At 59.4% G+C, this 55,939-nt stretch carries 53 protein-coding genes, 2 tRNA genes and 2 pseudogenes (1 of these 57 cut by a window edge); 22 read left to right on the forward strand and 35 right to left on the reverse strand.

What is annotated here, in order from left to right; translation table 11 throughout:
- Window positions 1-214 precede the first annotated feature (214 nt).
- Genes CKW17_RS27090 through CKW17_RS27100 form a run of 3 tightly spaced genes read left to right on the forward strand, consistent with a single transcriptional unit; the run spans window position 215 to window position 3,780 of the window.
- Window positions 215-874, forward strand: coding sequence for a paraquat-inducible protein A (locus CKW17_RS27090; protein WP_095122929.1), 660 nt, complete (start codon window positions 215-217; stop codon window positions 872-874).
- Window positions 861-1,484 (forward strand): paraquat-inducible protein A, encoded by a 624-nt coding sequence (locus CKW17_RS27095; protein WP_095050584.1) that lies wholly within the window; start codon window positions 861-863, stop codon window positions 1,482-1,484. The genes CKW17_RS27090 and CKW17_RS27095 overlap by 14 nt, the downstream gene beginning before the upstream one ends.
- On the forward strand, window positions 1,477-3,780 hold the full coding sequence (locus CKW17_RS27100) for a PqiB family protein (protein ID WP_095122931.1): 2,304 nt from the start codon (window positions 1,477-1,479) through the stop codon (window positions 3,778-3,780). Before CKW17_RS27095 ends, CKW17_RS27100 begins: the two co-directional genes overlap by 8 nt.
- Window positions 3,781-3,963: 183 nt before the next feature.
- Here the strand turns inward: CKW17_RS27100 and mksF are convergent, their stop codons facing one another.
- The 3 genes from mksF to mksB are packed head-to-tail and all read right to left on the reverse strand — an operon-like array spanning window position 3,964 to window position 8,769.
- Window positions 3,964-6,804 (reverse strand): Mks condensin complex protein MksF, encoded by a 2,841-nt coding sequence (mksF, locus tag CKW17_RS27105; protein ID WP_095122933.1) that lies wholly within the window; start codon window positions 6,802-6,804, stop codon window positions 3,964-3,966.
- On the reverse strand, window positions 6,801-7,502 hold the full coding sequence (gene mksE / locus CKW17_RS27110; protein ID WP_007912968.1) for an Mks condensin complex protein MksE: 702 nt from the start codon (window positions 7,500-7,502) through the stop codon (window positions 6,801-6,803). Before mksE ends, mksF begins: the two co-directional genes overlap by 4 nt.
- Window positions 7,492-8,769, reverse strand: a complete 1,278-nt coding sequence (mksB, locus tag CKW17_RS27115) for an Mks condensin complex protein MksB (RefSeq protein WP_176470127.1) — start codon at window positions 8,767-8,769, stop codon at window positions 7,492-7,494. The genes mksE and mksB overlap by 11 nt, the downstream gene beginning before the upstream one ends.
- A gap of 244 nt (window positions 8,770-9,013) precedes the next feature.
- Between mksB and CKW17_RS27120 the strand changes: the two genes are divergently transcribed.
- Both CKW17_RS27120 and rimI read left to right on the forward strand, forming a co-directional pair.
- Complete coding sequence (locus CKW17_RS27120) at window positions 9,014-9,760, forward strand: energy transducer TonB (RefSeq protein ID WP_095122937.1); 747 nt, start codon at window positions 9,014-9,016, stop codon at window positions 9,758-9,760.
- Entirely contained in the window at window positions 9,753-10,205 is a 453-nt protein-coding gene (rimI, locus tag CKW17_RS27125; protein ID WP_007912963.1) for a ribosomal protein S18-alanine N-acetyltransferase, read from the forward strand. The genes CKW17_RS27120 and rimI overlap by 8 nt, the downstream gene beginning before the upstream one ends.
- Before the next feature lie 130 nt (window positions 10,206-10,335).
- Here rimI and CKW17_RS27130 read toward each other — a convergent pair whose 3' ends face one another.
- Entirely contained in the window at window positions 10,336-10,740 is a 405-nt protein-coding gene (locus tag CKW17_RS27130) for a serine kinase/phosphatase (protein ID WP_095122939.1), read from the reverse strand.
- 141 nt (window positions 10,741-10,881) lie between these two features.
- Between CKW17_RS27130 and can the strand changes: the two genes are divergently transcribed.
- A complete protein-coding gene (can, locus tag CKW17_RS27135) occupies window positions 10,882-11,526 on the forward strand; it encodes a carbonate dehydratase (RefSeq protein ID WP_064120416.1) in 645 nt (214 codons plus the stop codon).
- A gap of 20 nt (window positions 11,527-11,546) precedes the next feature.
- Here can and CKW17_RS27140 read toward each other — a convergent pair whose 3' ends face one another.
- The 5 genes from CKW17_RS27140 to CKW17_RS27160 form a co-directional block, all read right to left on the reverse strand.
- Window positions 11,547-12,071 carry an SET domain-containing protein-lysine N-methyltransferase gene (locus CKW17_RS27140; protein WP_095122941.1) on the reverse strand — a complete coding sequence of 175 codons (525 nt, stop codon included), beginning with the start codon at window positions 12,069-12,071 and terminating at the stop codon, window positions 11,547-11,549.
- A 180-nt stretch (window positions 12,072-12,251) separates the two neighbouring features.
- On the reverse strand, window positions 12,252-13,424 hold the full coding sequence (locus CKW17_RS27145) for a hypothetical protein (RefSeq protein ID WP_095122943.1): 1,173 nt from the start codon (window positions 13,422-13,424) through the stop codon (window positions 12,252-12,254).
- Between the two features lie 120 nt (window positions 13,425-13,544).
- On the reverse strand, window positions 13,545-15,245 hold the full coding sequence (gene acpA, locus CKW17_RS27150) for an acid phosphatase (protein WP_095122945.1): 1,701 nt from the start codon (window positions 15,243-15,245) through the stop codon (window positions 13,545-13,547).
- Window positions 15,246-15,366: 121 nt separating this feature from the next.
- Window positions 15,367-15,687: a hypothetical protein gene (locus CKW17_RS27155; RefSeq protein WP_095122947.1), complete on the reverse strand. Its 321-nt coding sequence runs from the start codon at window positions 15,685-15,687 to the stop codon at window positions 15,367-15,369.
- 124 nt (window positions 15,688-15,811) lie between these two features.
- Complete coding sequence (locus CKW17_RS27160; protein ID WP_095122949.1) at window positions 15,812-17,230, reverse strand: short-chain fatty acid transporter; 1,419 nt, start codon at window positions 17,228-17,230, stop codon at window positions 15,812-15,814.
- 332 nt (window positions 17,231-17,562) lie between these two features.
- Between CKW17_RS27160 and CKW17_RS27165 the strand changes: the two genes are divergently transcribed.
- The 5 genes and pseudogenes from CKW17_RS27165 (at window position 17,563) to CKW17_RS27180 (ending at window position 21,797) form a co-directional block, all read left to right on the forward strand.
- Window positions 17,563-18,876, forward strand: coding sequence for an MFS transporter (locus CKW17_RS27165; protein ID WP_095122951.1), 1,314 nt, complete (start codon window positions 17,563-17,565; stop codon window positions 18,874-18,876).
- A 205-nt stretch (window positions 18,877-19,081) separates the two neighbouring features.
- Window positions 19,082-19,720 (forward strand): annotated as a pseudogene (locus tag CKW17_RS30900) (PAS domain-containing protein); the annotation flags it as partial.
- A gap of 150 nt (window positions 19,721-19,870) precedes the next feature.
- A pseudogene (locus CKW17_RS30905) lies at window positions 19,871-20,308 on the forward strand (methyl-accepting chemotaxis protein); the annotation flags it as partial.
- A gap of 182 nt (window positions 20,309-20,490) precedes the next feature.
- Window positions 20,491-21,090 (forward strand): flavin reductase family protein, encoded by a 600-nt coding sequence (locus CKW17_RS27175; RefSeq protein ID WP_095122955.1) that lies wholly within the window; start codon window positions 20,491-20,493, stop codon window positions 21,088-21,090.
- A 74-nt stretch (window positions 21,091-21,164) separates the two neighbouring features.
- A complete protein-coding gene (locus tag CKW17_RS27180) occupies window positions 21,165-21,797 on the forward strand; it encodes a LysE family translocator (RefSeq protein ID WP_095122957.1) in 633 nt (210 codons plus the stop codon).
- 41 nt (window positions 21,798-21,838) lie between these two features.
- Here the strand turns inward: CKW17_RS27180 and CKW17_RS27185 are convergent, their stop codons facing one another.
- The 3 genes from CKW17_RS27185 to ggt form a co-directional block, all read right to left on the reverse strand.
- Window positions 21,839-22,210, reverse strand: coding sequence for a type II toxin-antitoxin system HigA family antitoxin (locus CKW17_RS27185; RefSeq protein ID WP_064387655.1), 372 nt, complete (start codon window positions 22,208-22,210; stop codon window positions 21,839-21,841).
- Window positions 22,211-22,213: 3 nt separating this feature from the next.
- Window positions 22,214-22,516, reverse strand: a complete 303-nt coding sequence (locus CKW17_RS27190; RefSeq protein ID WP_095122959.1) for a type II toxin-antitoxin system HigB family toxin — start codon at window positions 22,514-22,516, stop codon at window positions 22,214-22,216.
- A 249-nt stretch (window positions 22,517-22,765) separates the two neighbouring features.
- Window positions 22,766-24,598, reverse strand: a complete 1,833-nt coding sequence (ggt, locus tag CKW17_RS27195) for a gamma-glutamyltransferase (RefSeq protein ID WP_095122961.1) — start codon at window positions 24,596-24,598, stop codon at window positions 22,766-22,768.
- Window positions 24,599-24,865: 267 nt separating this feature from the next.
- Here ggt and CKW17_RS27200 point away from each other — a divergent pair, with 267 nt between their 5' ends.
- Together CKW17_RS27200 and CKW17_RS27205 are read left to right on the forward strand one after the other, a co-directional pair.
- A complete protein-coding gene (locus tag CKW17_RS27200) occupies window positions 24,866-25,966 on the forward strand; it encodes a DUF2817 domain-containing protein (RefSeq protein ID WP_095122963.1) in 1,101 nt (366 codons plus the stop codon).
- Between the two features lie 102 nt (window positions 25,967-26,068).
- Window positions 26,069-26,554, forward strand: coding sequence for a helix-turn-helix domain-containing protein (locus CKW17_RS27205; protein ID WP_095122965.1), 486 nt, complete (start codon window positions 26,069-26,071; stop codon window positions 26,552-26,554).
- 68 nt (window positions 26,555-26,622) lie between these two features.
- On the opposite strand, the gene CKW17_RS27210 is transcribed toward CKW17_RS27205, so the two are convergent.
- Window positions 26,623-26,699, reverse strand: a tRNA-Met gene (locus tag CKW17_RS27210).
- 115 nt (window positions 26,700-26,814) lie between these two features.
- Window positions 26,815-28,872: a methyl-accepting chemotaxis protein gene (locus CKW17_RS27215; RefSeq protein WP_095122966.1), complete on the reverse strand. Its 2,058-nt coding sequence runs from the start codon at window positions 28,870-28,872 to the stop codon at window positions 26,815-26,817.
- 333 nt (window positions 28,873-29,205) lie between these two features.
- On the opposite strand from CKW17_RS27215, the gene CKW17_RS27220 reads away from it, so the two are divergent.
- Entirely contained in the window at window positions 29,206-30,423 is a 1,218-nt protein-coding gene (locus tag CKW17_RS27220) for an MFS transporter (protein WP_095122968.1), read from the forward strand.
- A 142-nt stretch (window positions 30,424-30,565) separates the two neighbouring features.
- Here the strand turns inward: CKW17_RS27220 and ychF are convergent, their stop codons facing one another.
- From ychF to CKW17_RS27260, 8 genes are all read right to left on the reverse strand, one after another.
- Complete coding sequence (gene ychF / locus CKW17_RS27225; protein WP_034156038.1) at window positions 30,566-31,666, reverse strand: redox-regulated ATPase YchF; 1,101 nt, start codon at window positions 31,664-31,666, stop codon at window positions 30,566-30,568.
- 22 nt (window positions 31,667-31,688) lie between these two features.
- Window positions 31,689-32,273, reverse strand: a complete 585-nt coding sequence (gene pth, locus CKW17_RS27230) for an aminoacyl-tRNA hydrolase (protein WP_008079560.1) — start codon at window positions 32,271-32,273, stop codon at window positions 31,689-31,691.
- Window positions 32,274-32,444: 171 nt separating this feature from the next.
- Window positions 32,445-33,047 (reverse strand): 50S ribosomal protein L25/general stress protein Ctc, encoded by a 603-nt coding sequence (locus CKW17_RS27235; RefSeq protein ID WP_034156037.1) that lies wholly within the window; start codon window positions 33,045-33,047, stop codon window positions 32,445-32,447.
- 142 nt (window positions 33,048-33,189) lie between these two features.
- Window positions 33,190-34,131: a ribose-phosphate pyrophosphokinase gene (locus CKW17_RS27240; RefSeq protein WP_003171603.1), complete on the reverse strand. Its 942-nt coding sequence runs from the start codon at window positions 34,129-34,131 to the stop codon at window positions 33,190-33,192.
- A 45-nt stretch (window positions 34,132-34,176) separates the two neighbouring features.
- Window positions 34,177-34,251 (reverse strand) — tRNA-Gln (locus CKW17_RS27245).
- A 36-nt stretch (window positions 34,252-34,287) separates the two neighbouring features.
- A complete protein-coding gene (ispE, locus tag CKW17_RS27250) occupies window positions 34,288-35,139 on the reverse strand; it encodes a 4-(cytidine 5'-diphospho)-2-C-methyl-D-erythritol kinase (RefSeq protein WP_095122969.1) in 852 nt (283 codons plus the stop codon).
- A 3-nt stretch (window positions 35,140-35,142) separates the two neighbouring features.
- Entirely contained in the window at window positions 35,143-35,760 is a 618-nt protein-coding gene (gene lolB / locus CKW17_RS27255; protein ID WP_095122971.1) for a lipoprotein insertase outer membrane protein LolB, read from the reverse strand.
- A 3-nt stretch (window positions 35,761-35,763) separates the two neighbouring features.
- A complete protein-coding gene (locus CKW17_RS27260; RefSeq protein ID WP_095122972.1) occupies window positions 35,764-37,488 on the reverse strand; it encodes a tetratricopeptide repeat protein in 1,725 nt (574 codons plus the stop codon).
- 182 nt (window positions 37,489-37,670) lie between these two features.
- Here CKW17_RS27260 and hemA point away from each other — a divergent pair, with 182 nt between their 5' ends.
- From hemA to CKW17_RS27290, 6 genes are all read left to right on the forward strand, one after another.
- A complete protein-coding gene (gene hemA / locus CKW17_RS27265; RefSeq protein ID WP_095122974.1) occupies window positions 37,671-38,957 on the forward strand; it encodes a glutamyl-tRNA reductase in 1,287 nt (428 codons plus the stop codon).
- Entirely contained in the window at window positions 38,954-40,036 is a 1,083-nt protein-coding gene (gene prfA, locus CKW17_RS27270; RefSeq protein ID WP_077574521.1) for a peptide chain release factor 1, read from the forward strand. The genes hemA and prfA overlap by 4 nt, the downstream gene beginning before the upstream one ends.
- Window positions 40,037-40,867, forward strand: coding sequence for a peptide chain release factor N(5)-glutamine methyltransferase (prmC, locus tag CKW17_RS27275; RefSeq protein ID WP_095122976.1), 831 nt, complete (start codon window positions 40,037-40,039; stop codon window positions 40,865-40,867).
- Complete coding sequence (locus tag CKW17_RS27280; protein WP_095122977.1) at window positions 40,861-41,616, forward strand: molybdopterin-synthase adenylyltransferase MoeB; 756 nt, start codon at window positions 40,861-40,863, stop codon at window positions 41,614-41,616. The genes prmC and CKW17_RS27280 overlap by 7 nt, the downstream gene beginning before the upstream one ends.
- Window positions 41,609-42,400 carry a glutamate racemase gene (gene murI / locus CKW17_RS27285; protein WP_095122979.1) on the forward strand — a complete coding sequence of 264 codons (792 nt, stop codon included), beginning with the start codon at window positions 41,609-41,611 and terminating at the stop codon, window positions 42,398-42,400. The genes CKW17_RS27280 and murI overlap by 8 nt, the downstream gene beginning before the upstream one ends.
- Before the next feature lie 112 nt (window positions 42,401-42,512).
- Window positions 42,513-43,031 carry an acyloxyacyl hydrolase gene (locus tag CKW17_RS27290; RefSeq protein WP_095122981.1) on the forward strand — a complete coding sequence of 173 codons (519 nt, stop codon included), beginning with the start codon at window positions 42,513-42,515 and terminating at the stop codon, window positions 43,029-43,031.
- A 129-nt stretch (window positions 43,032-43,160) separates the two neighbouring features.
- Here CKW17_RS27290 and CKW17_RS27295 read toward each other — a convergent pair whose 3' ends face one another.
- The 12 genes from CKW17_RS27295 to CKW17_RS27350 form a co-directional block, all read right to left on the reverse strand.
- The gene (locus CKW17_RS27295) at window positions 43,161-43,466 is read right to left on the reverse strand and encodes a YkgJ family cysteine cluster protein (protein ID WP_007912865.1); all 306 of its coding nucleotides are present in this window, start codon (window positions 43,464-43,466) and stop codon (window positions 43,161-43,163) included.
- 53 nt (window positions 43,467-43,519) lie between these two features.
- The gene (locus CKW17_RS27300; protein ID WP_095122983.1) at window positions 43,520-44,011 is read right to left on the reverse strand and encodes a DUF2878 domain-containing protein; all 492 of its coding nucleotides are present in this window, start codon (window positions 44,009-44,011) and stop codon (window positions 43,520-43,522) included.
- Entirely contained in the window at window positions 44,004-45,269 is a 1,266-nt protein-coding gene (locus CKW17_RS27305; RefSeq protein WP_095122985.1) for a cyclopropane-fatty-acyl-phospholipid synthase family protein, read from the reverse strand. The genes CKW17_RS27300 and CKW17_RS27305 overlap by 8 nt, the downstream gene beginning before the upstream one ends.
- On the reverse strand, window positions 45,256-46,071 hold the full coding sequence (locus tag CKW17_RS27310) for a DUF1365 domain-containing protein (protein WP_095122987.1): 816 nt from the start codon (window positions 46,069-46,071) through the stop codon (window positions 45,256-45,258). Before CKW17_RS27310 ends, CKW17_RS27305 begins: the two co-directional genes overlap by 14 nt.
- A complete protein-coding gene (locus CKW17_RS27315) occupies window positions 46,068-47,315 on the reverse strand; it encodes an NAD(P)/FAD-dependent oxidoreductase (RefSeq protein WP_095122989.1) in 1,248 nt (415 codons plus the stop codon). The genes CKW17_RS27310 and CKW17_RS27315 overlap by 4 nt, the downstream gene beginning before the upstream one ends.
- Window positions 47,312-48,094: an SDR family oxidoreductase gene (locus tag CKW17_RS27320; RefSeq protein WP_095122991.1), complete on the reverse strand. Its 783-nt coding sequence runs from the start codon at window positions 48,092-48,094 to the stop codon at window positions 47,312-47,314. The genes CKW17_RS27315 and CKW17_RS27320 overlap by 4 nt, the downstream gene beginning before the upstream one ends.
- Complete coding sequence (locus tag CKW17_RS27325; protein WP_016987206.1) at window positions 48,091-48,513, reverse strand: nuclear transport factor 2 family protein; 423 nt, start codon at window positions 48,511-48,513, stop codon at window positions 48,091-48,093. The genes CKW17_RS27320 and CKW17_RS27325 overlap by 4 nt, the downstream gene beginning before the upstream one ends.
- Window positions 48,506-49,951 carry a deoxyribodipyrimidine photo-lyase gene (gene phrB, locus CKW17_RS27330; RefSeq protein ID WP_176470128.1) on the reverse strand — a complete coding sequence of 482 codons (1,446 nt, stop codon included), beginning with the start codon at window positions 49,949-49,951 and terminating at the stop codon, window positions 48,506-48,508. The genes CKW17_RS27325 and phrB overlap by 8 nt, the downstream gene beginning before the upstream one ends.
- A gap of 20 nt (window positions 49,952-49,971) precedes the next feature.
- Window positions 49,972-50,913: a MerR family transcriptional regulator gene (locus tag CKW17_RS27335; RefSeq protein WP_095122995.1), complete on the reverse strand. Its 942-nt coding sequence runs from the start codon at window positions 50,911-50,913 to the stop codon at window positions 49,972-49,974.
- Window positions 50,913-51,875, reverse strand: a complete 963-nt coding sequence (locus CKW17_RS27340; RefSeq protein ID WP_095122997.1) for a DUF523 and DUF1722 domain-containing protein — start codon at window positions 51,873-51,875, stop codon at window positions 50,913-50,915. Before CKW17_RS27340 ends, CKW17_RS27335 begins: the two co-directional genes overlap by 1 nt.
- Before the next feature lie 212 nt (window positions 51,876-52,087).
- Window positions 52,088-52,303: a TIGR02450 family Trp-rich protein gene (locus CKW17_RS27345; RefSeq protein WP_095122999.1), complete on the reverse strand. Its 216-nt coding sequence runs from the start codon at window positions 52,301-52,303 to the stop codon at window positions 52,088-52,090.
- Window positions 52,300-53,286 carry an NAD(P)/FAD-dependent oxidoreductase gene (locus CKW17_RS27350; RefSeq protein WP_095123001.1) on the reverse strand — a complete coding sequence of 329 codons (987 nt, stop codon included), beginning with the start codon at window positions 53,284-53,286 and terminating at the stop codon, window positions 52,300-52,302. The genes CKW17_RS27345 and CKW17_RS27350 overlap by 4 nt, the downstream gene beginning before the upstream one ends.
- 197 nt (window positions 53,287-53,483) lie before the next feature.
- Between CKW17_RS27350 and CKW17_RS27355 the strand changes: the two genes are divergently transcribed.
- Together CKW17_RS27355 and hemH are read left to right on the forward strand one after the other, a co-directional pair.
- On the forward strand, window positions 53,484-54,386 hold the full coding sequence (locus CKW17_RS27355; RefSeq protein ID WP_095123003.1) for a TIGR01777 family oxidoreductase: 903 nt from the start codon (window positions 53,484-53,486) through the stop codon (window positions 54,384-54,386).
- Between the two features lie 13 nt (window positions 54,387-54,399).
- Window positions 54,400-55,425 (forward strand): ferrochelatase, encoded by a 1,026-nt coding sequence (gene hemH, locus CKW17_RS27360; RefSeq protein ID WP_095123005.1) that lies wholly within the window; start codon window positions 54,400-54,402, stop codon window positions 55,423-55,425.
- Window positions 55,426-55,541: 116 nt separating this feature from the next.
- On the opposite strand, the gene CKW17_RS27365 is transcribed toward hemH, so the two are convergent.
- Window positions 55,542-55,939: the 3' end of a uracil-xanthine permease family protein gene (locus CKW17_RS27365; protein WP_077574503.1), read on the reverse strand. The gene runs 877 nt beyond the window's last position; only the last 398 of its 1,275 coding nucleotides appear in the window; its start codon lies beyond the right edge, outside the window — the gene reads right to left on this strand; it ends in the stop codon at window positions 55,542-55,544.

Raw genomic sequence — 55,939 nt, forward strand, 5'->3', positions numbered from 1 at the left:
AGTGAAACGATGCATCGCCGATGGTAGTGTGGGGTTTCCCCATGTGAGAGTAGGTCATCGTCAAGATTAAATTCCGAAACCCCAATTGCGAAAGCAGTTGGGGTTTTGTTTTGCCTGTGGAAAAGTTTTTGTTCGCGATAGCGAACAAATTTGCACAGTTATTTTCGAATCAGAACACTAGAATAGCCCCACCTTATTCGGAGCCAGAGCCTTTATGTCAGAGTCGGTTGACGCCCCAGGGCTGTCAGATTTACCGCTGGAAGACTTGGTGGCCTGTCACGAGTGCGACCTGCTGATGCGCAAGCCCACACTTGCCCATGGCGAGAAAGCGCTCTGCCCACGCTGCGGTTACGAGTTGTATGCCCACCGCCATAACGTGGTGCAGCGCAGCCTTGCCTTGGTGATTGCAGCATTGCTGCTGTACATCCCGGCAAACTTTTTGCCCATCATGCAGCTCAATATCCTCGGACAGTCTTCGCAGGATACGGTCTGGAGCGGCGTGCTTGGCTTGTTCAATACGGACATGCAGGGCGTTTCGATCGTCGTATTCCTGTGCAGCATGGCCATTCCGCTGTTGAAGTTGCTGTGCCAGTTGTTCGTCTTGCTAACGATCCGCTTCGATGTCGGTCGCAGTTACGGTTTGCTGCTTTACCGTATTTATCACCACCTCAAAGACTGGGGAATGCTTGAGGTCTACCTCATGGGCGTACTGGTGGCGATCGTCAAACTGGCGGACATGGCAGCCATCACCGCTGGCCTTGGCCTCGCGTGTTTTATTGGATTGTTGTTGGTACAGGTATGGCTGGAGGTGGTGATGTCACCGCATCAGATCTGGCAGGCGTTATCAGGGGAAGATGCTCATGCGGGCGATTGATGCGGGCATTCTGGTCTGTACCGAATGTCATGAGTTGAACAGGCAGGAAGCGGACACCGACGAGCAAACCTGCACCCGCTGTGGTGCATTGGTCCACGCTCGCAGGCCGAACAGCCTCACCCGCACCTGGGCACTGCTGATCACGGCAGCGATTATCTATATTCCGGCCAATGTCTTGCCGATCATGACTGTCAGTTCTTTGGGGCAGGGTGATCCGAGCACGATCATGTCCGGGGTGATCCAATTGGTGCAGCACGGCATGATTCCGATTGCTGCGGTGGTGTTTATTGCCAGCATTCTGGTGCCGACCTTCAAACTTGTCGGTATCGCGCTGCTGCTGTTTTCAGTACAACGACGTCAGCCGTTGTCCGCTCGTCAGCGCATCTGGATGTACCGCTTCATCGAGTTCATCGGCCGCTGGTCGATGCTCGATATTTTTGTGATCGCCATTCTCGTGGCGGTCGTCAACTTCGGCCGGCTTGCCAGTGTCGAAGCCAATCTTGGCGCCATCGCCTTCGCCAGTGTGGTGATCCTGACGATGCTCGCTGCAGTAACTTTCGATCCCCGACTGATTTGGGATAACACGGAGTCGGACGACGACCATGACTGATTTGCCCGTAGCGAAAACCCGACCGGCCTCGAACTGGTCTGCCATTTGGGTACTGCCTCTGATCGCGCTGATCATCGGTGGCTGGCTCGGCTGGCGTGCCTATTCCGAAACCGGTATCGAAGTTCAGATCCGTTTTGAAAGTGGCGAAGGCATCCAGGCCAACAAGACCGAGGTCATGTACAAAGGCATGCCGGTCGGTAAGGTCAAGGCGCTCAAGCTCGACGATGAAGGCAACTCAAAAGGTGTGATCGCCACCGTTGAGATGAACAAGGACGTTGAGCAATACCTCAAGACCAGCACGCGCTTCTGGCTGGTCAAACCGAGCGTGACCCTGGCCGGTATCACCGGTCTGGAAACCCTGGTTTCCGGTAACTACGTGGCCATCAGCCCTGGCGAAGGCGAGCCTGTGCGCAAGTTCAAGGCGCTGGCCGAAGAGCCGCCGTTGTCGGACGCCAAGCCCGGTCTGCACCTGACCATCAAGGCTGATCGTCTCGGATCACTGAACCGTGGCAGCCCCGTGTTCTACAAGCAGATCAAAGTCGGCCAGATCAAAAGCTACCTGCTCTCGGAAGACCAGAGTACCGTCGAGCTCAAGGTTTTCATCGAGCCGACCTACGCCAAACTGGTGCGCAAACATACGCGCTTCTGGAATGCCAGCGGCATCAGTATCGACGCCAACCTGTCCGGCGTGAAAGTGCGCAGCGAATCGCTGGCCAGCATCGTCGCCGGCGGTATCGCTTTCGCTACACCAGAGAATCGCAAGGACAGCCCGCCGACTGATCCGAGCCTGCCGTTCCGTCTGTATGAGGACTTCGACGCTGCCGCTGCCGGGATCCGCGTAAAGGTCAAACTCAGCGACTTCGAAGGACTGCAGGCCGGCCGCACACCGGTGATGTACAAAGGCATTCAAGTCGGCAACATGAAGGCGCTGAAGGTTGATCCTGACCTGAACAGTGCCACAGCCGAGCTCACTCTCGATCCATTGGCTGAGGACTATCTGGTCGATGGCACGCAGTTCTGGGTAGTTAAACCGTCGATTTCTCTGGCCGGGATCACCGGTCTGGAAGCCTTGGTGAAAGGTAACTACATCGCCGTACGCCCGGGCGATAAAGGTGCGGCACCGAAACGCGAATTCGAGGCCCGGCCAAAGGCGCCGCCGCTGGATCTGCGCTCACCGGGCTTGCACCTGGTGCTGTTCACCGATGTCCTCGGCTCGATCGATGTCGGCAGTCCAATTCTGTACAAACAGGTCAAGGTCGGTTCGGTGCAGAGCTATCAGTTCTCCAAGACCAAGAAGCAATTGGTCATTGGCGTGCACATCGATAAGGAATACGAAAACCTGGTCAATGCCTCGACGCGCTTTTGGAATGTCAGTGGCATCACGTTGACCGGCGGACTGACCGGTGGCATTCAGGTCAAGAGTGAGTCGCTGCAGACCTTGATGGCCGGCGGTATCGCCTTTGAAACACCGCAAGCGAAGGCGCCGTTGCAGAAACGTATTCCGCGTTTCCGTCTGTTCGCCAACCATGATGAGGCGAATCAGAAAGGCGCGGTGGTTACGATCAAAGTCGATCGCGCTGATGGTCTGCGCAGTGGCACACCGGTTCGCTTCAAAGGGCTGGATGTCGGCAAGATTGAAAGTGTCGATCTCACCGATGACTTGCAGTCGGTCATCCTCACGGCGCGCATCACTGAAGTGCCGGAGAAGATCGCCCGGGTTGGTAGCCAGTTCTGGGTGGTAAAACCTGAGTTGGGCTTGATCAAGACTGCCAATCTGGAAACTCTCGTGACTGGGCAGTACATCGAAGTGCAACCAGCGGCGAAGAACCTCGGCCCGCAGAAGAACTTCGTTGCCCTGGCCAATGCGCCGGAAATCACCAAGCAAGAGGCGGGGTTGAGCCTGGTTTTGAGCGCTGCCCGTCGAGGTTCGCTGAAGCCGGGTGTGCCAGTCACCTACCGTGAAATTACCGTGGGTAAAGTCACCGGTTATGAACTGGGCCAGACCGCCGATCGTGTGTTGGTACACATTCTGATCGAGCCTAAATATGCGCCGTTGGTGCGTAGCGGTAGCCGCTTCTGGAACACCAGTGGTGTCGGATTTGATATCGGTTTGTTCAATGGGCTGACAGTGCGCACCGAGTCGCTGGAGACGGCGATTCAGGGGGGGATTGCATTCGCCACGCCGGATGGCGAGCGTATGGGCAACCCGGCGCGGGCTGAGCAGACATTCCCGTTGTTCGACAAGTTTGAGGATGAGTGGCTGACGTGGGCGCCGAAGATTTCGCTCGGTAAGTAAACTTTCAGCGTCTGTAAGGACGCCATCGCGAGCAGGCTCGCTCCCACAGGGGAACGCATTCCAACTGTAGGAGTGAGCCTGCTCGCGATAGGGCCCGCAAAATCAGCACAAACCCCGAGCCATAAAAAAGGGCCGCGATCCCATCAGATCGCGGCCCTTTTTATTGCCTTCAGTTAACGCCGATCAAACCGCATCAAGCTCCGGCTCATCCGCTTCAACATTGACCGTAGCCTTCACCACATCATGCCGACGGATGTACTTCCAGTCCGCCTCATCAATGTAGATCCCCGCCGGGCCGCTGCCGCCTTCCAGGTCGATCGCGACACTGGCGCAGACCTGCGGCTTCACACTCGCCAGAATCGGCACGAAGCCCAGTTGCAGACTGGTTTCCAGCAGCGCAGCCTGGTTCTTCTCGTCGATGTCCGCCGCCTCGTCGAGGTAGTACGGCAGACGCACGCGACCGGCCTGATCGCGATCCATCAAGTGCAGCAACAAATACATGTTGGTCAGCGCCTTGATGGTCATGGTCGTGCCGTTGGATGCGGCGCCATCGATGTCGGTGTGGATAACCGGTTGGCCATTGACCTTGGTGATCTCGAACGCCAGTTCGAACAAGTCCTTGAGACCGAGCTGGTTGTGGTTTGCCGCCACCAGCCGCGCCAGATATTCCTTGGCCTCTTCGTTCTTGTTGTCCTGTTCGGCGCTCTGGCTCAGGTCGAACACCGACAGGGTTTCGCCTTCTTCGTACTGACCGGCGCTGTGGATGATCTGGTCGATGTGCTTGAGGGCTTCCTTGTTCGGCGCGAGGACGATACGGAAGCTCTGCAGGTTGGACACCTGACGTTTGTTGATCTCGCGGTTGAACAGCGCCAGTTGGTGCTCGAGGCTGTCGTAGTCGCTGCGAATGTTGCGCAGGGTCCGAGCGATGTCGGTGACCGCCGCACGACGGGCCTTGCCCAGCGTCAGCGCTTCATCGGTGCGGTGCGCATACGCGTTGATCAGCAGCGACAGACGGCGCTCCATGTCGTCTTCGCTGTCGAACTTGGCCACGCCTTTCAGGCGCACTTGCGCGTACAGCGCTTCGATCTGACCGTCGGCGCGAAGCAAGCCTTGCCAGCTGTCCTGATAGTCGTTGAGCAGTGGCAACAAGTTGTCCATCGAATCGTCGACCGGATCCATGAACGGCGTACCGAACGGCAGATCAGCCGGCAGCAACTGACGACGGCGCAGCGCATCGTCGAGGGTGCGTTGCTTGGCTTCCATGTCAGCGATCTGCCGGCCAACCAGTTGCAGCTTGGCCGACAGTTGCTGGACGCGCTCGGTGAAGGCATCGCTGGAACGCTTGAGTTCATCCTGCGCGCCTTCCATCTGCGCCAGTTGCTCGAGTTTGTCGCTTTCTTCAGCGCTCAAAGTCTGCGTGCGGCGGAAATCTTCCAGGGCTTTCTGCGCGTCCAGCACTTGCTGGTAAAGCGCTTCGGTCTGGGTCTTGCTCGCGGCGCGGTCGGCGGCCACGGCCTGCTGGGTTTTCAGTTGCTTGAGTTCTTTTTCCAGACGCTCTTTCTGGTCGCGCAGTGCAGCACGGTCGGCCAGCGCTTGCAGAGCCGGCGGCTCGATGTGTGAGATGTCGATGGACAAGCCCGGCACTTCGAAGCGCTCGCCCTTGAAGCCATCGAGAATCAGTTCAACCGATTTGACCCACTCGCCATCGTCGTCGAGGGTGATGCCGTGTTCACCCAGCGGCAGGCTGAACAGTGCGCTGTTGAACAGACGCATCAGGCGCTCGACGTCCTGTTGCGAGAACTCTTCACGCAGGCGGGCGTAGCTGTTGTTGTCGGCGTGATCGAGTTGCTGCTTCACCGACTTCAGGCGTTTTTCCAGATCGCGCACGCGCTCTTCCAGATCTTCCGCACTGAACTGACGGGATTGCGCCAAGGCGCCGGCCAATTCGTCGTGAGCGTCTTTGGCAGCGAGCAATTGTTGCTCGAGCACTTTGACGTCATCGACCAGCGCGAAGCGATTCTTCAACACCGACAACTCGCCGAGCCAGCGCTGGATGCCGGAGATTTCCCGCTCCAGACGCATCAGTTCCTGCGTGCCGCCGCGCTGATTGTTTTGCAGACTGTCCTGCTCGCCACGGTAGTGGTCGGCCTGAATCGTCAGCTCTTCCTTGCGCGCACTGGCGTAGTCCGACCAAGTGCCGAGCAACGAGTCGAGCAGTGGCGACAGGCGATGCAGCTTGCCGCGCAGCACATCGCGCTGTTTTACACCGTTGGCCAAGGCTTCAACCAATGGGCCGGCAGCGACCAGCGAGTTGTAGTCCTGTTCCATCCGGCGCACATCGCGGAAGGCTTCTTCGCACGCGGCGATGTAATCGACACTGCCGGAACGCAGGCTGTGTTCGAAGGCATCGAGGAACAACTGCTTGAGCTTGGCCGCGGTGATTTCGCGCATGTGCAGCAGGTTGATGAACAGTGCGCGGAAAGTCTTCAGGCTCTGTTCGCTGGTGGAGCGCAGCGGAATCAAAGTCAGGTCGAGCGGAATCGACGTGTGACCGCCCACCAGCAAGCGACGCAGTTCGTCCGGCTTGAGTTCGTAGGCTTTCAGGCCTTCTTTCTCAAGGTTGCTGAACAGCTCTTTCTGGCGCAGGCAGGTGTCGTTCTTCTGGTAATGCGCCAGATCGAGTTTGCCGGCATAGGCGAAGAACTGGTGACCGAAACCACCGCCCGGGCCGCGACCGACCACGCCGATCACGTGCGGGCCGTGCGGCAGGTTGACTTCGACAAGGATGTAGCTGGTGTCGGAAGCGAAGTAGAAGCGCCGCGATTGTTCCAGGCTGTATTTGCCGAAACTCATGTCCGACATGCGCGCCAGAATCGGGAACTGCAAGGCGTTGATCGACGCCGATTTACCGAGGTTGTTTGCGCCGTAAACCGACAGCGGTTCTTCCAGCGGGAACAGGCCGAGGCTGTAACCGGCGGTGTTCAAAAGGGCAAAGCGGCGGATGCCGTAGCGTTCCTGGCTCATGCGTCGGACTCCTGTTCTTCGGCAATGGCGCGGGCCAGTGCGTCTTCTTCGCTCTCTTCTTCAAACTCGGAAAGATCGAGCGGATCGTCGGTTTCGAGGAATTTGGCTTCCGCCGCTTCGTCGATCAGCACTGGTGCCGGCAGCGGCAGAACGCTGTGCACGCTGGCTGCCAGATCGCGGTCTTGCTGCACCGACAGGCACACGTCGAGGAAACGATGCATCGGCGGCAGGAAGCGGTACACGCCGTTTTCTTCGCTGGCAAAACCGAGTTGAGTCATGCGGCGCATGATCTTTTCTTCGAGCTCTTCCACGGTCTGCACTTCGGCCTGAATGAACAGGTCGCGGTATTTCTCCAGCAGCGATGGCAGTTCTTCGCGGCCGAGGCTGCCGCCATCGAGCACGGCGATCGGGTCGCGGCCCTGATCGGCCAGGTGCTCGACGAGGATGAAGGTGAACAGCGCCAGACGCTGGGCAGTCTTGTTCACCGCCGCAGCGGCCATGTCCGGCACGAAGTAGTAGAAACCACGGGTGTCGCAGACCAGTTCAAACCCCAGCGCTTTGAAGAGCGTGCGGTATTGATCCTGGAAGTTCGACAATTGCGCGTACAGCTCCGGATCGCGGCGGCTGACGTGGTAACCCTTGAACAGCTCGCGGAAGATCGGCGCGAGTTGCGACAGTTCGGAAAGATCAAGATGCATTGGGGATGCTCGCAGAATTCTCGGAGGCAGAGTCGCTGGCCGAGAGCAGGGCGAAGGAGCGCAGGCTGACCTGGTGCTCGTGAGTGTGGTATTCGCGGCGTTCCAGACGCTCGCGCTTGAAGCGTTTTTCCCGCGACAGGCGCGAGAACCAGTAGAGCAATTCGTCGGTAGCGCCGTCCGGTTCCTGCTCCAGCAGCCAGGTCATCAGATCCGGCATCGGCAGGGCTTCTTCGCAACGGTCGACCATCTCGCGCACGGTGCGTGGCGCGCGTGGGGCTTCGCCTTTCTGCGTTTTGTGCGCCTTGGGGAAGCGCGCCGGTTTCGGCTCGAAACGCGCCAGTGCATAGACGTAGGCTTCGACCTGACTGGCGCTGCCGAGAAAGGTGCTTTGCGGGCGGGTGAACAGCGGCATCGCCGCTTGCGGCACGGCGTCGATGCCTTTGCGGCGGATCGCCGCCAAAGCCAATGCGGCGCCACGGGTCACGGCATTGTGCCGGCGCGCTTCTTCACGCAGCGGCAGCAGTAATTCGCGGGCATGACGCAAGGTCAATTGCGCGCTGGTCTGCATTTCGAGGATGCGTGCGTGGGTGCGCAGGAGCATGTCGTCATCGACCAGATGGCCGAGGCGCTGCTGTTCGCTGAGCATTTTCAGCAGCACGGTTTCGACCTTGCGCACGCCTTGTTCGAAGGCGCCGTCGGCGTTCACCAGATCGATCATCGGCTCGACGTATTCGTCCCAGGTCGCCAGTACTTCAGCGTAACGCTGACGCAATGGAATCTGCCGATCGCTGGTCTTCGCCCGTTCAGCGACGGCCACCAAGGCCTGTTCGTCGTTGTCGAGCTTCTTCAGCACATCGCGCACGCGCATGTCGAGCAGGCGCAGCTGGCGGGCGAGATCGTGGCCGTCGCGAACCTCAAAAGCGTCCTGGATATACCCGGCCAGACGCTCGAGGTGGCGCAGATAGGCTTCGATTTCCAGGCACAGGCCCAAACGGTGTTCACGCCGCAGATACGCGAGGAAGTCATGAATCTGCGCGTTCAGCTCGAAACGGTTCGGGCTTTTCGCCACCGGAATCAGGATATCGAGGCGAATCCACACGTCGAGCAGACTGGTGATGTCCTGCGGCGTGCTGTCCAGTTGTTGGGCGGCCAGTTGCGAGCGCAGTTCGTTAAGGCTCAATGTGCCTTGGTCGAAGTGCTCACACAGTGGCTCAAGCAGTGCCCAGTGTTCAGCGAGGGCGCGCAAGACGCGCTTGGGTTCGATCATCGGAATGCCCGGCTGGTTGGCAATGAAAAGCGGCGATTGTACTGCATCACGAAGGATGCGATTCACTCTCGGGACGGGCTGTCGCATTCTTTGTATAAAGAGCGTGGGTAAAGCGCCTCGTGAAAGAGTATCGATCTACAACGGGCGATCTTGAACGAAGGGCGGTAGAATCAGCGCACTTCAGTTATCCACAAGTGGCCGACCCTTGCTAATCGAGTCCCGCCGCCGCGCCTATTTGAACGCCATGCAGGTGGTCAACTGGCTGCCGCGCACCGAATTGCCCTTCGCCGCACCCTCGCGGCCCGAGCTGCTGGACATGCCCGAGCCCGAGGTAGAGGCGCCGGTGGTGCTTGCGCCTCAGGTCGAAACACCCGCGCAGCCTGCCGCTCGTCCGGTCGAACGGCCGAAGATCGAAGTGCCGCGTCCGTCGTTGGCCAGCACTCGCACGGGTGCCAAACCAGTGGACGTGGTCGACGACACACCTGTCGTCGCCAAACCCGTGCCAGTACCGCCACCGCGTTTTGCATTGCAACTTTTGCGCGCCGGGCGTTGCCTGCTGCTGGTCGAGTTACCCACAGGCGAACCGTTCCAGTCCCGCGATCCCGCCTATCTGTTACTCAAAGACATGCTGCGCGCCGCCGGTCTGCCGGATGCACCGCAAATCGTCGGCGAGCCGGTGCGCTGGCCGTGGCTCAATCGCGGCACGATGGATCAAGGCCCGGAAGCGGCGCGTGACTTTGTGCAGGGGTTCCTTTCTGTGCAAATGGAAGCCGCTCCGTGTGCCTGCCTGTGGCTGGTCGGCCTGCCGGCGGTGCGTTTTGCCGGTGAGGCGGATGCCGAAGCGTTCAATCGTGAATTGCAGATCGAAGGCCTGGGCTCGGCCTGGGCCATTCCCGGTCTGGAATTGTTAATGGAAGAGCCACAGCGCAAGGCCGCTGTGTGGCAAGCCATGCGTCGGCTAATGGCGCGCTGGAAAGAATCGAATGAGTGACGCTGTATCGTTCCGCCCGATGACCGAGGCGGATCTGGAAACCGTGCTGAAAATCGAGTACGCCGCTTACAGTCATCCATGGACTCGGGGGATTTTTCTCGACGGGCTGGGCAAGTATCAGATCTGGCTGATGTTTGAAGGTGAGCAGCAGGTCGGCCACGGGGTGGTGCAGATCATTCTGGATGAGGCGCACCTGCTCAATATCACCGTCAAACCGGAGAATCAGGGGCGCGGGCTGGGCCTGACGTTGCTCGAGCATCTGATGTCGCGGGCGTATGCGGCTTCGGCGCGGGAATGTTTTCTGGAAGTGCGTGACAGCAATACGGGCGCGTTCAAGTTGTATGAACGTTATGGCTTCAATGAGATTGGCCGGCGCCGGGATTATTATCCGGCGGTGGGTGGGCGTGAAGACGCGGTGGTCATGGCCTGCACCCTGGTTGACTGATCGCCTTTAAAAGCTTCGCGAGCAGGCTCGCTCCCACATTTGGTTCATGGCGTTCACACATTTTGTGCGCACCCCAAAACCCCTGTGGGAGCGAGCCTGCTCGCGAAAGCGTCCTACCAGGCAGCGACGATCAGCGGTTGCCATCCAGCGGATCACGCCGCGCCAGTTCCGCCTCATCCAGCCCATTGCCACCGCCAATGTCATCTTCATCGACAATGCTCAGATCCCAATCGGCCTGATTGCCTTCCCCGGCCTCTTCGGCATCCCGCGCGCCATCTTCATGAATCAGTGTTTCCGGGCTCAGGTCGTCGTCAGTCGGCTCATGATCACTGACTGAAGCCCCGGTCATCCCGGCCTCGCGCACCCGCTCACGCGGCATCAACTGCTCGCGTTCACGTGCGGGAATCTCATCACCGATTTTCGCGCTCGGTTCGTCTTCATCGAAATCCAGCTCATGCACCGAACCCATGCGGTCTTCGTTATCATCGATGGGCTCCGGTTGCACTGCATCGTAAGGGCGTCGTGAATCAGTCATGGCAATTCCTCATACTGTGGGCCTTACTTAGGTGGACTCACCGGGCACACGAGAATTCCAATGAAATCACTTGCGGTTCTGGCGTGACCCCGACGGGTGGTCGTCTGTCATACCAGCGCATCTTTCTTGAGGCCTTACAGCATGCATGACTTACAAGACCTGATTGATAACAACGAGCGTTGGGCTGACGCGATCACCAAGGAAGACCCGGATTTCTTCGCCAAACTGGCGCGCCAGCAAACGCCGGAATATCTGTGGATCGGCTGCTCCGATGCGCGCGTGCCGGCCAACGAGATCGTCGGCATGCTGCCGGGCGATCTGTTCGTCCACCGTAACGTCGCCAACGTGGTGCTGCACACCGACCTAAACTGCCTGTCGGTGATCCAGTACGCAGTGGACGTGCTCAAGGTCAAACACATCCTCGTCACCGGCCACTACGGTTGCGGCGGTGTGCGTGCCTCGATGCAGGATCGCCAGTTCGGCCTGATCGACGGCTGGCTGCGTTCGATCCGCGATCTGTACTACGAAAAACGCGAAGAACTGGCCAAGCTGCCGACCGAAGAAGAGCAGGTTGATCGCATGTGCGAACTCAACGTGATCCAGCAAGTAGCCAACGTCGCCCACACCAGCATCATCCAGAACGCCTGGCATCGCGGGCAGAGCCTGTCGATCCACGGTTGCATCTACGGCATCAAGGATGGCCGCTGGAAAAGTCTCAACACCACCATCAGTGGTTTCGAGCAGTTGCCACCGCAATATCGTCTGCGTCCGGTTGGCGCGGTATAACTCAGCTTCCAGCGCACCTTTCAGCGCGACCCTGAATGCCGCCAGCGCTGTAGAAAGTGCTGACCTTCGAGGGTGGGTGGTTCGTCGTAGCCGGTGATCCACCCACGGCAACGCGGTGAACCGCAACCGCAGGCGAACTGGCGCAGCAGTTTGTCTTCGGTGGCGGCGTAGTCCATGGTCAGCCGCTCACCCTTGTGGATATCCTTCAACGCCCACAGCCACAACTCGCTCATGTCGAGAAATACGTTGGGGTCGCAGGCGTGTTCGATCAATCCGCAAAAGCGCGGATCGTAGAGGTGAATGCCTGCCAGCATTTGTCGGGTCTGCCGGCATCGATAGGGCAATAGTTGCCCGGAAACCCTGCACATTCGGTGGGTTTGCAGGAACTCGCGGCGCGCCCCGACCGCCATTGGGCTGCCGTAGTGATCCTGAATGATTTCGAAATCGGCGCAGGAGGGAAACCCCAGGCGCACGGGCAAGCCGGCGAAGGGGTAGATGCCTTCGGTATCGCGCGGAGCAGAGTGCGCCATGGCGTGGATGTTCATAACAGTCCTTGTCGCAAGGCTTTTGCGACTTCCTTGGGTTGACGTCCTGTCACTACTGCGATGTCGGTACTTGGATCCAATCGTGTCTTATTAGGTATAGCCGGTCTACTGTCAGATCTGACAGGCGATATAGACGCTTTCCCGCGTCAGCATTGGCTGACACGGGAATGTCACAAGCAATTACAGGTGTGGGGCGGGAATAGCGGCGGCCGGCAGCGGCGCTTTCAATTGCTTCAGTTGCGATTTGATCGCAGTGGTTGTGCACTTGGCAGCGGCCTGCTCCGGGGTCAGGTTGCGAATCGAGGTGTAGAACAGCTCGCAGGTTTTGACTTTCTGCGTGACCTGCCACGTCTGCGTACAGCTGTTGAGAGTGGCCTGCGCATCGCTGCCCGGTTTGCTGCCCATGCCAGCCTGCCAGCAGGCGGCGCTCAAATCCTGCCCCATGACTTTCAGGCCCGCAGCATCAGCCTTGGCCTGTGCATCGTCGCCGGTGTAACTCTTCGGGTCGGCTGCGTACCAGATATAACTTGGGTGGTTGGAACCCAGCACCGGCACTTTCACACCTTCGCTCGGGCTGATGGTTGCCAGCCCCAAGACATTCACGGTTGGCCCGTATTGCTGCTTGATCCAGTTACGCACCGGCGCGCCGAACGCGACCATCGGCAACGTCGTGCCGCTGGTGGTCTGGCTGAACTGCTTGACCAGTGTGGTCTGGTAATCCTTGAAGTAGTCATACACGCCTTCCAGGTCGCTACCGGCGTTGGACGGCGCAGCGATCGGGGCAATGTCGATGATGGTTTGATAGGCCGGCGTCTGCTCGGCAGGAATGCCATTGTCAGTCAGCAGAGTTGCCCAGCGATCGGTGGTGTTTGAACGCAGATAATCCTGTGCCTGGGTCAGCGAGTAATCCGGCGGGAAGTGCAGCAGCTCGACACTTTTACGGTTTTCCAGGGCCATGCCCAGTGGCAGGAACAAATACCAGCTATAGGCCCATTTGCCGTCGGCGTTGAGCTTGCTGGCACCGGTGTAGGCCAGATCACCCGCGTCCAGCAGCGCCGACAGCGGTTTGTCGTAATCCTTCGGCACGCCGGTGATTTCGGCGTAGAGCTGGCCGTTGTCGGTTTTTACCAGCACCTTGGCATCGGCATAACCATCGCGTTGCACGCTCTGGCTCAAGTAATGGGTGACGGTCTGTTCCAGCGTCCAGTTGCGGAAACAGATCACGCTGCAGTTGTTGGGATAAGCGAAGAGGCGGGTAACGCGTTCGGTGCTGCCCAGTTTCAGATCGACATCGGCGTGGGCAGCCGCGCTCAGCGTAAGTGCGGCAAGTGTGAGTCCTGCGAGTTTGAACATGCTCAGATCCTTTTCAGCGTGGGTTCCCCCGCGTATCGGGGGCGCCTCATAGTGGATCAGCCGCGTTTGACAGAGAAGCCGTCATCGGCAGATTTTTGCGCAAACTCACAGGGCTGGTTTTCACGCCGGAAAATGCAAGGCGTTGGTCAAATCGCCCATGGGTTTCTGACCCCGGGCGACCATCGCCTCGTCACGTTGTTTGAGGCCGTCGAGGGTCTCCAGTTGGAACACACGAGTGATCAGCCGCAGGATCGACGCGGTGTCGTAGACCGTGTGATCCACCGTGCCCTTGCGCGCAAACGGCGACACCACCAGCGCCGGCACGCGTGACCCGGGGCCCCAGCGGTCGCCCTTGGGCGGTGCGACGTGATCCCACCAGCCGCCGTTCTCGTCGACCGTGACGATTACCACCATGTTTTTCCACTGCGGACTTTCGCGCAGCACTTTCAGCGCACGGACGATGTGTCGATCCCCGGAAGCCACATCGGCATAACCGGCGTGCATGTTCAGGTTGCCCTGAGGTTTGTAGAAACTCACCGCCGGCAACTTGCCCGCTTCGGCATCGGCGAAGAACTTGTTGCTGCTCGATTCATCACCCAAGCCAGCATCACGCAGACGCTTGTTGCGCTCTTCGGGGTTTTCCGGACCTTGCTGCTTGAAGTAGTTGAACGGCTGATGGTGATACTGGAAGTTGGGAATTTTCGGAATGCCGCCGGAATCCTTGTACTGATCCAGCGTCGCCTGCCACGCACCGGCATACCACGCCCAATCAATGTCCTTTTTCGACAGCTTGTCGCCAATGTGTTCATGGGTCTGCGGCACCATGACGTTGGGCAGATCCGCTTTGGAATACGCCGGGCGCTCGGGGTCGCGAATCCAGGTGGGCCAGTAGGGCGGGGCGAGGGTGTTGACGCCGAAGCCATCCGGGGTCAGGGCACTCGGGCCGAACTGCGGCGGGCCGGTCATCGCGCTGGCGGGGGATTGCTCCAGCGGCTTGAGGTGTGGATCGGCCGGATCGTCGCTTTGCAGCGCGGCAATCTGCGACTTGGCCACCGAATTGGCTGCGTCCGGATAGAACGGCGCGGTGGCGCTGATGAGGTATTGGTGATTGAGGAACGAGCCACCAAAAGCACCCTGGAAGAAGTTGTCACACAGCACGAACTCCTGCGCGACGTCCCACAGGCGCAGGGAATAACGGCTCTGCGCGTAGTGGCCCATGGTCAAGCCACCGGAATCGGCCCAGGCCACGAAGCCGTCATTCTTGCCGCCGTTGATCTGCATCTGGTTCTGATAGAACACGTGCCACAAGTCGCGGGTCACCAGACCGAACGGCAAGTCCTCGCCATTCGGGCCTTTGAGAGCGAAGGGCGCGTTGGGCAGGTTTTCCTGAAACTGCGTGGCGCTGGGGTAGGTCACGCCATCGAGGGTTTGCGGGCCGATCTGCAGGACGCCGCCCCAAACGGACGGCAGGGTTTGCAGCAGCGAGCCGTCGCGATCGCGTTGTTGATAGTCGCCGGGTTTGAGCGCGGCCAGCGGCTTTTCGACACCGGGGAAATCACCGAACAGGTTGTTGAAACTGCGGTTCTCGGCGTAGATCACCACCACGGTTTTCACTTGATCGCGCAGGGCCTTGTCCAGCTCGGCTGGCGTCAGTGGGCGCTCCACCGGTTTGCCCGGCTTATCGCCCGCGCTGCCACAGCCGGCCAGTGTTGCACCGACACCCAGTACCGCAACGCCGCCGAGGAAGCGGCGGCGACTGGTGTCGGTGGGGTTATCGGAGTCTGCGGGGGATGCGTCGGTGCCGTCTGTATCGTCGATCATGTATCAGCCCGTTTTGCCTAAATGTTTCAATATGTTTCGGGCGGACGCTAACAAGACAGTGTGACGGTTGGGTGACAGTTCTCGATGAGAGGGCTATCGCCGGTCTGGATCGCTCAATGGATTACAAAAGACGCAAGGCCAGTTCGCTGCCAGCACACAAGTATTGGACTTGGGCGCTGACTGCGTCCTTGACGATCGCTTCGCCGGTGTCAGTCAGTCGGGCTTTCTTGGCATCAATGACCGAGGTCTGCAGCAGTTGCATGGCGACATCCATCGCCTTGTGAAAAGCCGTCAGGTTGTTGTGCTCGCCAAACTCACGGACAACGGCCTCCATTCGCAGGTCAGCGGTGTCGCGCAGCGTGTTGTATTCGACCACGGAAACGCTGCCGTCCTGATACATCTCCTGGAGCAGCGCATTCAGCGATTGGGATATTGGGGTCATCGGGTCTTCCTTGAATAGATGGAGTTGATCCGAGACAAGCTAAAGGAAGACGCCAACCAGCAATGTCAGGACTGTCCCACGCAGGATGTGGGACAGTGCAACAGACATTGTAAGAAAACGATCTTTACGGCATCACTGGCGGTGTATACGCCAATGTCGTCCCCAGCGCCCACAGCAACAGCAGCACCAGCGGCGTGTGCACCAACAGTTGTACAAACGAGAAACCGATCAGATCCCGCGCCTTCAGTCCGAGTACGCCGAGCAGCGGCAGCATGTAGAACGGGTTGATCAGGTTTGGCAGCGCTTCGGCCGCGTTGTAGATCTGCACCGCCCAGCCGAGGTGATACTGCAGATCATTGGCGACCTGCATCACGTACGGCGCCTCGATGATCCACTTGCCGCCGCCCGACGGAATGAAGAAGCCGAGAATCGCCGAGTACACGCCCATCAACAGCGCATAGGTGTCGTGGGAGGCGATGCTGACGAAGAACGTCGAGATGTGATGCGCCAGGGTTTGCGCATCTACGCCTTTGACCGTGGTCATCAGTGCGGCAATCGAGCCGTACAGCGGGAACTGGATCAACACGCCGGTGGTGGTCGGCACCGCGCGGGCCACGGCATCGAGGAAGCTGCGCGGACGCCAGTGCAGCAATGCGCCGAGCATGATGAACAGGAAGTTGTAAGTGTTCAGCCCGGAGATCGCGGTGATCGCCGGTTTGCTCGAGAACTCATGGAACAGCCATCCCGCCGCCAACAGCACCAGCACGATGATCAGCAGCGGACTGTGCTCCAGCCATTCACCCGGCCGCGTGCGCGGTTGCAGCGGTGGCAGGTTGAAGGCTGGGTCGATGCCGCAGGCCTTGGCATCGCGCGCCGAGTTCGGCCCGGGTGCGGTGGCGTAGGCAATGATGATCGAGATTACGATCAGCGCCAGCAGCATCACGCCCGACTGCCAGAGGAAAATCGTTTCGGTGAACGGAATCACCCCGGTGATCGACAGGATCGACGGCGGCAGGCTGGCGGGGTTGGCCTGCAACTGTGCAGCCGACGACGACAAGCCCAACGCCCACACCGCGCCAAGGCCCAGATAAGCGGCGGCACCGGCGGCGCGGTAATCCATTTTCAGATCGGTACGGCGGGCGAGGGCGCGTACCAGCAAACCGCCGAATACCAGCGACAGACCCCAGTTGAGCAACGAGGCGACCATTGAGATCAACGCGACCCAAGCCACGGCGGAACGGCCGTTTTTCGGGATGCGTGCCAGGCGATCGATCAGTTTCACGGCCGGTGGCGAGCTGGCGACCACGTAGCCGCCGATCACCACGAAGGCCATTTGCATGGTGAACGGAATCAGGCTCCAGAAGCCGTCACCGAAGGCCATCGCGGCATCGGTGGGTTTGGCGCCCATGGCCAGCGTGGCCAGGGCGACGATGATCACGGCCAGCGCGGCGAATACCCAGGAGTCGGGAAACCAGCGTTCGGCAAAGCTTGAACAGCGCAGGGCAAAGCGTGCGGAGCGGCTATCTTCGATATCAACGGCCACAGGGAGTACCTCGGATTTTTATGGTTATTGTGGTCTTGCGGACGAAACACATATCCCCTGTAGGAGTGAGCCTGCTCGCGATAGCTTTCTTACATTCAACACTTGTATTGACTGAATCGACGCTATCGCGAGCAGGCTCACTCCTACAAGTATCTCGGCATGACTTGCCGATGGTGGTTCGCCTAGCAGGACAGGCATTAACAGTAATTCAACTGCCGATGCTTTGTGAGCCGCTTTTGCAAAACCGGGACTATGGTCTAACGGGTTGTCCATCCGCCCATTTGCGTAGACCATGGGCGCCTTGGTTTTTGCCTGATCCAGAGTTCTTTGCCATGACTGCCCAATCCCCGGCCAAACCCGCGCCGTTCAGCCGTTCCGACTACAAGACCCTCGGCCTTGCGGCCCTTGGCGGCGCGCTGGAAATCTACGATTTCATCATCTTCGTGTTCTTCGCCCTGACCCTCAGCCAGCTGTTCTTCCCGCCGGAAATGCCCGAATGGCTGCGTCTGCTGCAAAGCTTCGGGATTTTCGTCACCGGTTACCTGGCGCGGCCGCTGGGTGGGATTCTGATGGCGCATTTCGCCGACAAACTCGGGCGCAAGAAAGTCTTCAGCCTGAGCATCCTGATGATGGCGCTGCCGTGCCTGCTGATCGGGATCATGCCGACCTATGCGCAGATTGGTTACTTCGCGCCGCTGCTGTTGCTGGCGTTGCGCATCCTCCAGGGCGCGGCGGTCGGTGGTGAGGTGCCGAGTGCCTGGGTGTTTGTCGCCGAGCACGCGCCGGCTGGCCATCGTGGTTACGCCCTGGGCTTTTTGCAGGCCGGACTGACTTTTGGTTACCTGATCGGCGCGTTGACCGCGACGTTTCTCGCACAAGTCTTCACTCCGGCGGAAATCCTTGATTACGCCTGGCGCTATCCGTTTCTGCTCGGCGGCGTATTCGGTGTGATTGGCGTTTATCTGCGCCGCTGGTTGAGCGAAACTCCGGTGTTTATGGCCATGGAAGCGCAGCGCGAGGCGCGGGTCGAACTGCCGCTGCGCACGGTGTTGCGTGAACATCGACTGGCAATGCTGCCTGCGATGTTGCTGACCTGCGTGCTGACCTCGGCGGTGGTGGTGTTCGTCGTCATTACGCCGACCATGATGCAGAAAACCTTCGGCATGACCGCCAGCCACACCTTCGCCCTCAGTGCCCTGGGCATCGTGTTTCTCAATATCGGCTGCGTGATCGCCGGGTTGCTGGTCGACCGAATTGGCGCGTGGCGCACGGTTATGCTGTACAGCCTGTTGCTGCCCTTGGGCATCGGCTTGCTATATGGCTGCCTGATCACGGGCGGTAACTGGGTAGGCCTGGCTTACGCGGTGGCCGGTCTGGCTTGCGGTGTTGTCGGCGCAGTGCCATCGGTGATGGTCGGGTTGTTCCCGGCGCGTATTCGCGTGTCAGGTATTTCCTTTACCTACAACATTGCCTACGCCATCTGGGCCAGTATCACACCGCTGCTGCTGATCGGTCTGATGCCGTGGAGTCCATGGATCTGCGTGATGTTCTGCGCGGTGATGGGCGTGGTGGGTCTCCTGACGGCGGCGTATTTTGGTGCGCGGATGCCGCGTTCGGGGCAGTGTCAGGTGGCCGGAGCTGCGTGACTTTACCGTTCAGAACTATTTTTGACTGACGAGTCGCCAGCGCTCTTCAGAAAAGATTTTCAAGGCCGATGGTTAGGCTGTATCCCGCTTTCCAACCTGCCCATCGGTACTCCCCATGTTCAACAAACGCCTGAAGCAAGAGCTGGCCGCTCTTCGTGAAGAACTCTCCAGCCTCGTGCAGGTGAAGGAAAGCCTGGAAAGCGAGATGCTGGTGCTGAACCTTGAGCCCGACGGGCGCATTCAATCGGTCAACCAGAACTTTCTCACCGAGATGCTCTACAAGAGTCAGGACCTGATCGGTCGGGCGATTGAAGACATCGTCCCGGCCCACGTGAAGACCGACGAATTCCATCACCGCTTCAAAAACGCCATGACCCGTGGCGAGCATTTCGCCGGTGCCGTACGCCTGTTGCGTGGCAATGGTGAAGAAGCGTGGCTGCGTTCGATTGTGCAGCCGGTGCGTTCTTCGGATGGGCGGATCAAGCACATTTCGCTGTTTGCCAGCGACCTGACCCGCACCATTGAAGCCTCCCGTGAACACGAAAACCTGATCGGAGCACTGGTGCGTTCGACCGCGGTGATCGAGTTCGACCTCAACGGCAACGTGCTGAACGCTAACGATCGCTTCCTCAGCGGCATGGGTTACAGCCTGGCGCAGATCAAGGGCAAACATCACCGCCTGTTCTGCACCCCGGAGGAATACAACAGCGCCGAGTACCAGAACTTCTGGCGCCGTCTGAACAACGGCGAATTCGTCGCTGACCGCTTCAAGCGTGTCGACAGCCATGGTCGTACGGTCTGGCTGGAGGCGTCCTACAACCCGGTGGTCGATGCCAACAACAAGCTGTACAAAGTGGTGAAGTTCGCCACCGTGATCACTGATCAGGTCAACCGCGAACAAGCCGTCGCCGACGCGGCGAGCATTGCCTACAGCACTTCGCAGCAAACCGACAGCACCGCTCAGCGCGGTACCACGGTGGTGACTGAAGCGGTCAACGTAATGCGTGATCTGTCGCGGCACATGCAGGCTGCCGGTGAGGGCATCGAGGCACTGAACGAGCAGTCGCAGGTGATCGGCACCATCGTCAAAACCATCAGCGGCATTGCCGAACAGACCAACCTGCTGGCGCTCAATGCTGCCATCGAAGCGGCCCGTGCCGGCGAGCAGGGCCGAGGCTTTGCGGTGGTGGCTGACGAAGTGCGGCAACTGGCCTCGCGCACCAGTCAGGCGACTGAAGAGATCGTCACCGTGGTGCGGCAGAACCAGGAAATGGCGCGCAACGCCGTAGCGCTGATGACTGATGGCAAGCTCCAGGCTGAACAAGGGCTGGCGCTGGCGGCAGAGGCGGGCACGGTGATTGTCGAGATTCAGGACGGTGCGCAGAAAGTCGTCAACGCCGTCGGCCAGTTCGCCAATCAACTCTCCCACTGACCTGCACCCAACCCCTGTAGGAGCTGTCGAGTGAAACGAGGCTGCGATCTTTTGATCTTGATTCCGAGGATCAACATCAAGATCAAAAGATCGCAGCGTGCCGCAGCTCCTACAGAGTTTTCACCTGCCTGTATTTCGATGCTGGCGCTACAATCGGCTCCTTTTCCCCCGGAGCAGACTCCATGAGCGATTCCCACCGCCGCCCGGTGCCCCTGAACAAAGCCTACCGTCTGCTCAACCACGGGCCGACCGTGCTGGTCAGCGCCGCGCATGACGGTCAGCGCAACATCATGGCCGCCGCTTGGGCCATGCCGCTGGATTTCGAACCGCCGAAAGTCGCCGTCGTCCTCGATAAATCCACCTGGACCCGCCAGTTGCTCGAAGCGTCCGGCACTTTCGTGCTCAACGTCCCGTGCGTCAATCAGGCCGACATCGTGCAAACCGTCGGCAATACGTCAGGCCTGGAAATCAGCCAAAGCCAGGGACAGGACAAATTTCAGGCGTATGGCCTGCAGACTTTCGCCGGCGAACAGGTCCAAGCCCCTCTGCTCGACGGCTGCGTCGCCTGGCTCGAATGCCGTTTGCTGCCGGAGCCGCGCAATCACGAGCAATACGACCTGTTCCTCGCCGAAGTCATCGCTGCCCATGCTGATGAGCGCGTGTTCAGCGACGGGCGCTGGCATTTCGAAGGGCACGATGGTTTACGCACCTTGCACCACGTGGCGGGCGGGCATTTCCTGAAGATTGGTGATGCGGTGGATGGCAAGACGTTAGCGGTGTGAATAGCGGCTGATGGCAAAACATTGCAGGATGTTGCAAGGTAGAGGGCATCGTCGAACCAATCAGGCACAGCCCCATGGATCTTTCCCTTTCGAGTTATCTGGCGCCGTTGCTGTCGCTGGCCCTGTTGTGGACGGTGGCCGTGGTCACGCCCGGCCCGAACTTCTTCAACATCGCGCAACTAGCGGTCAGCCGTTCCCGCCGACACGGTGTCGTCGCGGCGCTCGGCGTGGCCAGCGGAACCGTATTGTGGGGGCTGGCGGGTGGCCTGGGCATTCAGTCGCTGTTCAGCGCCGCACCAGCGCTGTACTTGAGTTTCAAGATTGCCGGTGGCTGCTACCTGATCTATCTCGGGCTCAAGCAGTTCAAGCGCAAGGCGCCGATCGTTCCGGGCACGCTGGATGACTCGCAGCAAACGTTGCTCGGTGCTTACGGACGAGGCTTTCTGGGCAACATGACCAATCCGAAATCCGCATTGTTTGTCGCCACCATCTTCGCCACCGCCATGCCGGCTCACATCCCACCACTGTTGCTGGCGCTGGCGGTGATGACCATGGCGACGTTGTCGTTCAGTTGGTATTGCTGCGTGGCGCTGTTCTTCGCCAGTCGGCGAATCGCTGGTGTGTATGAGCGTTCGCGGCAATGGCTGGATCGCTTGGCGGGCGGTTGCTATCTGTTGTTTGGTGCGCATCTGGTGGCTAATCGCTGATCGCTAAGCTGCAGTCAAAGGCTGGGTTGCTGCAATTTGTATCAGATTTGCTTCATTGGTTTGATCAGGCTTTCGGCAGGAATTCCAAACAGCTCATGAAGTTTCCATATCATTGGCAAAGTGAGTGCCCGCTTGCCATTCAACACTTCATAGACCCTGTTTGTTCGACCAATAGCCGGAGCGAGATCCGCGGCTGACAGGCCTGACTGTTCCATTCGGAATTTGATGGCATCGATCGGATTGGGCAAATCCAGTGGAAACTGTTTGGCTTCATAGGCCTCAATGAGAGTGATCATGATGTCGAAGTAATCACCTTCAGGGGTACCCGGTTCTGGCTCGTTGTCGAAAAGTGCAGACACGTTTTTGAGCGCCGCACGGTAGTCTTCTTCGTTATGAATCGGACGTATGTTCATGGGTTACTCCATTTCGACGGTATCAGCGTCGATTGCATCGTACTGCTTGTGGGTGCCGACGAATTTTATGTATATGGCGCCGAAGCGGTAGGCCACGGCTACGATCAGGCGAAAGTCATTGCCCTTGATGTTGAACACCACTCTGCGGCTTTTCAGAATGCTCGCAGAAGCAAAATGTGCCTTGATGTCCGAGGGCGTTGACCAGCTTGCTTTCCTCGCTTCATCTATCCACGCCAACAGTGGTTGCTCTGAGTCCGGATACCGTTCCCAAAAATTTTTGAGCTGACTGACAGCGATAATTCTCATGACGCGATCCTAGTCCCACTATGGGACTGATGCAAGGCTGCTGGCTGTCGGTGGACGTACGGTTCTAATATTTGCGTGTTCATAAATGCCAGCAGATCCCGAAAGTGTTGTTTGCTGAACGGCCACTTACTCTATCCGTGGCAGCAAATTTTCGGTGTAGGAAAAGGCGACGGGATGCGAGTGAACACAATCTGTTAGCCACAAAAAAGGCCTACCTCACGGTAAGCCTTTTCTCTTTGCGTCCTAGCCTCAATCCCCCAACGCTTCCCCCTCACGCCGTGGATCCGCGCCACCCTCCAACGACGCTTTCCCCTGCGCATCCTTGACCCGCACGATGGCCTGGGTGCCGCTGGTCATGTCGATTTCATTCACCGCATGCCCTTTGTCTTTCAGCGCCTGAATCAGCACCGGGCTGAATTGGCCTTGTTCCAGTTCGGTCGGGCCGTTGCGGCTGCCGAAGTTGGGCAGGCTGATGGCGCTTTGCGGGTCGAGGTGCCAGTCGAGCAGGCCGACGGTGGTTTTCGCCACGTATTCGATGATTTGCGAACCGCCCGGCGAGCCGACCGTGGCGACGAATTCGCCGCTGTGGCGATCGAAGATCAGCGTCGGCGCCATCGACGAGCGCGGGCGTTTTAAGGGCTCGACGCGGTTGGCGACTTTCTGGCCGTTTTCTTCGGGGATGAACGAGAAGTCGGTCATCTGGTTGTTCAGCAAGAAGCCCTGAACCATCAAGTGCGAGCCGAACGCGGCTTCGATGGTAGTGGTCATCGACACGGCGCCGCCGAGGTCATCCACCGCGACCACTTGCGAGGTGGAGATGCGCAGCGGCGAGCGGTCCGGGGCGTAGGCCACTTGTACGCCCGGTGGTGTGCCCGGTTTGGCGCTGCCCATGCTGCGTTCGCCGATCAGGCTGGCGCGGCTGGCGAGATAACCGGGATCGACTAGGCCTTTGACCGGCACCGGCACGAAGTCGGTGTCGGCGACGTATTGCGCGCGGTCGGCGTAGGCCAGACGCTCGGCTTCGGCGATCAAATGCACAGCCTCTGGCGCCGGTTCGATGCCGGCCGGTTTGTCGGTTTTTACCGGTTTGAGCGGCGTCAGGGAAAGGCGTGGATCGCGGGTTTCCAGCGCCTGCAACGTGCCGAGAATCTGCGCCACGGCGATGCCGCCCGACGACGGCGGCGGCATGCCGCAGACCTGCCAGCGTTTGTAATCGGTGCACAGCGGCGCACGTTCTTTGGCCTGATAGCGCTGCAGATCGCTGAGCGACAGGCTGCCGGGGTTGGCGTGGCCCTGCACCTTGGCGACGATTTCTTCGGCGATCGGGCCTTTGTACAACGCGTCCGCACCTTCGGTGGCGATGCGTTTGAGCACCGCGGCCAATGCCGGGTTTTGCAGACGCGTGCCGACGGCTTTGACGCTGCCATCGGCATTGAGGAAGTACTTCGCCATGTCGGGCGACTGGCGGATCACCGGGTCTGCTTCCAGCAGCGAGTGCAAACGCGCAGAGATCGCAAAGCCTTGCTCGGACAGTTTGATCGCCGGTTCAAACAGCTTCGCCCATGGCAGGCGACCATGTTGTTTATGGGCCATCTCCAGTGCGCGCAACACCCCTGGTGTACCGACCGAGCGACCGCCAATCTGTGCTTGCGGGAACGACATCGGTTGGCCATCGGCGCGCAGGAACAGCTTCTCGGTGGCGCCAGCCGGTGCGGTTTCGCGACCGTCGTAGGTGCGCACCTGTTTGCCGTCCCACAACACGATCATCGCGCCGCCACCGATCCCGGAAGACTGCGGCTCAACCAGGGTCAGCACCGCTTGCATCGCAATCGCCGCATCAATCGCCGAACCGCGCAGACGCAGCATCTCGCGACCGGCTTCAGCCGCCAGTGGATTGGCAGCGGCGGCCATGTGTTGGCTGGCGTGACGGGTTTGCAGATCGGTGCGGAAACCGGTAGCGGCTTCCGGTGCCAGCGGCAAGGTCGAGGAGGGTGGGGCGTTGCACGCGGCGAGGGTCAGGGCGCTGATGATCAGCGTCAGGGCAGGCAGGCGAAAGCGGCTCAAGGGCAAGGCTGAAAACACGCGGGCTCTCCGTCCGTGGGATAAAGGTCTTCGGGACTTTATCGACCGCCCGGTCGCGACGCAAACCGATGGGCATTTTTGTCTTTCTTTTCGGGGCGGAAGTTCGCTAGGGTCAAGCTCAAATTTATGGAGCACCAACATCCCCTGTAGGAGTGAGCCTGCTCGCGATAGCGTCATTACGGCCAACATCAATGTTGACTGAACCACCGCTATCGCGAGCAGGCTCACTCCTACAGGTAAAGGCATAAAAATCACAAGAGGCCAAGCATGCACAGCGAGTTCCCCACCGAATCCAGCTACCGCGGTCAACGCGAACAGTTCATCACCGCCGCCAATGCCGCCGGCGCTACTCTCACCTCCTACGCACATCCACGCTGCGGGCCATTCGGCGAACCGCTGAGCACCGACGTCGCCGTGCTCGGCGATCCACAGGCCAAACGCCGACTGGTAGCGCTCAGCGGTACGCACGGCGTCGAGGGTTATTACGGCTCGGATTGCCAGATCGATTGGCTGAAAACCTTCGAACCTGGTTCGCTGCCCAAGGATGTCGCGGTGGTCATGGTGCACCTGATCAACCCATGGGGCACCGCATGGCTGCGCCGGGTCAACGAAGACAACATCGACCTCAATCGCAATCACCTGGATTTCACCGGGCCGCTACCGGATAACCGCGCGTACGCCGCACTGCATGAAATCTACGCCTGCACCGATTTGCACGGCCCCGAGCGCCAACGCGCCGATGCCATGCTCGATGCGCAAATCAACGAACACGGCTGGCCGGCGGTGATGTCGATTGTCGAGGGCGGCCAGCACAGCCATCCCGATGGATTGTTCTATGGTGGTCGCGCGCCGAGCTGGTCGAATCGCACGCTGCATCAAATCATCGACGCGCATCTGGCTGGCGCTGAAACCGTAATGTGTTTCGACCTGCACACCGGCGCTGGCGAATACGGCCATCCGATGTTGCTGACTATCACCCAGGCGCCTTACCCGGCACTCACGCAAGCGCAGGGGATTTATGGCCCATGGCTTTACACTCTGCACACCGGCGCCGACACCCTGAGCGAAACCGGAGTGGCAGCGACGGCTACCGGGTACACCTCGCAGGCGTTGCTCAATGCTTTACCGGACGTGCAGTTGATGCCGTTCGTGATCGAGTGCGGGACGTATCCGGGGCCGGATGTGCATCGGCATTTGCGCGATGACCATTGGCTGCATTTGCATGGCGATCCGCTGGATGCGACGGGGCGGGGGATCAAAGTGAATCTGCTCGAGCAGTTCTATCCGGCTGATCCGGATTGGCGGGCGATGGTCGGTTTGCGCACTCGGCAAATCTGGGCGAAAGGGTTGTCGGCGTTGGCTTGCTGAAAAGGCATTTCGCGCCTGTAGTATCTCGCCGCAACTTGGCGGTTGCTCTGTATTTCTCCTACAGATTTTTCAGGTCGACAACTTACGCACCGCTGCCTGAGGATGTTTTCTGTTGTTTTTCCAGGATGGATTTCAGATGAAAAGGATGAGTCCGTTGCCATTCAACTCTATTTTCAGTCGGCCATTGTCATGAGTATTTCCAATGAGGATCGCGATTTTCTGGTGGCGATGGGCAGTCGCATTGCTCACTTACGCACAGTGCACGAGATCACACAGACTCGGTTTGCACGGGCTTTAGGTCTTTCCCGGCAAACCTTTCAGGGCTACGAGGAGGGCACGCGCAGCATGCCGGTCACGACACTGGTGAAGATGGCATTTGCGCTGCGCGTGCCTGTTGAAGACCTGCTCGGCGTTCCCTCTTACACGGAGAGGCCCAGACGCAGCTTGACCTCGACGTGGTATCGACGGCTGCAGTCCATCAATGAACTTTCGAAGGTCCAACAGAAGGTCATTGCGCAGATGCTTGACGCCCTGATCGCACAGGCAGCGACCAAAGCGAGCAACGAAGAGAAGGATATTTTGAAGTAACAGATTACCGATACTTTTCTCGAGGCATAAAAAAACGGCCTACCTTTCGGTAAGCCGTTTTTAGTACTTGGTGGCTACACAGGGACTTGAACCCCGGACCCCAGCATTATGAATGCTATGCTCTAACCAACTGAGCTATGTAGCCAAGTGGCGCGCATTATTCCCCTGAAATGGAAAAGCGTCAAGCGTAAATTTAAAATATTTCTTCTTATTTTCAACCGCTTATCCTCCAGCCCGGAAAATCCGGGCCGGGCAGGGCATCAACGCAGCTGAAATCTTGCCGTATTGGCGCTCAAGGCGTGGCTGCCCTGACTCAGGGTGTCCGCCGCGAGGTTCACCGCCCGTGCGCCTTCAAGCAAGCGCATGGCCGCCTGATCAACCTGCTGGATATTGCCGCTGACTTCGTCGGCGGTACTCGCCTGTTCCTCAACCGCTGTGGCGATCTGCGCGAGCGTGTCAGTGACGCTCTGTACTGCGCTGGCGATTTCACCCAAACGCTCACCGAGACCGGTGACCGACTCGGCATCGGTTTGCGCCTGGCCGCAGGCGGCTTCCATCAAACTCACGGCTTCATTGACCGTCGCGCGCAGGCTGTCGACGGTGCCGGCGATCTGTGCAGTGGACGATTGCGTGCGTTGCGACAGGCTGCGCACTTCGTCCGCCACTACGGCGAAACCGCGACCTTGTTCACCGGCGCGCGCAGCTTCAATGGCTGCGTTGAGCGCGAGCAGATTGGTTTGTTCAGCAACACCGCGAATCGTGTCGACCACCAATTGAATCTGCTGGCCTTGCTCGCTGACCCGGCCCAGTGCCGCTGCAGTTTCGTTCAAACGCTGATTGAGCTGCTGAATACTTGCTGTAGTGCGTTGGCTGTCGCGGCTGCTGTCGGCGGCAATGCGCCGGGTGTGCTGAGCACTGCCGGAAGCCTGTTCGCAACTCTGCGCCACGCCTTGCGAGGTCGCGGCCAATTGCGTGGCGGCTGCTGCGATCTGGCTGATCTGCAACTGCTGCGCCTCGACTTCACCGAGGGCGCCACTGGAGTGTTCGTTAAGGCTGCGCACGGCATGGCTCAACTGCGAGGTTTCGTGATCGACACCGAGCATGCTCGCGCGCAGTTGCACCACGGCAACGTTGAGCGCGGTGCTGATCGCCGCCAACTCATCACGGCCCACCACCGGCACTTGCAGGCTGAGGTTGCCGTCGCGCAATGCTTCAGCGAGCAGGGTGATGCCGCTGGCACTGCGGCGGATTGAGGCTTGCAGGCACACAAACAAATACATCGCCGCCAGTAGCAAGCAACCGAAGATCGCTGCGACGATGATGAACTGACGGATTGCTGAACTGTGGTAGGCGTCGAGCCGCTGATCCAGCGACACCAGCGATTGCTGGCGCAGGGCGGCGAGGTCGCTCAGCAAGGCGTCGAGGCTGCGTTCGAAGTCTTCTGGTTTGAGATTGATGCTGCCGCCGAACACACCGTCATCCAGCACCTTCAGACCGCTGTCGAGGTGTTTGAGGCTGTCGTGGTATTGGCTGGCCCAGCTCTGCTGATCTTTCGACAGGCGTGCTTCGAGCAGCGTGGAGGTTTTGACTAGTTGCTCGCGGGCGTCGCCGATACGACTGCGCAGGTCGCGTAATTGCAGACGGCTTTGCAGAGTGAATTGACCGGAGACGACCGAGGCCTGGCCGACGGCGGCAAGGCGTCCAACGCGTTCGATCAGGTCCGGGGCGTGTTGCGTGGAGATCTGCGTGAGCAGATAGGTTTCCAGCCACGGCGCGAGGGTCAGGCGATTGTCCATGACGATCTGCTCGCGCAACGCTTGCAGGGCGCTGAGGGCGTTGGTGAAGCGGTCGTAACCGTCCGGCCACCAACCGACGCTGCTCAGGCTTTTTGAATCCAGACCATTGAGTGCGGTTTGCAGTGCTTGATAGCGGGTGAGGGTTTCGCCTTCAGCGCCTTCGTTTTTCAGGGCGGCGCCCAAATCCGTGGTCGCTTGCAGAACCGCTGGTTGCACCGCGTCGAACGCGGCCATGGCAGCGAGAGTGGCCGGCGTCGGTTGGCGATTGGTTTCCGTGGCGCGCCAGCGGGCGGCGCGATCGCGTTGCGCGGCGAGCAGATTGTCCAGCGCATCCAGCGCGAGCAACTGCCGCACGCCGGCACGTTCGCCGGAAATCAGATTGAGTTTGTCGCGATAGTCCTGGCCGATCATTAACAGGCTGCCGGCCAACGGCAGAATGAACAGCAGAAACAACAACTGGAATTTACCTGCGAAGCCAAACCGCCCCAGCAATTTGATCCCCGGTGAAAGGAAAGCCTGCATGCCCCATGACTCCTCTGGACACCACGCACCATTGGCGTGCATCGCGGTCGTTCGACGTTGATGTTGTGCCCTGCTAAAAGGCCTCGAAAGTTCACTCTCGCCCGCTCTGTAGGCCGGCTCTGTAGCGAAACTTCCCATTGTCGGTCGCCTTTGTAAGGCGCCCGCGTTCAAGGGCAGAAGCAAGGCAAGATTCAGACCATGGCGTTGCGCTATCACCTTGCAGTCGACGACCAGTCAGTTAGTTAGCTGGCTAAGGGGATGGCGCTGGCGCACCGAAAAATGGCACATTGACGCACCTGCCTGCGTGCACCCATCTGCTGTCCGGAAAACTCCATGGCTATCAGCAACGTTCAGACCGCCGCTGCCTCGGCGCCCGCTGCTCCGCAAAGCAACCCTTTGGTGATGCGTATCATCGGCGCAGTGGCGCTGGCGCATTTGATCAACGACCTGATTCAGTCGGTGCTACCGTCGATCTACCCGATGCTCAAGGCCAATTACGGCCTGACGTTTACTCAGGTCGGCCTGATCACTTTGACCTTTCAACTGACCGCCTCGCTGTTGCAACCGTGGGTCGGTTATCACACCGATCGGCATCCAAAACCGTGGCTGTTGCCGGCCGGTTCGATCTGTACGCTGATTGGCATCGTGATGATGTCGATGGTCGGTAGTTTTCCGTTGATTCTGCTGGCGGCGGCGCTGATTGGTATCGGTTCCTCGACGTTTCACCCCGAGGCCTCACGGATTGCGCGGCTCGCTTCCGGTGGACGCTTTGGCCTAGCGCAGTCGACCTTTCAGGTCGGCGGTAATGCCGGTTCCGCGTTCGGCCCGTTGCTGGCGGCGGCGATCATCATTCCGTTCGGTCAGGGCAACGTGGCGTGGTTCGGTTTGTTCGCGGTGTTTGCGCTGTTCGTGCTGTACCGCATCAGTCGCTGGTACGCCCATCACCTCAATCTGTTCAAGCTCAAGGCCGGTCAGGCAGCGACTCACGGGCTGTCGAAGGGCAGGGTGACCAGTGCGCTGGTGGTGCTGGGGCTGTTGGTGTTCTCCAAGTATTTCTACATGGCCAGCCTGACCAGTTACTTCACGTTCTACCTGATCGAGAAGTTCGACTTGTCGGTGGCCAGCTCGCAGTTGCACCTGTTCCTGTTTCTCGGCGCGGTAGCGGCGGGGACGTTCTTCGGCGGGCCGATCGGCGACAAGATCGGACGTAAGGCGGTTATCTGGTTTTCGATCCTTGGCGTTGCGCCGTTCACGCTGCTGATGCCTCACGTTGACCTGTTCTGGACCAGCGTCCTCAGCGTGGTGATCGGCTTCATTCTGGCTTCAGCGTTCTCGGCGATTGTGGTGTATGCGCAGGAGCTGGTGCCGGGGAATGTCGGGATGATCGCCGGAATCTTCTTCGGTTTGATGTTTGGTTTTGGCGGGATTGGCGCGGCGTTGCTGGGGCATCTGGCGGATGTGCACGGGATTGAGTACGTGTATTTCCTGTGTTCGTTCCTGCCATTGTTTGGCGTGTTGGCGATCTTCTTGCCGCGCACTAAAAAGGCCTAAGATCAAAAGATCGCAGCCTTCGGCAGCTCCTACATGGGATTGATGTACACCTGTAGGAGCTGCCGAAGGCTGCGATCTTTTAACAATCTGTCAGGCACAAAAAAGCCGCGTATCAAACGCGGCTTTTTCTTCGGCGTAACGCTTACACGTTGAAGCGGAAGTGCATCACGTCGCCGTCTTTGACGATGTAATCCTTGCCTTCCAGACGCCATTTACCGGCTTCTTTGGTGCCGGCTTCGCCCTTGTACTGGATGAAGTCGTTGTAGGCGATCACTTCGGCGCGGATGAAGCCTTTCTCGAAGTCGGTGTGGATCACGCCAGCAGCTTGTGGTGCGGTGGCACCGACTTTGACGGTCCAGGCGCGGACTTCTTCGACACCGGCGGTGAAGTAGGTCTGCAAGTGCAGCATTTCGTAGCCGGCGCGGATCACGCGGTTCAGGCCAGGCTCTTCCAGGCCCAGGGCCTCGAGGAACATGTCCTTCTCTTCGCCGTCATCCAGCTCGGCGATTTCCGCTTCGATCTTGTTGCAGACCGGAACCACCATCGCGCCTTCTTCTTCGGCAATGGCGCGAACCACGTCCAGGTGCGGGTTGTTCTCGAAACCGTCTTCAGCGACGTTGGCGATGTACATGACCGGTTTGGTGGTCAGCAGGTGGAAGCCCTTGATCACCGCTTTTTCGTCGGTGCTCATGTTCTTCATCAGGCTGCGCGCCGGCTTGGCTTCGGTGAAGTGCGCGATCAGTTGCTCCAGCAGAGCTTTCTGAACCACGGCGTCCTTGTCACCACCCTTGGCGTTGCGCGCGACTTTCTGCAGTTGCTTCTCGCAGCTGTCGAGGTCGGCGAAGATCAGTTCCAGGTCGATGATTTCGATGTCGCGCTTCGGGTCGACGCTGTTGGAAACGTGGATCACGTTTTCGTCTTCGAAGCAGCGCACGACGTGAGCGATCGCGTCGGTTTCGCGGATGTTGGCGAGGAACTTGTTGCCCAGGCCTTCACCTTTCGAGGCGCCGGCCACCAGGCCTGCGATGTCGACGAATTCCATGGTGGTCGGCAGGATGCGCTTCGGATTGACGATGGCCGCCAGTGCTTCCAGGCGCGGATCCGGCATCGGCACGATGCCGCTGTTCGGCTCGATGGTGCAGAAGGGGAAGTTTTCGGCCGCGATACCGGATTTGGTCAGGGCGTTGAACAGGGTGGACTTGCCGACGTTAGGCAGGCCGACGATGCCGCAATTGAATCCCATGGTGTTTCCCCTCGGGTAAAAGTCAGGCCTTCTGGCTGTGCAGGTTTTTCATCGCGCGGTTCCATTCCCCGGCGAGGATATCCGGCAGCACGCCGAGGGCAAAGTCGATGCTGGCATCGAGTTTTTCCTGTTCGGCGCGTGGCGCACGACCCAGGACGAAATTTGAAACCATACTGGCAACGCCCGGGTGGCCAATGCCAAGCCGCAGGCGGTAGAACGTATTCTGATTACCCAGTTGCGCAATGATGTCGCGCAACCCGTTGTGACCGCCATGGCCGCCGCCCTGCTTGAGCTTGGCAACGCCCGGAGGCAAGTCGAGTTCGTCATGCGCCACCAAAATTTCTTCAGGCTTGATGCGGAAGAAACCGGCGAGTGCCGCCACGGCCTGGCCGCTGCGGTTCATGTAGGTGGTGGGAATCAGCAGACGAACATCCTGACCCTGATGCGAATAGCGCCCGGTCAGGCCGAAATATTTGCGATCGGCCACAAGATTCACATTCTGTGCGTGGGCGATACGCTCAACAAAAAGGGCCCCTGCGTTATGCCGGGTCTGGTCGTATTCGGCGCCTGGATTTCCCAGGCCAACGATCAGTTTGATGGCAGTCACGATAGGGGCCCTTCCTTTGAGTGGTGAGTAACATCGCCGCGATCAGGCAAAGCGGCGAAAGTGGACGAAAAATGCTCATTTACCATGGATGTAAACTCCGCGTTCTCGCCCGCTTTCTCGCTACGTTCCAGTCCGCGATGTTACTTGCTCACTCAGGCATGACAGAGTGAATTACTCTGCTGCGCCTTCTTCGGTAGCTTCTGGAGCAACGCGTGGAGCGTGTACGTTTGCAACAGCTTTGTCGTCACCGTGAGCCAGTGCAACGAACTCAACGCCTTTAGGGGCTTTGATGTCGGACAGGTGGACGATTGCGCCGATTTCCAGAGCCGACAGGTCGACTTCGATGAACTCAGGCAGATCTTTCGGCAGGCAAGTTACTTCGATTTCGTTCAGGACGTGCGAGATCTCGCCGCCTTTCTTGACCGGAGCTTCTTCACCAACAAAGTGCACAGGCACGATAGCGGTCAGTTTCTGACCGGCTACGACGCGTACGAAGTCAGCGTGCAGAACGTGACCCTTGGACGGGTGACGTTGCAGAGCTTTGATGATGACGTTCTGCTTTTTGCCGCCGACGTTCAGTTCGATAACGTGGCTGTAAGCCGCTTCGTTTTCGAGCAGTTTGGCAACTTCTTTGGCCAGCATGCTGATGGATTCAGGGGCTTTTTCGCCACCGTAAACAACAGCTGGAACCAGAGCGGCGAGACGACGCAGGCGGCGGCTCGCACCTTTCCCCAGGTCGGAACGCACTTCAGCATTCAGAGTAAAATCGTTCATTTTGTATCTCCAAAATAGCCATGACCGGAGTGGCGTTTGCGACCAGCGCCAAACACGGTATGGGCAAAAAAGCCCCGCCCCGGCAGGAATGCCGGGGCGGGGCGCTTTTCGTCAACGAGACATTTCGCGAAGGGCAGGGCCCTTAACGGAACATCGCGCTGATCGATTCTTCATTGCTGATGCGGCGAACCGCTTCGGCAACAACCGGTGCGATATCCAGTTGACGGATACGTGCACAGGCTTGTGCTGCAGCGGACAGCGGGATGGTGTTAGTCACCACCAGCTCGTCCAGCACGGAATTTTCGATATTCTCGATGGCCCGACCCGACAGCACAGGGTGTGTGCAATAGGCAAAGACCTTGGCTGCGCCATGCTCTTTCAGGGCCTTGGCCGCGTGGCACAGAGTGCCGGCGGTATCGACCATGTCATCGACCAGAATACAGGTACGCCCTTCGACATCACCGATGATATGCATCACTTCAGAGTGATTGGCTTTCTCACGGCGTTTGTCGATGATCCCGAGATCCACACCCAGGGATTTGGCAACGGCACGTGCACGCACGACGCCACCAATGTCCGGGGACACGATCATCAGGTTTTCGAAGCGCTGATCTTCAATGTCATCCACCAGAACCGGGGAGCCGTAGATGTTATCTACCGGAATATCGAAGAAACCCTGAATCTGGTCAGCATGCAGATCAACCGTGAGAACACGGTCGATGCCGACTACGGTAAGCATGTCAGCAACGACTTTCGCGCTGATAGCCACACGTGCGGAACGCGGACGGCGATCCTGACGGGCATAACCAAAATAAGGAATAACAGCAGTGATACGAGTAGCCGAGGAGCGGCGGAAGGCATCAGCCATCACTACCAGTTCCATCAGGTTATCGTTGGTCGGAGCGCAAGTCGGCTGAATAATGAAAACGTCTTTACCGCGAACGTTTTCATTGATCTCGGCAGTAATTTCGCCGTCGGAGAACTTACCGACAGAGATGTCACCGAGAGGGATATGCAGCTGACGTACAACACGCCGAGCCAGATCGGGGTTAGCGTTCCCCGTAAAGACCATCATCTTGGACACGCGCAGTACCTAGAGGCTGAGGGTAACCTGGATGAGTATAGAAAATGGCAGGGGCGGCTGGATTCGAACCAACGCATGGCAGGATCAAAACCTGCTGCCTTACCGCTTGGCGACGCCCCTGTATCTGTTGCATCAAGTGCCGAGCACTTGGTTCCTTTAGAGCAGACTTTGCAGCTTGCGGTGCAACATCGAAACGTTGCTGCCTTTGGCTACAAACCCTGTAAGGGTCTCTGTCAGAAGGGCCGAGACTTTATCAGCTTCAGCTTTGCTTGGGAAGCCCCCAAACACACAACTTCCAGTTCCGGTGAGTTTTGCTTCGGTAAATTTACCTAACAAATCCAATGCGTTACGTACTTCTGGATAACGCCTTGCAACCACCGGCAAGCAGTCATTTCGACTGTTTCCCTCGGGAACGGGGCGCACTTTAATGGGCGGCGTGTTACGTGTCAACAAAGGATCGGAAAAAATTTCTGCCGTACTAACAGAGACTTGCGGCACGAGCACCAGATACCACGGTTCTTCGGGATTCACCGGGGTGAGTTTCTCGCCCACGCCCTCGGCAAACGCCGCGTGACCACGGACAAAAACCGGCACGTCGGCACCGAGTGTCAGGCCCAGCGCGGCCAGGCGATCTTCATCCCAACCCAACTGCCACAAATGATTCAGGCCGAGCAAAGTCGTCGCCGCATTCGAACTGCCGCCACCGATGCCGCCGCCCATGGGCAGGACTTTATCAATCCAGATATCGATGCCGAGCGTGCAACCGGACTGTTGCTGAAGCATTTTCGCCGCGCGCACGATCAGGTTGCTGTCATGCGGCACGCCGACGAACTCGGTGTGCAGTTGAATCACACCGTCATCACGCACGGCAAAAGTGATTTCATCGCCGTAATCGACAAACTGAAACAGCGTCTGCAACTCGTGATAACCGTCTTCACGGCGACCGAGAATGTGCAGCATCAGGTTGAGTTTGGCCGGCGAGGGCAGGGTCAGACGTGCAGCGGTCATCGGTTATTGTCCCAGCTTGCGCGGTTGCCAGGTCTTGATCACCAGCGTCACGTCAAGATCAGTGCCGTGCAGCTTGATGCGCTCGGGCAACCAGTAACCGTTTTGTTCGGTGTAAGCGGTGTATTCGACTTTCCAGCCATCCTGTTCGAGGTTGGCCAGACGGCTGTCGGCGTCCAGATTCAGGCGACTTTTGCTATCAGGCGCTGGCAGGCCACGGACCCACCAGGCCAGATTCGACACCGGCAGTTTCCAGCCGAGCTGTTCTTCGAGCAGGGCTTCCGGCGATTGCGATTCATAGCGACCCTGGTTGGCAACTTCCAGCGAGACCTTGCCCGGACGCCCGGTCAAACGTGCCGCGCCACGACCCAGCGGGCCGGACAAACGAATGTCGTAGTAATCCTGACGTTGCAGCCAGAACAGCGTGCCGCTACCGGAATCTTTCGGCGCGCGGATGCCGATCTTGCCGTCGATCTGCCAGCCATCGAGGCCGGTCAGTTGCTGTTTGTTCGCGGCCCATTGAGCCGGACTGCCGTGGCCATCGACCGATTCGCGAGTGCCAAAACCCGAGCAGCCAGCGAGCAGGGCGATGAAGCTGAAAACAATAACGTGGCGCAAAAACATGAGTTAAAGAGTCTCGGATCCGGTCAGGCGCTTGATGGTGCTGCGCAGAATGGTGCTGTCGGGCTGATCCTTGAGGAATTTGCCCCAGATTTGTTTGGCTTCACGCTGGTTGCCCTTGGTCCACAATACTTCGCCCAGATGCGCGGCGACTTCGTGATCAGGGAAACGCTCCAGCGCTTGACGCAGATATTTCTCGGCGTCATCCAGATTGCCCAAGCGGTAATTCACCCAGCCGAGGCTGTCGAGTACGGCCGGGTCTTCCGGATTGATCTGGTGTGCCTGCTCAATCAGCGCTTTGGCTTCAGCGTAGCGTGTGGTGCGATCGGACAAGGTGTAGCCGAGTGCGTTGAGCGCCATGGCGTTGTCCGGATCACGCTTGATGATCAGGCGCAGGTCTTTTTCCATTTGCGCGAGGTCATTGCGTTTTTCCGCGAGCATGGCCCGGGTATAGAGCAGATTCAGATCGTCCGGGTATTGCAGCAAGGCTTGCTGCAAGACTTTCCAGGCCTTGTCGTCCTGTTTATTGGCCGACAGGGTTTCCGATTCGATCAGGTACAACTGAATCGCGTAGTCCGGTTGTTCGTCACGCTGGGCGGCGAGTTTGCTCTGCGCTTCAGCGGTTTTGCCGTTGTTCATCAGAATATCGGCCTGACGCAATTGCGCCGGCAGATAATCGTTGCCCGGGCCGACCTGGGCGTACTCGATGAGCGCGCCTTGCGGGTCGTTGCGTTCTTCGGCAATTCGCCCTAGGTTCAGGTGCGCCGAATCGACGTGGCTTTCGCGGGCGATCAAGTCTTCCAGATAACCCTTGGCCTCGTCCCAGGCTTTGGCTTCCAGGCAGACCAATGCCAGCGAGTAACGCAGTTCGTCGTCTTCCGGGTATTGCTGCACAAGGCTGGAGAACTCGGCCTTGGCGTCGTCCATCCGGTCCTGTTCAACCAGCATGCGCGCGTAAGTCAGGCGCAGGCGCTTGTCGTCCGGGTACTTCTTGATGCTTTTCTGCAGCAGTGGCAGCGCTTCGTCGCCCCGGTTGAGAATCTGCAGCAGGCGCGCGCGCAGCAGAATCGGTGCGATCTCGCCGTCATCTGGCGGATTGTCTTCGAGCAGGGCCAGTGCGGCTTTGTTGTCACCGTCCTGCTGCAAGAGCAGGGCTTTGCCGAAAATCAGCTGGCTGTTGTTCGGATGACGCTGCAACAACCGGTCAAAACTTTTCATCAGGCCGTTGCGGGTTTCCTGATCGGTATCCGCTGCCGACAACGCGAGGAAGTCGAAATGGGTATCGCCCTTGCCTTGCAGGACCTTTTCCATATAGACCATCGAGTCGTCATAACGCCCGGCGCGCGCCAGTTGCACGGCAGCGGCGCGCTGCGCTTCGAGGTCGTCCGGGGCGTTTTTCGCCCAGATCAGCGCGGTATCGAGGGCCGGTTGATCGGCGCCCAGATATTCGGCGATACGGAAGGCGCGTTCGGAGACACCCGGATCCTGCGTATTGATGGCCTGGGTCACGTAGTTATCCAGAGCAATGTCGAAACGATTGCGCTGGCCGGCGAGTTCGGCGCTCAACAGGCTGAAAACGGTTTCCTCGCTGAACGAGCTGTAAACCTTGGGCTTTTCAGGCGCGGGCGTGGTGTCTTCAACCGACGGCGTACCGTCCGGCGAAACGGGAGCCAAGGCCTGGCAGCCGCTGAGGAAGACAAAAGCGAAGAGCAACGCGGAAGATCTATTCATATAGGAAGAGGACGACTAACCTGCGGTCGGATCATCATGACACAAGCCTTCGGCCAAACATAACCGAGACTCAATTGTGCCCATTATAGGGACTGACGATTGGGACAATAGTCAGCGGTAGTTGTTCTGAATCTTTCGAAGTAGGACAATTGCCGGCTTCACGTCACCATCAGCGACCTTGAATGGCCTTCCTTGCACTCGGTATCAACCACAAGACTGCTTCAGTAGACGTCCGCGAGCGCGTGGCTTTTACTCCTGAACAGCTGGTGGAGGCCTTGCAGCAGCTCTGCCGACTGACCGACAGCCGCGAAGCCGCGATCCTCTCCACCTGCAATCGCAGTGAGCTTTATATAGAACAGGATCAGCTTTCTGCCGATATCGTGCTGCGCTGGCTGGCCGACTATCACCATTTAAGCCTCGATGAGCTGCGCGCGAATGCTTATGTGCATGAAGATGATGCGGCAGTTCGTCACATGATGCGCGTCGCCTCCGGGCTCGACTCGCTGGTGCTGGGCGAGCCGCAGATTCTCGGTCAGATGAAATCGGCCTATGCCGTGGCCCGCGAGGCCGGCACCATCGGTCCGCTGCTGGGGCGACTGTTTCAGGCAACGTTCAATGCCGCCAAACAGGTGCGCACCGACACTGCCATCGGTGAAAACCCGGTGTCGGTGGCGTTTGCTGCCGTTAGCCTGGCGAAACAGATTTTCAGTGATTTGCAGCGCAGCCAGGCCCTGCTGATTGGCGCCGGCGAGACCATTACTTTGGTCGCCCGCCATTTGCACGAGCTGGGGGTCAAGCGCATCGTCGTCGCCAACCGCACGCTGGAGCGCGCCAGTTTGCTCGCCGAGCAGTTCGGCGCCCACGCGGTGTTGCTGTCGGACATCCCGGCAGAACTGGTACGCAGCGACATCGTGATCAGCTCGACTGCCAGTCAGTTGCCGATTCTCGGCAAGGGCGCGGTCGAGAGTGCGCTGAAGCTGCGCAAGCACAAGCCGATCTTCATGGTCGACATCGCCGTTCCCCGCGATATCGAGCCGGAAGTCGGCGAGTTGGACGACGTTTACCTCTACAGCGTCGACGATCTCCACGAAGTGGTCGCCGAGAATCTCAAGAGTCGTCAGGGCGCAGCCCAGGCCGCGGAAGAGATGGTTTCGGTCGGCGCCGATGATTTCATGGTGCGCCTGCGCGAACTGGCGGCGGTCGACGTGCTCAAGGCCTATCGTCAACAGAGCGAACGCCTGCGTGATGAGGAGCTGCAAAAAGCCCTGCGCTTGCTCGCCAACGGTGGCAACGCCGAAGAGGTGCTCGGGCAACTGGCCCGTGGCCTGACCAATAAACTCTTGCATGCGCCTAGCGTGCAACTGAAAAAGCTTTCTGCCGAAGGCCGCCTTGATGCGCTGGCCATGGCCCAGGAACTCTTTGCCCTTGAGGGCTCACCGGATAGCTTTTCGGATAAAAAACCGCAATGAAAGCGTCACTGCTCAATAAGCTGGATGTTCTCCAGGACCGTTTCGAGGAACTGACCGCGCTGCTTGGCGACGGCGAAGTCATTGCCGATCAGGCCAAATTCCGCGCTTATTCCAAGGAATACGCCGAACTCGAGCCGGTGGTACAAGGCTATAAAAAGCTCCTCAGTGTACAAAGCGATCTGGAAGGCGCGCAGGCGTTGCTCAAGGACAGCGACCCGGACATGCGTGAAATGGCCGTGGAAGAAGTCCGCGAAGCCAAGGAATTGCTGATCACCCTGGAAGCCGATCTGCAACGCATGTTGCTGCCAAAGGACCCCAATGACGGGCGCAACGTCTTCCTCGAAATTCGCGCCGGCACCGGTGGCGACGAGGCGGCGATCTTCTCTGGCGACCTGTTCCGCATGTACTCGCGTTATGCCGAGCGCCGTGGCTGGCGTGTGGAGATTCTTTCGGAAAACGAAGGCGAACACGGTGGCTACAAAGAAGTCATCGCCCGCATCGAAGGCGACAACGTTTACGGCAAGCTGAAATTCGAATCCGGCGCGCACCGCGTTCAGCGTGTACCCGCCACCGAGTCCCAGGGCCGCATCCACACGTCAGCCTGCACCGTGGCGGTATTGCCCGAGCCGGACGAGCGCGAAGCCATCGAGATCAATCCGGCGGATTTGCGCGTCGACACTTTCCGTTCCTCCGGGGCCGGTGGTCAGCACGTCAACACCACCGATTCGGCGATCCGCATCACGCACATACCGACCGGCACCGTCGTCGAGTGTCAGGAAGAACGCTCCCAGCACAAGAACCGTGCCCGCGCGATGGCCTGGCTGTCGGCCAAGCTCAACGATCAGCAGACCGCAGCGGCGGCCAACGCAATCGCCAGCGAGCGCAAATTGCTTGTGGGTTCCGGTGACCGTTCCGAGCGGATTCGCACCTATAACTTTGCTCAGGGCCGGGTCACCGACCATCGCGTCAACCTGACCCTGTATTCCCTCGATGAAATTCTCGCCGGTGGCGTTGAAGCGGTGATCGAGCCGTTACTGGCCGAATATCAGGCTGACCAACTCGCAGCGATAGGTGAATAAATGACCATCATCGCCAGCCTGTTGCGCGCCGCTGAATTGCCGGACTCGCCCACCGCGCGTCTGGATGCCGAGTTGCTTCTCGCCGCTGCACTGGGCAAATCGCGCAGTTTTCTGCACACCTGGCCCGAGCGCATCGTGCCGAGCGAAGCGGCGCTGACTTTTGCCGAGTACTTGCAACGCCGCCGTAGCGGTGAACCGGTGGCTTATATTCTCGGGCAGCAGGGCTTCTGGAAACTCGATCTTGAAGTCGCGCCGCACACGCTGATCCCGCGTCCTGACACTGAATTGCTGGTGGAAGCGGCGCTGGAATTGCTGCCCGCGACGCCGGCCAAAGTGCTCGACCTCGGCACCGGCAGCGGCGCGATTGCTTTGGCCTTGGCCAGCGAACGTCCGGCGTGGAAAGTCACTGCCGTGGATCGCGTGCTCGAAGCCGTGGCCCTCGCTGAACGTAATCGCCAGCGTCTGCATCTGAACAACGCCACGGTGCTGAGCAGCCATTGGTTCAGCGCACTGGAAGGTCAGCGTTTCCAGTTGATCATCAGTAACCCGCCGTATATTGCTGCCGCCGATCCGCATCTGGTCGAAGGCGATGTGCGCTTCGAGCCGACCAGCGCATTGGTCGCCGGTGAAGACGGGCTCGACGATCTGCGTCTGATCGTTGCCCAAGCGCCGGAGCATCTCGAGGCCGGGGGCTGGCTGATGCTCGAACACGGCTATGATCAAGCCGAAGCCGTGCGTGATCTGCTGCTGACCCGCGGTTTTGAGGAAGTCCACAGCCGCACCGACCTGGGCGGTCATCAACGCATCAGTCTGGGGCGCCTGCCGTGCTGAACGATCAGGAATTGCTGCGCTACAGCCGGCAGATTCTGCTGCAACACATCGACATTGACGGGCAACTGAAGCTCAAGGACAGTCGCGTGCTGATCGTAGGCCTCGGTGGTCTCGGCGCACCGGTTGCCTTGTATCTGGCAGCGGCGGGTGTCGGTGAGTTGCATCTGGCGGATTTCGACACGGTCGATCTGACCAACCTGCAACGCCAGATCATTCATGACACCGACAGCGTCGGCATGAGCAAGGTCGACTCGGCGCTCAAGCGTCTGACCGCGATCAATCCAGAAGTCCAACTGATCCCTCATCGTCAGGCGCTGGACGAGGATTCTCTCGCCGCAGCCGTGGCAGCGGTGGATCTGGTGCTCGACTGCTCCGATAATTTCTCCACCCGCGAAGCGGTCAACGCTGCGTGTGTAGCTGCGTGCAAACCGTTGGTCAGCGGCGCGGCGATTCGACTCGAAGGGCAGTTGTCGGTGTTCGATCCGCGCCGCGACGAGAGCCCGTGCTACCACTGTTTATACGGGCACGGCAGCGAAGCCGAATTGACTTGCAGTGAGGCCGGTGTGGTTGGGCCGCTGGTCGGTCTGGTTGGCAGCCTGCAAGCACTGGAAGCCTTGAAGGTGCTGGTCGGTTTCGGCGAACCGCTGGTGGGTCGCTTGCTGTTGATCGATGCTCTCGGTTCGCGCTTCCGCGAGTTGCGCGTCAAGCGTGATCCGGGTTGCAGCGTCTGTGGTTCGCGCCATGCGTGAAGCGCCGATCGGCGTGTTCGACTCCGGTGTCGGCGGCTTGTCGGTGCTGGCGGAAATCCAGCGTTTGCTACCCAATGAATCACTGCTCTATGTCGCCGATTGCGGGCACATTCCCTACGGAGAGAAAACCCCGGAGTTCATCCGTCAGCGCTGCAGTGTGATGGCCGGGTTTTTCCGTGAGCAAGGCGCCAAGGCCTTGGTCATCGCGTGCAATACCGCGACGGTCTCGGGTGTCGCCGATCTACGCCGTGATTTTCCCGACTGGCCGCTTGTCGGTATGGAGCCTGCGGTCAAACCTGCCGCCGCCGCGACCCGCAGTGGGGTGGTCGGCGTGCTCGCCACCACCGGCACATTGCAGAGCGCCAAGTTCGCAGCACTGCTTGATCGCTTTGCCACCGATGTACGCGTGATCACCCAGCCATGCCCCGGTCTGGTCGAGCTGATTGAAAGCGGCGATCTGCACAGCGCCGAGTTGCGCCAGTTGCTGCAAGGTTACGTCGAGCCGCTGTTGGCCAGCGGTTGCGACACGATCATTCTGGGCTGCACCCACTATCCCTTTCTCAAGCCGATGCTCAAGTCGATGATCCCTGCGGACATCAGTCTGATCGATACCGGTGCTGCTGTAGCGCGGCAACTTCAGCGGCTTTTGGCGGAGCGCGATTTGCTCGCTGCCGGCCCGAACCAACCGGTCAGATTCTGGACCAGCGCTGATCCTGCGTATTTCAAAAACATCCTGCCACGGCTCGGACAAAACGCTGGCGAAGTGCAAAACTTCGACTTGTAAAAAAATTGTGAAATAACTAAAAAATCAGCTGAACTTCTGAGCAGGCGCTAGCTTCTATAGCGAAGAGTTATCTAGAAAACCAAACGATCGTTCCGGAAAAGGAAGTTTCAACGTGAAGCGACTATTCTGCTTGGCCGCGATTGCGGCCGCACTGATGGGGCAAAGTTTTACCGCACAAGCGGCAGGTGTTGAGTTCGCGGTGGGGGCCACCAGCGATTCGACCATGACGTACCGCCTGGGCATGAATTTCGACTGGGACAAGAGCTGGCTGCAAAGTGACGTCGGTCGCCTGACCGGTTACTGGAGCGGTGCTTACACTTACTGGGAAGGTGACAAGACCTCGAGCAACAACAGCCTGTCGTTCTCGCCGGTGTTTGTTTATGAGTTTGCCGGCCAGTCGGTCAAACCGTATGTCGAGGCGGGGATCGGCGTCGCGGCTTTCTCCAATACCAAGTACGAATCCAACAACCTTGGCGGCTCTTTCCAGTTTGAAGACCGCCTCGGTTTTGGTCTGCGTTTCAATGGCGGGCATGAAGTCGGAATTCGTGCGACGCACTATTCCAACGCTGGTCTTGCCAGTGACAACGACGGTGTAGAAAGTTACTCGCTGCATTACACACTGCCGCTCTAAGCCGAGCGCATAACCCCTGTAGGAGTGAGCCTGCTCGCGATAGCGGTGTGTCAGTCAATATTTGTTTGACTGATACACCGCTATCGCGAGCAGGCTCACTCCTACATTTGTTCTAGGGTGTTCTTGAGGTCAGCGGTAGGCAGTCGTGATGCCTTTGCGCTCTTCAATGCACTCGGGCGCGCCCATCTCGAACTCGCGGCAGATCAGCGGGCGTTTCTCATAGATCGTGCACATCATGCTGTCGCGATCCAGCGCCGCGCACCAGCCGTCGTCAAGACGCAGCATCACTTCACCGCCCCACTCATCGGTATCGATAAAGCGATCAGGCACGCCGGTGTCGGTGATCAGCATCACTTCGAGCTGGCAACAGCACGCCGCGCAGGTCGAGCAGGTGACTGCCGGTTCAGTGATTTGTTGGTGGGGAATGGTCTTCATGGCCGGCAGTGTAAGGCAGTGGTCGACATGCGTGTGAAAGCTCTGACGGACGCTCAGTGGCTTGATCGCCGGGCCATCACATGCAACAGCGGAAACAGCAGCGCCCAGAGCAGGCCGATGCCGATCAGGGTGGGCAACTCGCCGTAGGGAAATTGCACGCCTGCCAGCCGCCCGCCGGCGTAGTAAGACAATGCGCCGCCGACGGCACCCAGTGAACTCGCCAGCCACCACGGCCGGGCGCTCCAGGCCAGGCAATGGCGCAACGTGGTCGCGAGCAGCGCCCACAACAGCATCAGCCACAGTGGAATCAGCGGCGACAAGTCCTGAAATTCGAATACGCCCAAAGCGCGCAAAACGCTGTCCACCGCCGTGCCGACAATCACCACGCTCAACACCAGACGGCCCTCGGCCGCCCAACTGCTGATCCAGCACAGATGGATGACCAGCACCGCCAGCGCCACCAGCAGCCACAAACTGTTGCCGCCGAGTACGCAGATCAGCCAGCCGATCTGGAACAATACGGCATTGGCGACACGCTCAAGCATCGAAGCGTCCGAGCAGCGGTGCGGTCATCGCCGCCGGTTTGGCCAGCAACAATTGCGCGGTGCCGATGGTGCGTTCGAGGAAGCCGCCCTCGCAGTAACACAGGTAAAACTCCCACAGCCGCAGGAAATAATCGTCATAGCCCAGTTCGGTGAGACGGCCATGGGCGCGGCGGAAGTTCTCATGCCACAGGCGCAGGGTTTTTGCGTAATGCAGGCCGAAATCTTCCATGTGCAGCAGGTTCATGTCGGTGTCGCGGCCGACCACTTCGAGCATTTTCTGCACGCAGGGCAGGGCGCCGCCGGGGAAGATGTAGCGCTGGATGAAATCGACGCCGCGCTTGGCCTGTTCGTAGCGCTGTTCGCGGATGGTGATTGCCTGGATCAGCATCAGGCCGTTGCTCTTGAGCAAGTGCGCGCACTGTTTGAAGTAGGTCGGCAGGAAGCGGTGACCGACCGCTTCGATCATCTCGATCGACACCAGTTTGTCGTATTCGCCGGTCAGGTCGCGGTAGTCCTTGAGCAGCAGCGTGACCTTATCCTGCAAACCCAGTTGTTCGATGCGTTGCGCGGTAAACGCGTACTGCTCTTTTGACAGCGTCGTGGTGGTGACGCGGCAACCGTAGTTCTGCGCCGCGTAGAGCGCCATGCTGCCCCAACCGGTGCCGATTTCCAGCAAATGGTCGCTGGGTTGGAGCGCGAGCTTCTGACAGATCCGCTCGAGTTTGTTCAGCTGCGCCTGTTCGAGGCTGTCTTCAGGCGTAAGGAACTGCGCCGCCGAATACATCATGGTCGGGTCGAGAAACTGCTCGAACAGGTCGTTGCCCAGATCGTAGTGCGCGGCGATGTTTTTCTGCGAACCCTTGCGCGTATTGCGATTCAGCCAATGCAGGCCTTGCACAAACGGCCGACCGAGACGGGCCAGACCACGCTCCATGGCATCGAGCACGTCGAGATTGCTGACGAACACGCGCACCACCGCTGTCAGATCCGGTGAACTCCAATAACCGTGGATAAACGCCTCGCCAGCACCAATCGAACCATTGCCGGCGACCATGCCCCAGACGGCCGGATCCGTCACATGGATTTCCCCGAGCAAAGCACTGCCCGGCGTACCGAACATCAGCCGTTCACCATCCTCGACCACCAGCAGTTGCCCGTGTTTGAGCTGCGCCAATTGGCGCAACACGCCACGACGCAGCAGCGATCCGGTCAAACCGTTGGCGCTGAACCGACTGACCGACAGACTAGAGGATTTCATGGCGGTGCTCCTTGGGAGGCACAGTGGCGGTTTGAAAGCTGCCGTCGGCAGTCTGATGAGCAAAGATCGGTGCGCGTTTGAGCAGCAGTCGCAGCGCTTGCCAGTAAATGGCCAGGGCGGTTTTCGCGGTCATCCACGGAAAGCGCCGCAAGTAACGGTGCAGGCTGTGGCGATCGAGGCTTTCGCGTTGCAGATTGAGCGTCGCGTCGAACAGCTTGTGCTCGCCCTGCCAGTCGGCCATGTGCACACCGAGGTTTTGCGCAGCGGGACTGAAACTCATGCGGTATTCGAGATCGCGCGGCAAAAACGGCGAAACGTGAAAGGCTTTGGCCACGGCGAAGTGCTGATGAAAATCCTGCAGGTTGGCGGGCGTGCGCGCCGGCAGCACATAGTGATAACGCTCGCGCCACGGCGTGTTGGTGACTTCGCAGACAATCGCCGCCAGTTGCCCGTCGGCCTCATGGCAATAAAAGAAACTCACTGGATTGAACGACAACCCCCAACTGCGCGCCTGGGTCAGCAGGCAGATCGAGCCTTGCGGTTCATGGCCGATGGCAATGCCGACCTGCTGACGCACGGCGTCGATCAGGCGTATGCCACGGCCGGTGAAGGTCTTCAGGTAGTCGGTCTCGCGAAAGGAAAACGGCGCAAAGCGACTGCGCCCGGCCAGCGGCGACAGTGCAAGCACGGCGTCCTGTTCGCTGAGGTCGAGGTAGAGCAAACCGATGCGGTAACGGAATTCATGGCGGCGCGGCGAAAAACGCCGATGGCCGATCCAGCCGCTGTAGAGGGCGCTGTTCATAAGGTTTCCCCGAACGCGGCGGCCACGCGCAAGGCGCTGACCACACCGTCTTCATGAAAACCATTGGCCCAGTAGGCGCCGCAATAATGCGTGTGTTGCGCGCCATCCAGTTCGCCCCAGCGATTCTGTGCCGCCACCGCAGCGAGGCTGAATTGCGGGTGGGCGTAGGTGTAACGGGCAAGCACTTTGTCGGGGCTGATGCCGGCGCTTTGATTGAGGCTGACACAGAACGTGGTGTCGCTCTGAATACCCTGCAAAATGTTCATGTCGTAGGTGACGGCGGCGTGGGTGTGGCCGGCGCCGCTGAGCCGATAGTTCCAGCTCGCCCAGGCCAGTTTGCGTGTGGGCAACAAGCGCGTGTCGGTGTGCAACACCACTTCGTTGTCGGCGTAGGGCAGGGCACCGAGGATCGCGCGTTCGGCTTCGCTTGGGACCGCCAGCAGTTTCAACGCTTGATCGCTGTGACAGGCGAACACCACCTGATCGAAGTGTTCGAGGCCTGCCGGGCTGTGGATAACTACGCCATGCACGTCACGATCAACCCGGGTGACCGGGCAATTGAGACGAATCCTTTCCTTGAACGCGGCCGTCAGCGGCGCGATATAAGCGCTCGAGCCACCTTCAATGACTTGCCACTGCGGACGATCACTGACCGACAACAGTCCATGATTCTTGAAAAAACGTACGAAAAACTGCAGCGGGAAATTGAGCATTTCCGCCATCGGCATCGACCAGATCGCCGAACCCATCGGCACGATGTAATGCAGGATAAAACGTTCGCCGTAACCGCCGGCTTTAAGGTATTCGTCGAGGGTGGTGTCGGCGGCGATGCGCAGTTCGATGAGGTCGCGCTGGGCTTCTTTGTTGAAGCGCAGGATGTCGCGCAACATGCCCCAGAACCCCGGTGACAACAGATTGCTGCGCTGGGCGAACAGGCTGTTGAGGTTGTTGCCGTTGTATTCCAGGCCGGTGTCCGGGTCGGTCACCGAGAAACTCATTTCGGTCGGCTTGAACGCCACGCCAAGCTGGCCGAGCAAGCGAATGAAGTTCGGGTAGGTCCAGTCGTTGAACACGATGAAACCGGTGTCCACCGCATATTGGCGGCCATCGACGGTCACCGGCACGGTGTGCGTGTGGCCACCGACCCAGTCGCCCGCCTCGAATACCGTGACTTCATGGCGGCGATTGAGCAGATAGGCGCAGGTAAGCCCGGCGATCCCGCTGCCGACGATGGCGATTTTCATGTCGGATCCGTCAGCGGAGGCGACTTGCGCACCATGCGCTTGCCGATCGCCAGCTGCACGCGTGCCGGCAGTTTCGACAGTGGCCACAGCGCGGCCATGAACAGCGCCGGGAAAGCGATCTCCAGCGGCCGGTCCTTGAGCTTGGCGAAGATGTGCCGCGCGGCTTTATCCACAGGCCAGCTCAACGGCATGGGGAAATCGTTTTTCGCGGTCAGGGGTGTTTCGACGAAACCGGGGCTTACCACGGTGACTTCAATGCCTTCGTCGGCCAGATCGATGCGCAACGACTCGAACAGGTAACGCAAACCGGCCTTTGAGGCGCCGTAGGCTTCGGCCCGTGGCAGTGGCAAGTAGGTCACCGAACTGGCCACACCGATCAGATGCGGCGCGGTGCCTTTGCGCAGCAGCGGCAGCGCGGCTTCGATGCAATAACTGCTGGCGAGCAGATTGGTGCGCACCACATGCTCGACGATCGAGGAGTCGAACTGTTTGGCATCGACGTATTCGCAGGTGCCGGCGTTGAGAATCACCGAGTCCAGCGAACCCCAGTCCGCGGCGATCTGCTCGCCGATTTCGCGCACCGTCTGGCTGTTGGTCAGGTCACCCGGCACTACCAAAACCTGCCCTGGATAGCGTTGTGACAAGACTTTGAGCGGGGCAATCTGACGGGAACTGACCGCCAGGTGCGCACCGGTTTTCAGGATCTCTTCAGCGAGCGCCGCGCCGATGCCACTGCTGGCCCCGGTCAACCAATAACGCCGTGGAGGTGTACGACTCATCCCATTCTCCTTTTCAGCCAGGCAATGACCCGGCCCAATACTGGCAAGTGTTCATACAGCAGCGCCCCGGCATCGAAATAATCCCGATGGCGATAAACCTTGTCGTGCCACAGCAAATGCGAGCAGCCGCTGACACGAATGACGCGGCCACCCGCCAGGCGCGGGTGGCGATAACTCATGACCCAGCGCAAGTAACCTTCGCAGTCGCCGATCTGGTCGAAACCATGAAAATCGAAACGCAGTTCGCTGACGTTGGCGTATAGCTCGCCAAAATAGTCGCGTAGCTGCGCCAGCCCCTGCACTTCGTGCAGCGGGTCGGTGAAATGAATGTCATCGCTGTACAGCTCGCCCAGGCTTTGCAGGTTGTCTTTGTTCAACGCTGAAAATTGCCGGGCGAAGCGGCGCAGGAATTCACTCATCATCGCCTCCTGAAGACGTCCGCGAAGGCAGATTCTTGAAGGCCGCCAAAGCGCGCTGACGCGAGGTGCTGAGGTTGACGATTGGCGACGGATAGTCCGCCGCGCCGAACAAGCCACCGACGTCGGCCGGGTTATGCACTTGTTTTTTGTTGAGGTCGGCCAGTTCAGGCAGCCAGTGCTTGATGAACAGGCCTTCGCTGTCGAACTTTTCCGACTGGCTCAACGGGTTGAAGATGCGGAAGTACGGCGCCGAATCGGTGCCCGTCGACGAACTCCATTGCCAGCCACCGTTGTTCGCCGCGAGATCGCCATCAATCAGGTGGCGCATGAAAAAGCGTTCGCCTTCACGCCAGTCGATCAGCAGGTTTTTGGTCAGGAACATCGCCACGATCATGCGCAGGCGATTGTGCATCCAGCCGGTTTCCAGAAGTTGGCGCATGGCCGCGTCGATGATCGGCAGACCTGTGCGCGCCTCTTGCCACGCGGCGAGATCGTCCGGCGCATCACGCCAGGCCAGCGCTTCGGTTTCCGGGCGGAAAGCGCGATGGCGGGAAACGCGGGGATAGCCGACCAGAATGTGTTTGTAGAACTCACGCCACAGCAGTTCATTGATCCAGGTGACCGCACCGACCTTGCCGCTTTCGAATTCGCCCTGATTGCTTTGCAGGGCGGCGTGCAGGCATTGCCGTGGCGAAATTACACCGGCAGCGAGATACGCCGAAAGCTGACTGGTGCCGGGCTTGGCCGGGAAGTCGCGTTCGCTTTGGTAGTAATCGATCTGCGCGTCGGTGAAGGTGTCGAGGCGGCGTCGGGCTTCCTGTTCGCCGGCCGGCCATAGATCGCGCAGGGATTGGCTCGGTGTGGCGAAGCCTTTGACGGAGTCGGGAATCGGGTCGCTGTCTATCGCCAGTTTTGCCTGTTTGCCTGGGGCCTTGACCAGCGCCGGCATCGAGCGATGCAGGCGTTCGTAACAGACTTTGCGGAACTGGCTGAACACCTTGAAGTAACTCTCGGTCTTGGTCAGCACGCTGCCGGGTTTGAACAGCAACTGGTCGAGATAGCTGTGAAAGGTGATGCCCTCGGCCTTCAGTGTTTCGGCCACCGCTGCATCGCGACGGCTTTCATGGACGCCATATTCTTCATTGACGTGAACCGCCGCTATCTTCAGTTGCCGGCAGAGTTTGAGCAGTTCTGCGGGGGCTTGATCCCAATGGCTTGCAGTGCGAATCAGCAACGGGATGTTGAGTTGGCCAAGGCTTGCGCTCAGCTCACGCAGGTTGCGCAACCAGAAGTCGACCTTGCACGGCGCATCGTCATGTTCCAGCCACTGCTGAGGGCTCAACAGGTACACGGCGACCGTCGGGCCGCGCGCTGCGGCGGCCGCGAGGGCAGTGTTGTCATGTTGGCGCAAGTCGCTGCGCAGCCAGATCAATTGCATGTCGGAACTCACGGCGTCCATTAAATCAGCCCACGCTGAACGAGTTCCTGGTGCGCAAGAAGCGCGTCTTCCGCCAGGAACACATCAGCCATCTCGGAAGTTCTTACGGACAACTCGGCGTGGTGGATGCATACCGTTGGTCCGACCAGCATTTTCGGGCAGCTGACTCCGTTCAATAGTTTCGGCAACTGCGCAAGGCTTATGGCTTTGCTGGAATACAGCAGTACGCCACGGGCCTGCAGGTGTTCGACCGCCAGCGCCAATTCGGTAGCCGGCAGCGGCCAGTCAAACACTTGCACCGGACAATCGGCGCTGCTGATCAGCCACGCGCACAGCCACAGATGAGGCTCCAGTGGCAGGTCGGAATGGTTGATCAACAGCAGCGGGGCGCCATGCAACTGACGATTGTTATGGTAGATGCGTGTGCCGAATTTGCTGCGTAACCACGAATAAAAGAACACCCGCTCCATCTGCGCGCCGAACTGGCCCTGCCAACGCTGCTCCAGTTCCGCCAGCAACGGCATCAGCAATTGCTCGCACAGCGTGCGTGGCGGGTAGAGCGCCATGGCCTGATTGACGCTGTCGTCGAGGCTGCGTTCATTGAGCTGCGTAACGGCCGTCAGCAGTGTCTGGCGCAAGCGCTGCCAATCGTTTTCCACTGATTCGCTGAACGCCTGCGGTGCGTCGAGCAGCGGTTTGACCTGACTGACAGCAACACCACGGTTAAGCCAGGTGAGGATGGTCAGAATTTGCTGCACATGTTCGGCCGAATACAGTCGGTGGCCCTTGGGGGTGCGTTGTGGCACGACCAGCCCATAGCGGCGTTCCCACGCACGCAGGGTGATCGCATTGACGCCGGTCTGCCGCGCGACTTCGCGAATCGGCAGCCAACCCTCGTCGAGGGCTTTTTTAAAATCCGCGCCTAGGTCTTCCTGGGCGCTGGTATCCATTTTGTCGTTCATTAGATTGCGTTTCGCAGGCTGAGGTTTTCCGGGTGCGGTTGCAGGTAAACCTGTTGCGCGATGTACGAATCCGGATGGAGGCGAAAGTGGTGCTTGAGCAACGTCAACGGCACCACCAGCGGCACGATGCCCTGGCGATACTGGCCGATGACGTGTTGCATTTCCTGTTTGTCTTCGGCGCTGATTACCTGTTTCAGATAACCGCTGATGTGCAGCAGCACGTTGCAGTGGGTGCCACGGGTGGCGCATTTCTTCAATGCCGCCATCAGTTCGCTGAAGTAGCGCGGGCCGAGTTCGACGGGATCGGTGTCGGCCATGTTGCCGAGCAGTTTGCCCAGCGCTTTGTATTGCAGCGGGTTGTGCGCCATCAGCAGGTATTTGTAGCGCGAGTGGAATTCGGTGAGGGCGCGGCGGCTCAGACCTTTCGCGAGGACTTGCTGCCATTCGCTGTAGGCGAACACACGGGTGATGAAGTTCTCGCGCAGCACCGGATCGTTGAGGCGCCCGGCTTCTTCCACGGGCAGATCCGGATGCCGTGCGCAGAACGCCTGGGCATAGATTCCGCGCCCGCCGCCGTTCACCGGGGCGCCGTTGGCGTGGTAGACCTTGACCCGCTCCAGGCCGCAGGACGGCGATTGCTGCATGAAGATGTAGCCGCAGATGTCATCGAGTTCGGCGGCCATTTTCTCGCCGTATTCGGCCAATGGCTGGGTGACGTTGATTGCCCGGTTCACCGTGCCGACCGCTTGTGGATGCTCGGCGTCGCCGACAAGGCGGATGGGTTCGCGCGGGATGCCCAGGCCGATGGCGACTTCAGGGCATACGGGGACAAAGTCGAAATGCTCGGTGAGGGTGCGGCTGCACAGGCGCGATTCCTTGTGCCCACCGTTGTAGCGCACCTCGGCACCCAGCAGGCAGGCGCTGATGGCGATTTTTGGCTTGGCTACGCAAGGATCAGACATGGGCACCTCGAATCCATACCTGTACAGAGGTTGATCTCTGTACAACTTTGCTCAGCATAGATTCATGGGTGTACAAGTCAAATTATTTGTACAACTTTTTGGTTGATGCGATTTCTTGTAGGAGTGAGCCTGCTCGCGATGGCGCCGTCTCAGGCAACATCGATGTTACTGACAAACCGCTATCGCGAGCAGGCTCACTCCTACAGGGGGCTTTATTGCCAGCCCAATAGCCAGTGATCCTTGTTCCTGAGGACTTGCCAATCGAGTCGTTCGGCACGCTTGGTCAACACCGCCTGCAACTCGACTTCCAGCACCGTGCCTTCCTCATCACGGAACAACTCGGTCACCAGAAAGTGCTTTTCACGATTCTGCGGGTGGGCTGCTGTCCATTTCGACAGCAGCAATTTACGCGGATTGATGCGGTTCATTGCAGGTGTTCGTGTAAGCGTTTTGCAGCTTCCTGGCCACTCAGCCAAGCGCCTTCGACACGCCCGGACAGGCACCAGTCGCCGCAGGCATACAGGCCAAGATCGGCATCGGCCAGCGTGCCCCATTCGTGGCCCGTCGCCGGGCGCGCATAGAGCCAGCGGTGGGCGAGGCTGAAGCTCGGCGCCGGCATGGCGCTGTGCAACAGTTCAGCGAACGCACCGTGCAGTTGCTCGATCACCGCTTCCTTGGACAAGTCGATGTGTTGCCGGCTCCACGCACTGGTGGCATGCAGTACCCAGGTGTCGAGGGTGTTGTCGCGCCCCGGTTTGCTGCGGTTGCGCGCCAGCCAGTCGAGCGGGCTGTCCTGTACAAAGCAGCCTTCGATCGGCGTATCCAGTGGTGTTTCGAAAGCGAGGGCGACGGCCCAGGTCGGGTCCATTTTCACCCCGGCGGCGGCCCCGGCAAGTTTCGGTGCGGCGGCCAGCAAGGCAGTCGCTTGCGGTGCCGGGGTGGCGATCACGACATGGCTGAACGGCCCGTGCGTGAAGCCTTCGGCGTCTTGTAGATGCCAGTGCTCCTCACCGCGAAACACCTCAGTGATCCGGCAGGCGAAGTGCACCTCCAGGCCATCGAGCAAGCCACGGGTGATGGCGCTCATGCGCGGCGCACCGACCCAGCGGGTCTGCTCGTCCGGCGACAGATTCAACTGCCCGCCCTGATAGGTGTAGAGCTGCGGCGTCCACTCGGCGACCCAGCCCTGGCTTTGCCAACGCTGTACTTCAGTGACGAAGCGGCGGTCGCGGGCGGTGAAATATTGCGCGCCCATGTCCAGCGAGCCGGCGTCGCTGCGCTTGCTCGACATGCGCCCGCCGCTGCCGCGACTTTTATCGAACAATTGCACGGTATGCCCTGTCTCTGTCAGAGCCTGGGCGGCGGAGAGTCCGGCGATGCCGGTGCCGATGATTGCGATAGGTACAGTCATAGGGGCCTCGTTTACCTTTCTGTACAGACTACGCCGTGGATGAAACCTGTACAATTTTGTTTTTTGGTATAACTTCTAGCGTTCTCGTTCTGACAGCTTGGCCTATGGTTAAACAATAGAGCCTGCCCGATAGAAAAGATCCCTGTTTATAAAAATAGACTAGTGATCCGGGTTAAACGCCACGCGAGGAAGATGTCATGCACATATTGCTGACCGGCGGTACTGGTTTGATAGGACGTCAGCTCTGCCGACACTGGTCGGGGCAGGGGCATCGCCTGACGGTGTGGAGTCGCAAGCCGGAAAAAGTCGCGAAGATCTGCGGCGCGCAGGTGCGTGGCATCGCGCGTCTGGAAGATCTCGGCGATGAGCCTGTGGACGCGATCATCAATCTGGCCGGCGCGCCGATTGCCGATCGGCCGTGGACCCATCGCCGCAAAGCGTTGTTGTGGAGCAGCCGCATCACGCTGACGGAAACCCTGTTGGCGTGGCTCGAAACCCGCGCGCAGAAACCGGCGTTGCTGATTTCCGGTTCGGCGATCGGCTGGTACGGCGATGGTGGTGAGCGCGAGTTGACCGAAGAATCGCCGCCGGTGATCGACGATTTTGCCAGTCAGTTGTGCATTGCCTGGGAGGAAACCGCGCAACGTGCCGAGGCCCAAGGCATCCGTGTGGTGCTGGTGCGAACCGGTCTGGTGCTGTCGGCCGAGGGCGGCTTTTTGTCGCGCTTGTTGTTGCCGTTCAAATTCGGGCTGGGCGGGCCTTTGGGCAATGGTCGGCAGTGGATGCCGTGGATTCATATCAACGATCAAATCGCCCTGATTGATTTTCTTCTGCACCGCGATCAGGCCAGTGGTCCTTATAATGCGTGCGCGCCGCAACCGGTGCGCAATCGCGAATTTGCCAAGACGCTGGGCAGCGTTCTACACCGCCCGGCGTTCATGCCGATGCCGACGCTGGCGCTGAAAGTCGGTCTCGGCGAGATGTCTTTGTTGTTGCTCGGCGGCCAGAAGGCCATACCGGCACGCTTGCTGGAAGCGGGTTTCACTTTCCAGTTCACGGATTTACGCGCGGCCCTGGACGATCTCTCCAGCCGCCTCTGAAATAGGACGTTGCATGACCGATCACGCCTTGCTTCTGGTCAACCTGGGTTCCCCGGCCTCCACCTCAGTGGCCGATGTGCGCAGCTACCTCAATCAATTCCTGATGGACCCGTACGTGATCGACCTGCCATGGCCGGTGCGGCGTCTGCTGGTGTCGCTGATCCTGATCAAACGCCCGGAGCAATCGGCCCACGCCTATGCCTCGATCTGGTGGGAGGAAGGTTCACCGCTGGTGGTGCTCAGCCGGCGCCTGCAACAGCAGATGACCGCGCAGTGGAGTCACGGCCCGGTCGAGTTGGCGATGCGCTACGGTGAGCCATCGATTGAAACCTGTTTGCTGAAGTTGGTCGCGGCCGGGCACAAGCGCATCACGCTGGCGCCGCTGTACCCGCAGTTCGCCGACAGCACCACGACCACGGTGATCGAAGAAGCGAAACGGGTGATCCGGCAGAACAAGCTCGATGTGCAATTGTCGGTGCTGCAGCCGTTCTACGATCAGCCGGAATACCTCGATGCGCTGGTTGAAAGCGCGAAGCCGCATCTGCAGCAGGATTACGATCACTTGCTGCTGAGCTTCCACGGTTTGCCCGAGCGGCATCTGACCAAACTCGATCCGACTGGCAATCATTGCTTCAAGAATGAAGACTGCTGCAAGAACGCCTCGCCTGCGGTATTGGCGACCTGTTATCGCGCGCAATGCCTGCGCACAGCGGCGTTGTTTGCTGAGCGCATGGGCCTGCCGGATGGCAAATGGTCGGTGTCGTTTCAGTCGCGTCTGGGTCGGGCCAAGTGGATCGAGCCGTACACCGAAGCGCGGCTGGATGAACTGGCGAAAAGTGGCGTGAAGAAAATTCTGGTGATGTGCCCGGCGTTTGTCGCCGATTGCATCGAGACGCTGGAAGAGATTGGTGATCGCGGCAAGGAACAGTTCCGCGAAGCGGGGGGCGAGGAATTGGTGCTGGTGCCGTGCCTGAACGATGACCCGCAATGGGCCAAGGCCTTGGCAACCCTCTGCGAACGAGCGCCGCTGGCCCTGTGATGATCGTTCCCACGCTCTGCGTGGGAATGCAGCCCGTGACGCTCCGCGTCACTGGACGCAGAGCGTCCCTAGAGGCATTCCCACGCAGAGCGTGGGAACGATCAGATCTTGAAGGCTTAGATCAGCGGCTCATCCGCCTTCTTGTTCTTCCAGCCATCATTGCCCGGCAGAATCAGGTTCAGCGCAATCGCCACCACCGCGCACAGCGCGATGCCTTTGAGGCCGAAGTCATCCGGACCGGTACCGGTGCCGACCAGCACACCGCCAATCCCGAACACTAACGTCACCGAGACAATCACCAGATTGCGCGCCTCGCCCAGATCGATCTTGTGACGGATCAGGGTGTTCATGCCCACCGCCGCGATCGAACCGAACAACAGGCACAGAATCCCGCCCATCACCGGCACCGGAATGCTTTGCAGCAGGGCGCCGAACTTGCCGATGAACGCCAGGCTGATGGCGAAGATCGCCGCCCAGGTCATGATTTTCGGGTTGTAGTTCTTGGTCAGCATCA

The organism is Pseudomonas sp. Irchel s3f10, assembly GCF_900187515.1.
In the GTDB taxonomy this organism is placed as follows: domain Bacteria; phylum Pseudomonadota; class Gammaproteobacteria; order Pseudomonadales; family Pseudomonadaceae; genus Aquipseudomonas; species Aquipseudomonas tensinigenes.

What these genes read in the sequence shown, in the direction of transcription:
- CKW17_RS27090 (WP_095122929.1), top strand. Translation starts at nt 215, where the DNA reads ATGTCAGAGTCGGTTGACGCCCCAGGGCTGTCAGATTTACCGCTGGAA.
- CKW17_RS27095 (WP_095050584.1), top strand. Translation starts at nt 861, where the DNA reads ATGCGGGCGATTGATGCGGGCATTCTGGTCTGTACCGAATGTCATGAG.
- CKW17_RS27100 (WP_095122931.1), top strand. Translation starts at nt 1,477, where the DNA reads ATGACTGATTTGCCCGTAGCGAAAACCCGACCGGCCTCGAACTGGTCT.
- mksF (WP_095122933.1), bottom strand. Translation starts at nt 6,804, where the DNA reads ATGAGCCAGGAACGCTACGGCATCCGCCGCTTTGCCCTTTTGAACACC.
- mksE (WP_007912968.1), bottom strand. Translation starts at nt 7,502, where the DNA reads ATGCATCTTGATCTTTCCGAACTGTCGCAACTCGCGCCGATCTTCCGC.
- mksB (WP_176470127.1), bottom strand. Translation starts at nt 8,769, where the DNA reads ATGATCGAACCCAAGCGCGTCTTGCGCGCCCTCGCTGAACACTGGGCA.
- CKW17_RS27120 (WP_095122937.1), top strand. Translation starts at nt 9,014, where the DNA reads ATGCAGGTGGTCAACTGGCTGCCGCGCACCGAATTGCCCTTCGCCGCA.
- rimI (WP_007912963.1), top strand. Translation starts at nt 9,753, where the DNA reads ATGAGTGACGCTGTATCGTTCCGCCCGATGACCGAGGCGGATCTGGAA.
- CKW17_RS27130 (WP_095122939.1), bottom strand. Translation starts at nt 10,740, where the DNA reads ATGACTGATTCACGACGCCCTTACGATGCAGTGCAACCGGAGCCCATC.
- can (WP_064120416.1), top strand. Translation starts at nt 10,882, where the DNA reads ATGCATGACTTACAAGACCTGATTGATAACAACGAGCGTTGGGCTGAC.
- CKW17_RS27140 (WP_095122941.1), bottom strand. Translation starts at nt 12,071, where the DNA reads ATGAACATCCACGCCATGGCGCACTCTGCTCCGCGCGATACCGAAGGC.
- CKW17_RS27145 (WP_095122943.1), bottom strand. Translation starts at nt 13,424, where the DNA reads ATGTTCAAACTCGCAGGACTCACACTTGCCGCACTTACGCTGAGCGCG.
- acpA (WP_095122945.1), bottom strand. Translation starts at nt 15,245, where the DNA reads ATGATCGACGATACAGACGGCACCGACGCATCCCCCGCAGACTCCGAT.
- CKW17_RS27155 (WP_095122947.1), bottom strand. Translation starts at nt 15,687, where the DNA reads ATGACCCCAATATCCCAATCGCTGAATGCGCTGCTCCAGGAGATGTAT.
- CKW17_RS27165 (WP_095122951.1), top strand. Translation starts at nt 17,563, where the DNA reads ATGACTGCCCAATCCCCGGCCAAACCCGCGCCGTTCAGCCGTTCCGAC.
- CKW17_RS27175 (WP_095122955.1), top strand. Translation starts at nt 20,491, where the DNA reads ATGAGCGATTCCCACCGCCGCCCGGTGCCCCTGAACAAAGCCTACCGT.
- CKW17_RS27180 (WP_095122957.1), top strand. Translation starts at nt 21,165, where the DNA reads ATGGATCTTTCCCTTTCGAGTTATCTGGCGCCGTTGCTGTCGCTGGCC.
- CKW17_RS27185 (WP_064387655.1), bottom strand. Translation starts at nt 22,210, where the DNA reads ATGAACATACGTCCGATTCATAACGAAGAAGACTACCGTGCGGCGCTC.
- CKW17_RS27190 (WP_095122959.1), bottom strand. Translation starts at nt 22,516, where the DNA reads ATGAGAATTATCGCTGTCAGTCAGCTCAAAAATTTTTGGGAACGGTAT.
- CKW17_RS27200 (WP_095122963.1), top strand. Translation starts at nt 24,866, where the DNA reads ATGCACAGCGAGTTCCCCACCGAATCCAGCTACCGCGGTCAACGCGAA.
- CKW17_RS27205 (WP_095122965.1), top strand. Translation starts at nt 26,069, where the DNA reads ATGTTTTCTGTTGTTTTTCCAGGATGGATTTCAGATGAAAAGGATGAG.
- CKW17_RS27215 (WP_095122966.1), bottom strand. Translation starts at nt 28,872, where the DNA reads ATGCAGGCTTTCCTTTCACCGGGGATCAAATTGCTGGGGCGGTTTGGC.
- CKW17_RS27220 (WP_095122968.1), top strand. Translation starts at nt 29,206, where the DNA reads ATGGCTATCAGCAACGTTCAGACCGCCGCTGCCTCGGCGCCCGCTGCT.
- ychF (WP_034156038.1), bottom strand. Translation starts at nt 31,666, where the DNA reads ATGGGATTCAATTGCGGCATCGTCGGCCTGCCTAACGTCGGCAAGTCC.
- CKW17_RS27235 (WP_034156037.1), bottom strand. Translation starts at nt 33,047, where the DNA reads ATGAACGATTTTACTCTGAATGCTGAAGTGCGTTCCGACCTGGGGAAA.
- ispE (WP_095122969.1), bottom strand. Translation starts at nt 35,139, where the DNA reads ATGACCGCTGCACGTCTGACCCTGCCCTCGCCGGCCAAACTCAACCTG.
- lolB (WP_095122971.1), bottom strand. Translation starts at nt 35,760, where the DNA reads ATGTTTTTGCGCCACGTTATTGTTTTCAGCTTCATCGCCCTGCTCGCT.
- CKW17_RS27260 (WP_095122972.1), bottom strand. Translation starts at nt 37,488, where the DNA reads ATGAATAGATCTTCCGCGTTGCTCTTCGCTTTTGTCTTCCTCAGCGGC.
- hemA (WP_095122974.1), top strand. Translation starts at nt 37,671, where the DNA reads ATGGCCTTCCTTGCACTCGGTATCAACCACAAGACTGCTTCAGTAGAC.
- prfA (WP_077574521.1), top strand. Translation starts at nt 38,954, where the DNA reads ATGAAAGCGTCACTGCTCAATAAGCTGGATGTTCTCCAGGACCGTTTC.
- prmC (WP_095122976.1), top strand. Translation starts at nt 40,037, where the DNA reads ATGACCATCATCGCCAGCCTGTTGCGCGCCGCTGAATTGCCGGACTCG.
- murI (WP_095122979.1), top strand. Translation starts at nt 41,609, where the DNA reads ATGCGTGAAGCGCCGATCGGCGTGTTCGACTCCGGTGTCGGCGGCTTG.
- CKW17_RS27295 (WP_007912865.1), bottom strand. Translation starts at nt 43,466, where the DNA reads ATGAAGACCATTCCCCACCAACAAATCACTGAACCGGCAGTCACCTGC.
- CKW17_RS27300 (WP_095122983.1), bottom strand. Translation starts at nt 44,011, where the DNA reads ATGCTTGAGCGTGTCGCCAATGCCGTATTGTTCCAGATCGGCTGGCTG.
- CKW17_RS27305 (WP_095122985.1), bottom strand. Translation starts at nt 45,269, where the DNA reads ATGAAATCCTCTAGTCTGTCGGTCAGTCGGTTCAGCGCCAACGGTTTG.
- CKW17_RS27310 (WP_095122987.1), bottom strand. Translation starts at nt 46,071, where the DNA reads ATGAACAGCGCCCTCTACAGCGGCTGGATCGGCCATCGGCGTTTTTCG.
- CKW17_RS27315 (WP_095122989.1), bottom strand. Translation starts at nt 47,315, where the DNA reads ATGAAAATCGCCATCGTCGGCAGCGGGATCGCCGGGCTTACCTGCGCC.
- CKW17_RS27320 (WP_095122991.1), bottom strand. Translation starts at nt 48,094, where the DNA reads ATGAGTCGTACACCTCCACGGCGTTATTGGTTGACCGGGGCCAGCAGT.
- CKW17_RS27325 (WP_016987206.1), bottom strand. Translation starts at nt 48,513, where the DNA reads ATGAGTGAATTCCTGCGCCGCTTCGCCCGGCAATTTTCAGCGTTGAAC.
- phrB (WP_176470128.1), bottom strand. Translation starts at nt 49,951, where the DNA reads ATGCAATTGATCTGGCTGCGCAGCGACTTGCGCCAACATGACAACACT.
- CKW17_RS27335 (WP_095122995.1), bottom strand. Translation starts at nt 50,913, where the DNA reads ATGAACGACAAAATGGATACCAGCGCCCAGGAAGACCTAGGCGCGGAT.
- CKW17_RS27340 (WP_095122997.1), bottom strand. Translation starts at nt 51,875, where the DNA reads ATGTCTGATCCTTGCGTAGCCAAGCCAAAAATCGCCATCAGCGCCTGC.
- CKW17_RS27345 (WP_095122999.1), bottom strand. Translation starts at nt 52,303, where the DNA reads ATGAACCGCATCAATCCGCGTAAATTGCTGCTGTCGAAATGGACAGCA.
- CKW17_RS27350 (WP_095123001.1), bottom strand. Translation starts at nt 53,286, where the DNA reads ATGACTGTACCTATCGCAATCATCGGCACCGGCATCGCCGGACTCTCC.
- CKW17_RS27355 (WP_095123003.1), top strand. Translation starts at nt 53,484, where the DNA reads ATGCACATATTGCTGACCGGCGGTACTGGTTTGATAGGACGTCAGCTC.
- hemH (WP_095123005.1), top strand. Translation starts at nt 54,400, where the DNA reads ATGACCGATCACGCCTTGCTTCTGGTCAACCTGGGTTCCCCGGCCTCC.